The organism is Micromonospora sp. NPDC023737 (assembly GCF_040639715.1).
Classification (GTDB): domain Bacteria; phylum Actinomycetota; class Actinomycetes; order Mycobacteriales; family Micromonosporaceae; genus Micromonospora.
Genome location: NZ_JBFAAL010000003.1, coordinates 339677 through 395480 on the forward strand (window position 1 = coordinate 339677; position 55804 = coordinate 395480).

The 55804-nt window shown below is 71.9% G+C and carries 55 protein-coding genes and 3 tRNA genes (2 of these 58 cut by a window edge); 31 read left to right on the forward strand and 27 right to left on the reverse strand.

Going from position 1 to position 55804, the window contains the following annotated elements; translation table 11 throughout:
* From AB0F98_RS10390 to AB0F98_RS10400, 3 genes are all read right to left on the reverse strand, one after another.
* On the reverse strand, window positions 1–538 hold the 5' end (the start) of the coding sequence (locus AB0F98_RS10390) for an AMP-binding protein (protein ID WP_357731840.1). The gene continues 1025 nt to the left of window position 1, outside the view; only the first 538 of its 1563 coding nucleotides appear in the window; its start codon is at window positions 536–538; the stop codon falls past the left edge of the window.
* A 302-nt stretch (window positions 539–840) separates the two neighbouring features.
* Window positions 841–2055 carry an acyl-CoA dehydrogenase family protein gene (locus AB0F98_RS10395; RefSeq protein ID WP_357731843.1) on the reverse strand — a complete coding sequence of 405 codons (1215 nt, stop codon included), beginning with the start codon at window positions 2053–2055 and terminating at the stop codon, window positions 841–843.
* A gap of 1 nt (window position 2056) precedes the next feature.
* Window positions 2057–2509, reverse strand: a complete 453-nt coding sequence (locus AB0F98_RS10400) for an SCP2 sterol-binding domain-containing protein (RefSeq protein WP_357731846.1) — start codon at window positions 2507–2509, stop codon at window positions 2057–2059.
* 73 nt (window positions 2510–2582) lie between these two features.
* Between AB0F98_RS10400 and AB0F98_RS10405 the strand changes: the two genes are divergently transcribed.
* A complete protein-coding gene (locus AB0F98_RS10405; protein ID WP_357731849.1) occupies window positions 2583–3221 on the forward strand; it encodes a TetR/AcrR family transcriptional regulator in 639 nt (212 codons plus the stop codon).
* A gap of 8 nt (window positions 3222–3229) precedes the next feature.
* On the opposite strand, the gene AB0F98_RS10410 is transcribed toward AB0F98_RS10405, so the two are convergent.
* Window positions 3230–3886 (reverse strand): DedA family protein, encoded by a 657-nt coding sequence (locus AB0F98_RS10410; RefSeq protein WP_357732463.1) that lies wholly within the window; start codon window positions 3884–3886, stop codon window positions 3230–3232.
* 167 nt (window positions 3887–4053) lie between these two features.
* Here AB0F98_RS10410 and AB0F98_RS10415 point away from each other — a divergent pair, with 167 nt between their 5' ends.
* Entirely contained in the window at window positions 4054–5298 is a 1245-nt protein-coding gene (locus AB0F98_RS10415; protein ID WP_357731852.1) for a histidine kinase, read from the forward strand.
* Window positions 5295–5936 (forward strand): response regulator transcription factor, encoded by a 642-nt coding sequence (locus AB0F98_RS10420; protein WP_357731856.1) that lies wholly within the window; start codon window positions 5295–5297, stop codon window positions 5934–5936. The genes AB0F98_RS10415 and AB0F98_RS10420 overlap by 4 nt, the downstream gene beginning before the upstream one ends.
* Before the next feature lie 61 nt (window positions 5937–5997).
* On the opposite strand, the gene AB0F98_RS10425 is transcribed toward AB0F98_RS10420, so the two are convergent.
* The 4 genes from AB0F98_RS10425 to AB0F98_RS10440 all read right to left on the reverse strand — a co-directional run bounded on the left by AB0F98_RS10425 (window position 5998) and on the right by AB0F98_RS10440 (window position 9213).
* Entirely contained in the window at window positions 5998–6621 is a 624-nt protein-coding gene (locus AB0F98_RS10425; protein ID WP_357731859.1) for a DedA family protein, read from the reverse strand.
* A 94-nt stretch (window positions 6622–6715) separates the two neighbouring features.
* Window positions 6716–7978: an adenylosuccinate synthetase gene (locus tag AB0F98_RS10430; RefSeq protein WP_357731863.1), complete on the reverse strand. Its 1263-nt coding sequence runs from the start codon at window positions 7976–7978 to the stop codon at window positions 6716–6718.
* The gene (locus AB0F98_RS10435) at window positions 7975–8934 is read right to left on the reverse strand and encodes a hypothetical protein (protein WP_357731866.1); all 960 of its coding nucleotides are present in this window, start codon (window positions 8932–8934) and stop codon (window positions 7975–7977) included. Before AB0F98_RS10435 ends, AB0F98_RS10430 begins: the two co-directional genes overlap by 4 nt.
* Window positions 8935–8943: 9 nt before the next feature.
* Complete coding sequence (locus AB0F98_RS10440) at window positions 8944–9213, reverse strand: hypothetical protein (RefSeq protein WP_357731869.1); 270 nt, start codon at window positions 9211–9213, stop codon at window positions 8944–8946.
* A gap of 1 nt (window position 9214) precedes the next feature.
* Here AB0F98_RS10440 and AB0F98_RS10445 point away from each other — a divergent pair, with 1 nt between their 5' ends.
* The gene (locus tag AB0F98_RS10445) at window positions 9215–9985 is read left to right on the forward strand and encodes a hypothetical protein (RefSeq protein ID WP_357731872.1); all 771 of its coding nucleotides are present in this window, start codon (window positions 9215–9217) and stop codon (window positions 9983–9985) included.
* Here AB0F98_RS10445 and AB0F98_RS10450 read toward each other — a convergent pair.
* The 3 genes from AB0F98_RS10450 to AB0F98_RS10460 form a co-directional block, all read right to left on the reverse strand.
* Window positions 9913–10668 (reverse strand): NUDIX domain-containing protein, encoded by a 756-nt coding sequence (locus tag AB0F98_RS10450; RefSeq protein WP_357731875.1) that lies wholly within the window; start codon window positions 10666–10668, stop codon window positions 9913–9915. The genes AB0F98_RS10445 and AB0F98_RS10450 overlap by 73 nt on opposite strands.
* A gap of 93 nt (window positions 10669–10761) precedes the next feature.
* The gene (locus AB0F98_RS10455; protein ID WP_357732466.1) at window positions 10762–11625 is read right to left on the reverse strand and encodes a MaoC/PaaZ C-terminal domain-containing protein; all 864 of its coding nucleotides are present in this window, start codon (window positions 11623–11625) and stop codon (window positions 10762–10764) included.
* On the reverse strand, window positions 11625–12983 hold the full coding sequence (locus AB0F98_RS10460) for a 3-oxoacyl-ACP reductase (protein ID WP_357731878.1): 1359 nt from the start codon (window positions 12981–12983) through the stop codon (window positions 11625–11627). The genes AB0F98_RS10455 and AB0F98_RS10460 overlap by 1 nt, the downstream gene beginning before the upstream one ends.
* A 55-nt stretch (window positions 12984–13038) precedes the next feature.
* Between AB0F98_RS10460 and AB0F98_RS10465 the strand changes: the two genes are divergently transcribed.
* The 3 genes from AB0F98_RS10465 to purB all read left to right on the forward strand — a co-directional run bounded on the left by AB0F98_RS10465 (window position 13039) and on the right by purB (window position 16877).
* Window positions 13039–14331 carry an acetyl-CoA C-acetyltransferase gene (locus tag AB0F98_RS10465; protein ID WP_357731881.1) on the forward strand — a complete coding sequence of 431 codons (1293 nt, stop codon included), beginning with the start codon at window positions 13039–13041 and terminating at the stop codon, window positions 14329–14331.
* Between the two features lie 73 nt (window positions 14332–14404).
* On the forward strand, window positions 14405–15322 hold the full coding sequence (locus AB0F98_RS10470; protein WP_357731884.1) for a hypothetical protein: 918 nt from the start codon (window positions 14405–14407) through the stop codon (window positions 15320–15322).
* Between the two features lie 130 nt (window positions 15323–15452).
* Window positions 15453–16877, forward strand: a complete 1425-nt coding sequence (gene purB / locus AB0F98_RS10475) for an adenylosuccinate lyase (RefSeq protein ID WP_357731887.1) — start codon at window positions 15453–15455, stop codon at window positions 16875–16877.
* Window positions 16878–17119: 242 nt separating this feature from the next.
* Here the strand turns inward: purB and AB0F98_RS10480 are convergent, their stop codons facing one another.
* Together AB0F98_RS10480 and AB0F98_RS10485 are read right to left on the reverse strand one after the other, a co-directional pair.
* On the reverse strand, window positions 17120–17686 hold the full coding sequence (locus AB0F98_RS10480) for a YbjQ family protein (RefSeq protein WP_357731890.1): 567 nt from the start codon (window positions 17684–17686) through the stop codon (window positions 17120–17122).
* Window positions 17687–17710: 24 nt separating this feature from the next.
* A complete protein-coding gene (locus AB0F98_RS10485; protein ID WP_357731893.1) occupies window positions 17711–18394 on the reverse strand; it encodes a DUF1986 domain-containing protein in 684 nt (227 codons plus the stop codon).
* 368 nt (window positions 18395–18762) lie between these two features.
* Here AB0F98_RS10485 and purS point away from each other — a divergent pair, with 368 nt between their 5' ends.
* The 4 genes from purS (at window position 18763) to AB0F98_RS10505 (ending at window position 23278) form a co-directional block, all read left to right on the forward strand.
* Entirely contained in the window at window positions 18763–19026 is a 264-nt protein-coding gene (gene purS, locus AB0F98_RS10490) for a phosphoribosylformylglycinamidine synthase subunit PurS (RefSeq protein WP_076468782.1), read from the forward strand.
* Window positions 19023–19706, forward strand: a complete 684-nt coding sequence (gene purQ / locus AB0F98_RS10495; protein WP_357731896.1) for a phosphoribosylformylglycinamidine synthase subunit PurQ — start codon at window positions 19023–19025, stop codon at window positions 19704–19706. The genes purS and purQ overlap by 4 nt, the downstream gene beginning before the upstream one ends.
* A 127-nt stretch (window positions 19707–19833) precedes the next feature.
* Window positions 19834–22518, forward strand: coding sequence for a phosphoribosylformylglycinamidine synthase subunit PurL (gene purL, locus AB0F98_RS10500; RefSeq protein ID WP_357731899.1), 2685 nt, complete (start codon window positions 19834–19836; stop codon window positions 22516–22518).
* A 4-nt stretch (window positions 22519–22522) separates the two neighbouring features.
* Window positions 22523–23278, forward strand: a complete 756-nt coding sequence (locus tag AB0F98_RS10505; protein ID WP_357732470.1) for a 2-phosphosulfolactate phosphatase — start codon at window positions 22523–22525, stop codon at window positions 23276–23278.
* A 271-nt stretch (window positions 23279–23549) separates the two neighbouring features.
* On the opposite strand, the gene AB0F98_RS10510 is transcribed toward AB0F98_RS10505, so the two are convergent.
* The gene (locus AB0F98_RS10510) at window positions 23550–25637 is read right to left on the reverse strand and encodes a hypothetical protein (RefSeq protein WP_357731903.1); all 2088 of its coding nucleotides are present in this window, start codon (window positions 25635–25637) and stop codon (window positions 23550–23552) included.
* Window positions 25638–25739: 102 nt separating this feature from the next.
* On the opposite strand from AB0F98_RS10510, the gene AB0F98_RS10515 reads away from it, so the two are divergent.
* The 5 genes from AB0F98_RS10515 to amcA all read left to right on the forward strand — a co-directional run bounded on the left by AB0F98_RS10515 (window position 25740) and on the right by amcA (window position 30454).
* On the forward strand, window positions 25740–26093 hold the full coding sequence (locus AB0F98_RS10515; protein ID WP_357731907.1) for a sterol carrier family protein: 354 nt from the start codon (window positions 25740–25742) through the stop codon (window positions 26091–26093).
* 168 nt (window positions 26094–26261) lie between these two features.
* The gene (gene purF / locus AB0F98_RS10520) at window positions 26262–27803 is read left to right on the forward strand and encodes an amidophosphoribosyltransferase (RefSeq protein WP_357731910.1); all 1542 of its coding nucleotides are present in this window, start codon (window positions 26262–26264) and stop codon (window positions 27801–27803) included.
* A 56-nt stretch (window positions 27804–27859) separates the two neighbouring features.
* Window positions 27860–29014 carry a phosphoribosylformylglycinamidine cyclo-ligase gene (purM, locus tag AB0F98_RS10525; RefSeq protein ID WP_357731913.1) on the forward strand — a complete coding sequence of 385 codons (1155 nt, stop codon included), beginning with the start codon at window positions 27860–27862 and terminating at the stop codon, window positions 29012–29014.
* Window positions 29015–29145: 131 nt separating this feature from the next.
* The gene (gene amcB, locus AB0F98_RS10530; protein ID WP_357732473.1) at window positions 29146–30249 is read left to right on the forward strand and encodes a cyclophane-forming radical SAM peptide maturase AmcB; all 1104 of its coding nucleotides are present in this window, start codon (window positions 29146–29148) and stop codon (window positions 30247–30249) included.
* Complete coding sequence (gene amcA / locus AB0F98_RS10535; protein ID WP_357731916.1) at window positions 30218–30454, forward strand: multiple cyclophane-containing RiPP AmcA; 237 nt, start codon at window positions 30218–30220, stop codon at window positions 30452–30454. Before amcB ends, amcA begins: the two co-directional genes overlap by 32 nt.
* Window positions 30455–30593: 139 nt before the next feature.
* On the opposite strand, the gene AB0F98_RS10540 is transcribed toward amcA, so the two are convergent.
* A complete protein-coding gene (locus AB0F98_RS10540) occupies window positions 30594–30809 on the reverse strand; it encodes a DUF3073 domain-containing protein (RefSeq protein ID WP_355141553.1) in 216 nt (71 codons plus the stop codon).
* Window positions 30810–31116: 307 nt separating this feature from the next.
* Window positions 31117–32199: a Glu/Leu/Phe/Val dehydrogenase gene (locus tag AB0F98_RS10545; protein WP_357731920.1), complete on the reverse strand. Its 1083-nt coding sequence runs from the start codon at window positions 32197–32199 to the stop codon at window positions 31117–31119.
* 168 nt (window positions 32200–32367) lie between these two features.
* On the opposite strand from AB0F98_RS10545, the gene AB0F98_RS10550 reads away from it, so the two are divergent.
* Both AB0F98_RS10550 and AB0F98_RS10555 read left to right on the forward strand, forming a co-directional pair.
* A complete protein-coding gene (locus AB0F98_RS10550; RefSeq protein WP_357731923.1) occupies window positions 32368–33207 on the forward strand; it encodes a hypothetical protein in 840 nt (279 codons plus the stop codon).
* Window positions 33208–33457: 250 nt separating this feature from the next.
* A complete protein-coding gene (locus tag AB0F98_RS10555; protein ID WP_007073996.1) occupies window positions 33458–33667 on the forward strand; it encodes a BldC family transcriptional regulator in 210 nt (69 codons plus the stop codon).
* 54 nt (window positions 33668–33721) lie between these two features.
* Here the strand turns inward: AB0F98_RS10555 and AB0F98_RS10560 are convergent, their stop codons facing one another.
* The gene (locus AB0F98_RS10560; protein WP_357731926.1) at window positions 33722–34111 is read right to left on the reverse strand and encodes a PPOX class F420-dependent oxidoreductase; all 390 of its coding nucleotides are present in this window, start codon (window positions 34109–34111) and stop codon (window positions 33722–33724) included.
* A gap of 154 nt (window positions 34112–34265) precedes the next feature.
* Window positions 34266–34562, reverse strand: a complete 297-nt coding sequence (locus AB0F98_RS10565) for a hypothetical protein (protein WP_357731929.1) — start codon at window positions 34560–34562, stop codon at window positions 34266–34268.
* Between the two features lie 165 nt (window positions 34563–34727).
* On the opposite strand from AB0F98_RS10565, the gene AB0F98_RS10570 reads away from it, so the two are divergent.
* Together AB0F98_RS10570 and AB0F98_RS10575 are read left to right on the forward strand one after the other, a co-directional pair.
* Window positions 34728–35585, forward strand: coding sequence for a 3-hydroxyacyl-CoA dehydrogenase family protein (locus AB0F98_RS10570; RefSeq protein WP_357731932.1), 858 nt, complete (start codon window positions 34728–34730; stop codon window positions 35583–35585).
* Between the two features lie 52 nt (window positions 35586–35637).
* On the forward strand, window positions 35638–36381 hold the full coding sequence (locus tag AB0F98_RS10575) for an enoyl-CoA hydratase/isomerase family protein (RefSeq protein ID WP_357731935.1): 744 nt from the start codon (window positions 35638–35640) through the stop codon (window positions 36379–36381).
* A gap of 176 nt (window positions 36382–36557) precedes the next feature.
* On the opposite strand, the gene AB0F98_RS10580 is transcribed toward AB0F98_RS10575, so the two are convergent.
* The gene (locus AB0F98_RS10580) at window positions 36558–37898 is read right to left on the reverse strand and encodes an ABC transporter substrate-binding protein (protein WP_357731938.1); all 1341 of its coding nucleotides are present in this window, start codon (window positions 37896–37898) and stop codon (window positions 36558–36560) included.
* 166 nt (window positions 37899–38064) lie between these two features.
* Between AB0F98_RS10580 and AB0F98_RS10585 the strand changes: the two genes are divergently transcribed.
* Window positions 38065–38454, forward strand: coding sequence for a hypothetical protein (locus AB0F98_RS10585; RefSeq protein WP_357731941.1), 390 nt, complete (start codon window positions 38065–38067; stop codon window positions 38452–38454).
* Window positions 38455–38492: 38 nt separating this feature from the next.
* Window positions 38493–39200 (forward strand): DUF2786 domain-containing protein, encoded by a 708-nt coding sequence (locus AB0F98_RS10590; RefSeq protein ID WP_357731945.1) that lies wholly within the window; start codon window positions 38493–38495, stop codon window positions 39198–39200.
* 53 nt (window positions 39201–39253) lie between these two features.
* Here AB0F98_RS10590 and AB0F98_RS10595 read toward each other — a convergent pair whose 3' ends face one another.
* Window positions 39254–39778: an SRPBCC family protein gene (locus AB0F98_RS10595; protein WP_357731948.1), complete on the reverse strand. Its 525-nt coding sequence runs from the start codon at window positions 39776–39778 to the stop codon at window positions 39254–39256.
* A 166-nt stretch (window positions 39779–39944) separates the two neighbouring features.
* On the opposite strand from AB0F98_RS10595, the gene AB0F98_RS10600 reads away from it, so the two are divergent.
* Entirely contained in the window at window positions 39945–40892 is a 948-nt protein-coding gene (locus AB0F98_RS10600) for a hypothetical protein (RefSeq protein WP_357731951.1), read from the forward strand.
* A gap of 274 nt (window positions 40893–41166) precedes the next feature.
* On the opposite strand, the gene AB0F98_RS10605 is transcribed toward AB0F98_RS10600, so the two are convergent.
* The 7 genes from AB0F98_RS10605 to crtI form a co-directional block, all read right to left on the reverse strand.
* A tRNA-Phe gene (locus tag AB0F98_RS10605) sits at window positions 41167–41240 on the reverse strand.
* A 103-nt stretch (window positions 41241–41343) separates the two neighbouring features.
* Window positions 41344–41417: transfer RNA gene (locus tag AB0F98_RS10610), tRNA-Asp, on the reverse strand.
* 30 nt (window positions 41418–41447) lie between these two features.
* Window positions 41448–41520, reverse strand: a tRNA-Glu gene (locus AB0F98_RS10615).
* Window positions 41521–41673: 153 nt separating this feature from the next.
* Window positions 41674–42474 carry a polysaccharide deacetylase family protein gene (locus AB0F98_RS10620; RefSeq protein ID WP_357731954.1) on the reverse strand — a complete coding sequence of 267 codons (801 nt, stop codon included), beginning with the start codon at window positions 42472–42474 and terminating at the stop codon, window positions 41674–41676.
* A gap of 77 nt (window positions 42475–42551) precedes the next feature.
* Window positions 42552–43496 (reverse strand): MerR family transcriptional regulator, encoded by a 945-nt coding sequence (locus AB0F98_RS10625; RefSeq protein WP_357731957.1) that lies wholly within the window; start codon window positions 43494–43496, stop codon window positions 42552–42554.
* A complete protein-coding gene (gene idi / locus AB0F98_RS10630; RefSeq protein WP_357731959.1) occupies window positions 43486–44142 on the reverse strand; it encodes an isopentenyl-diphosphate Delta-isomerase in 657 nt (218 codons plus the stop codon). Before idi ends, AB0F98_RS10625 begins: the two co-directional genes overlap by 11 nt.
* A 76-nt stretch (window positions 44143–44218) precedes the next feature.
* Window positions 44219–45700, reverse strand: coding sequence for a phytoene desaturase family protein (crtI, locus tag AB0F98_RS10635; protein ID WP_357731962.1), 1482 nt, complete (start codon window positions 45698–45700; stop codon window positions 44219–44221).
* A 194-nt stretch (window positions 45701–45894) separates the two neighbouring features.
* Here crtI and AB0F98_RS10640 point away from each other — a divergent pair, with 194 nt between their 5' ends.
* The 8 genes from AB0F98_RS10640 to AB0F98_RS10675 form a co-directional block, all read left to right on the forward strand.
* Window positions 45895–46875 (forward strand): phytoene/squalene synthase family protein, encoded by a 981-nt coding sequence (locus AB0F98_RS10640; RefSeq protein WP_357731965.1) that lies wholly within the window; start codon window positions 45895–45897, stop codon window positions 46873–46875.
* A 64-nt stretch (window positions 46876–46939) separates the two neighbouring features.
* Complete coding sequence (locus AB0F98_RS10645) at window positions 46940–48412, forward strand: NAD(P)/FAD-dependent oxidoreductase (RefSeq protein ID WP_357732476.1); 1473 nt, start codon at window positions 46940–46942, stop codon at window positions 48410–48412.
* 61 nt (window positions 48413–48473) lie between these two features.
* Window positions 48474–49475 (forward strand): LacI family DNA-binding transcriptional regulator, encoded by a 1002-nt coding sequence (locus AB0F98_RS10650; protein WP_357731968.1) that lies wholly within the window; start codon window positions 48474–48476, stop codon window positions 49473–49475.
* 349 nt (window positions 49476–49824) lie between these two features.
* Window positions 49825–51204 (forward strand): extracellular solute-binding protein, encoded by a 1380-nt coding sequence (locus AB0F98_RS10655; RefSeq protein ID WP_357731971.1) that lies wholly within the window; start codon window positions 49825–49827, stop codon window positions 51202–51204.
* 75 nt (window positions 51205–51279) lie between these two features.
* Window positions 51280–52233, forward strand: coding sequence for a sugar ABC transporter permease (locus AB0F98_RS10660; RefSeq protein ID WP_357731974.1), 954 nt, complete (start codon window positions 51280–51282; stop codon window positions 52231–52233).
* A 12-nt stretch (window positions 52234–52245) separates the two neighbouring features.
* Window positions 52246–53133, forward strand: a complete 888-nt coding sequence (locus AB0F98_RS10665) for a carbohydrate ABC transporter permease (RefSeq protein ID WP_357731977.1) — start codon at window positions 52246–52248, stop codon at window positions 53131–53133.
* 151 nt (window positions 53134–53284) lie between these two features.
* Window positions 53285–54940 carry an alpha-amylase family glycosyl hydrolase gene (locus AB0F98_RS10670; RefSeq protein WP_357731980.1) on the forward strand — a complete coding sequence of 552 codons (1656 nt, stop codon included), beginning with the start codon at window positions 53285–53287 and terminating at the stop codon, window positions 54938–54940.
* A 204-nt stretch (window positions 54941–55144) separates the two neighbouring features.
* Window positions 55145–55804 carry the 5' portion of a discoidin domain-containing protein gene (locus tag AB0F98_RS10675; protein WP_357731983.1) on the forward strand. Its footprint extends 2166 nt past the window's final position, so the window shows 660 of its 2826 coding nt (coding positions 1–660); its start codon is at window positions 55145–55147; its stop codon lies beyond the right edge, outside the window.

Genomic DNA, 55804 nt, shown 5'->3' on the forward strand with positions numbered 1-55804 from the left:
TGGGCGGTTGCAGGTCGCCCGGGAGCGCGCCGGCCACCAGCTCCTCACGGGCGCGTTCGTCGAGGCGGGGCAGCTCGGCCGGCAGGCCGAGCACCCGTTCGGTGAACTCGTCGTCGTGCACCAGCACGCGTAGGCGCTGTTCCTCGGCGACGGTGGCCAGTTGCGCGGCGGAGAGCCCGGTGTTGACCAGCACCGCGTCGACCCCGAGCAGGGTGGCCGCGACGACCGTCTCGATCAGACCGTGGTGGTTGCGGCACAGCATACCGATCCGCTCCCCGGCCTGCACGCCGTGCGCCGTCCGCAGGGAGCGGGCCATCCGTTCGGCCCGGTCGAGCAACTCCTGGTAGGTCAGCTCGGTGCCGTGCTCGTCGATGACCGCCGTCCGGCCGGGGTCGCGGGCGGCGGCCTGCCGGAGCTCGCCGGCCAGGCTCCAACCCCAGCGGCGCAGCGCGTTGAGTTGCGAGGCGATCCGGATCGGCTGACCGGGGGTGAGCAGCCCTCGCCGGGTCATCGTGGTGACCATGAAGGGCAGGTCCATGCCGCAGACCTCCTAGGGGTGTGGCCGGGCGGGGCCGAGGGATGTCATACCCGTCCGGGTGTCTGCCCTGATCATGCCTGGGGTGCCGCGATTCGGCACAGCTGGCGGCGGCGCCACGTGACGAAGACGGCACGGTACGTGCGAGCGTTCGAGGTCGCCGTTCGGGGCCGCATGGTGGGATCCGCGCGTCGGCCCGGAAGTGCGTAGGAGTCCCGGGGACGGCGCCGGCCGGAGAGCCGCTTCCGGTCGTCGGGGTCCCGCCGACCTGCGACGGGGCCGGCGCCGTCGGCCTGCCCGGCCGGTCAGCGGATCTGCATGCCCGAGATGGCGCGCGAGATGACCAGCCGCTGGATCTCGGACGTGCCTTCGAAGATGGTGTAGATCTTCGCGTCGCGGTACCAGCGTTCGACCGGGTGGTCGCGTAGGAAGCCGGCACCGCCGAGCAGCTGCACCGCCTTCTCGGTCACCGACACGGCCACCTCACCGGCCTTGAGCTTGGACATCGAGCCCTCACCGGCCGTGAACGGCCGGTTGTTTCGGCCCATCCAGGACGCGCGCCAGACGAGCAGCCGGGCTGCGTCGATCTCCATCTTCATGTCGGCCAGCGCGAACGCGACCGCCTGGTTCTCGATGATCGGGCGTCCGAACTGGACCCGTTCCTTCGCGTAGTCCAGGGCGTACTCGTACGCGGCGCGGGCCACGCCGAGTGCCTGCGCACCGACGGTGGGGCGGGACAGTTCGAACGTACGCATCGCCGCTTGACCCGAGGCGCGCTGCCCGGAGCGGGCCCGGGCCAGCCGCTCGTCCAGGGCCTCCTTGCCGCCGAGGAGGCAGCGCCCCGGTACGCGTACGTCGTCGAGGAAGACGTCGGCGGTGTGCGACGCGCGCAGGCCGAGCTTGCGCAGCTTGCGGGTCGCGTTGAGCCCCGGCGTGCCGGGCGGTACGACGAACGCCGCCTGTCCACGGGACCCGAGTGGGGGCTCGACCGAGGCGGTGACCACGTGCACTCCGGCGATGCCGCCGTTGGTGGCGTACGCCTTCTGCCCGGTAAGCACCCACTCGTCGGTGGCCTCGTCGTAGACGGCCCGCGTGCGCATCGCTGCGACGTCGGAGCCGGCCTCCGGCTCGCTGGTGCAGAACGCGGCCACGGCCGGCTCGTCGACCGAGCCGAAGCACTGGGGCACCCACTCGACCATCTGGTCGGGGGTGCCTGCGCCGTAGATGGCGGCGACCGCGAGCGAGGTGCCGAAGAGGCTCAGGCCGATGCCGGCGTCCCCCCAGAACAGCTCCTCGTTTGCGATGGGGAGGGAGAGTCCGGTCGGGTCGGCCCAGCAGGTGGCGAGGAACTCGAAACCGTAGAGGCCGACCTTCGCCGCCTCCTGAATGATCGGCCAGGGGGTCTCCTCCCGGGCGTCCCACTCGGCCGCGGCCGGGCGCACGACCTCGGCGGCGAAGCCGTGCACCCAGTCACGGAGGTCCCGCTGTTCCTCGGACAGGTCGAGCGAGAACTCGGGCATGTCAGGCCTTCGGGATGTCGAACAGGTTGGCGATGTTGGCCGCGAGACCCAGATCGCCCTTGGCCTTGAGCTTGCCGGTCATGAACATCATCACCGGGTTCGCCCCACCGGACACGATCTTGAGGAACTCGACCGGGCCCATGGTGAGGGTCAGCTTCGGCTCGCGTTGCGGCGTCTCGGGGACGGTGCAGGTGCCGTTCTCGATGACCACCTCGTAGGTGTCGCTGGCGCCGTCCGGGCGGCCGGTGATGGTCCAGTGGATGACCGCGTTGGTGGAACCGGCCCGGTCGGCCCGGAACAGCGACGGCATCCGGTTGAAGACCTCACCCAGGACCTTGCCGCGCAGGTCGCCGGCCATCACCTGGGCGAGCTTGTCGTCCGGGGTGGACTTGACCAGCTGGGCGAACTCCTTCGGGCCGACGTTGGCGAAGTTGGCCGGGTCGAAGTCAGTCATGCGAAACACCTTCCGGGCGGGCGATTCTGGTTACTCCGGCGTAACCTTACGCACCAGTAGGTATGCTCGCAAGGTGTCCAGCACACCCACCTTCAAGCGCCTGCCCCGAGCCGTACGCGAGCAGCAGATGCTAGACGCGGCCGTCAAGGTCTTCTCGCGCCGCGGCTACCACGCGGCCAGCATGGACGAGATCGCCGAGGACGCCGGCATCTCCAAGCCGATGGTCTACGCGTACCTGGGCACCAAGGAGGAGCTCTTCGTCGCCTGCCTGCATCGCGAGGGCACCCGGATGACCGAGGCGATCGCTGGCGCGGCCGCGCCCGAGCTGCCGGCCGACGAGCGGCTCTGGAGAGGGCTCCGGGCGTTCTTCGGCTTCGTCGGCGCGCATCGCGACGGGTGGGCGGTGCTCTACCGGCAGGCCCGCGGCGAGCAGCCGTTCGCCGGAGAACTCGCCGCCATGCGGGCCCGGCTGGTCGAGGTGGTCGCCGGCATGCTCGCCCATGCGCTGCGCGCCGAGGGGCGCGAGATCGCGGAGGCCGACCTGGAGCTGGCCGCGTACGCCCTGGTGGGCGCGAGCGAGTCGCTGGCCGACTGGCTCGCCGACCACCCGGAGGCCGATCCGGAGAAGACCGCGACGCGGATGATGAATGTGGCCTGGCTCGGCGCCGACCAGCTGCTGAACGGCGTGACCTGGCGTCCGCCCGAGCGGTGAGGCCCCGGTCAACGCCCGCGATGAAGCAGGATGTCCCGGTCGGCACCTCGGCCCGTCGACGCGGAGCGGCGCCGACCGCGGCGGCGGAGCAGGCGTACCCCCTCCACCACGACGGTCACGCTCAACGCCAGGCCGAGCCCGAGCAGCAGGCCGCGCACCGGGTCCTGTTCGAAGGCGAGCCCGCCCAGGTAACCGACCAGGGCCGAGTAGAGCCCCCAGGAGGCCGCCGCGAGCGCGTCGAAGGCGAAGAAGCGCCGGCGCGGATAACCGACCGCGCCCATGGTGAGCGTGACGGCCGTTCGTCCACCGGGAACGTAACGGGCGACCGTGAGGATGAGGCCGCCCCGTGCGGCGATGCCGCGCCGGGCCCACTCGACCCCGGCACGTCGGCGTCCGCCCACGGGAAGCCGATCGAGCAGCCGGGCCCCGCCGGTGCGGCCGATGACGTACGAGATGTGGTCGCCCAGCAGCGCACCCGACGCGGCGACCAGGATCACCACCGGCAGTGACGGTTCGCCGGACGCGGCGAACACGCCAGCGGTGATCACGGCGGTTTCGCTCGGTACCACCGGGAAGAACCCGTCGAGAACGGCGATCGCGAAGAGTGCCAGGTAGACCCAGGGTGAGGACATCGTCTGGTGCAGCAGGTCGAGCAGATTCATGATCCCGATGCTGGTCGCGCCGGCCGTTCGCGCCATCGGCCGTCGGTGAGCACCGGACCACGACCTAAGTAGCCAGTGTCCCGGAGCGCGGATCAGGGAGCTCCCCCACCCGACCCGGGACTTCGGGTTCGTCGCTGCCCGCAACGCCGCGCCGACCATAGGCTCGGCCCATGCCCTCCAACGCCGTCGAGCTTCGGCGGGTTGTCGACCGCCACGCGCCACTGCTGGTCGCCGTGGTCGTGACCGTTGCCGTCTGGGAGTCCCGCACCGGCGCGCTCGGGGTCCGTACGTCGCTGCCCGATGTACTCGTACTTCCGATCGCCGTGGCGTCCGGTTGGGCGACGGCGGTCGTCCGGACCCGCCGCTGGCCGCTGTTCCTGGCCGCTGCGGTCGGTTGGCTCGCGATGGCCGCCTGGCCGGCCGGGGTGGTCGCGTCGTACCAGGCGGGTCTCCGACTCTCCGACCGGCGCCGGGTCACCTGGTACCTCGCCGGTGCCGTGGCGGTGATGGCGGTCGGGGTGCTGGTCGGGCTGGCCGTCGGCGGCCCGCGGCGGATCACCACCGCCACTCCGGCCAATGCGGTGGTCACCGCTGTGTGTCTGGTGGCCTTTCCGCTGGTGGCGGGGCTTCTGGTCAGGTCGCGGCGGGACGTGATCGCCGCGCTGCGGGACAGAACCGAACGGGGGGAGCGGGAGCGGGAGGCGCGGGCCGAGCGGGTCCGGGTGGAGGAGCGGGCACGGATCGCCCGGGAGATGCACGACGTGGTGGCCCACCGGGTGTCGCTGATGGTGGTGCACGCCGGTGCGTTGGAGGTCACCGCCACCGAGCCGGCGGCCGTCGAGGCCGCGGCGCTGATCCGGTCCACCGGCCGGCAGGCGCTCACCGATCTGCGCGAGGTGCTGGGGGTCCTGCGTCAGCCCACCTTCGCCCTGGCCGATCCGGGTCACGACCTGCTCGGCGGTCTGGCCGAGCTGTTACGCGAATCCAGGGCGACCGGGCTGCGGGTCCGGCGGCAGGACGAGGGCGAACCACGCTCCGTGCCGCCGACGGTGGGACGTACCGTCCACCGCGTGGTCCAGGAGGCGCTGACCAACGTACGTAAGCATGCCCCGGAGGCCGACGCGGCCGTACGCCTGCGGTATCTGCCGGGGTGGGTGGAAATCGCGGTTCGGAACGGCTCGTCTGCCGAAGGCCGGGTGCTGCCGACGCCCCGACCGGGCCCGTCGGGCGGGGACCCGAGCCGGTGCGGCGCCGGGCGGGGCCGACCGGTCGAGGGCCTCGGGTTGCCCGGTGCGGGCCTCGGGCTGCTGGGTCTGCGGGAGCGGGTCGAACTGCTCGGTGGCCGGTTGGAGGCTGGGCCGACCGATGACGGCTTCCTGGTCCGGGCGTTGATTCCCACTCCGAGGCCCTCGTGATCCGGGTCCTGGTCGTCGACGACGAGCAGCTCGTCCGCTCGGGTCTGCGTCTGATTCTCGAAGCGGCACCGGACATCACTGTGGTCGGCGAGGCAGCGGACGGTACCGCGGCGCTGGTCGAGGCGTATCGGCTCCGACCCGACGTGGTGCTGCTCGACGTACGGATGCCGGGCACGGACGGATTGACCGCCGCGCCGCAGGTGGTGGCCGCCGGCCCCAAGGTGATCATGCTTACCACCTTCGACCTCGACGAGTACGTGCACCGGGCGCTGCGCGCAGGGGCGGTCGGCTTCCTGCTGAAGGACACGCCGCCCCGCGAACTGGTCGCGGCCGTGCGCACGGTGGCGGCGGGGCAGGCGATGCTCGCCCCGACGGTGACCCGCCGCCTGATCAGCTCTTTCGCCGAACGTGGTCCGGCACGCCGCACCACCGCCCGGCAGCGGCTCGACCTGCTGACCGATCGGGAGTCGGAGATCGTGCGGGAGGTGGCGCGCGGCCACGCCAACGCGGAGATCGGCCGCCGGTTGGCCATGAGCGAGGCCACCGTGAAGGCGCACGTCAGCCGCGCGTTGGCGAAGCTCCAGCTGACCAACCGGGTCCAGGTCGCGATCCTGGTGCACGACGCCGATCTGCTCTGACGGGCAGCCGTCGCCGTCCCGCGCGGCGGCGCGTTCCCGCCGCAGCGACCGTCGGCGCCGCTCAGCTCCGGTCTGCGGCGCGGTGGCGGGCCCGGCGGCGGCGCAGCGCGCGGATGACCTCCAGGAGTGCGGTGACCGCGATCGAGATTCCGAGACCGGCCACCACTCCCTTGATCGGGTCGCGCTCGAAGGCCAGGCCCCCGAAGTAGCCGAGCAGCCCGCAGTAGATGCCCCAGGTGGAGGTGGCGATCGCGTCGAAGAGGAGGAAGGAACGGCGCGGGTACCGGACCGCGCCCATGGTGAGGGTGACCGCGGTCCGGCCGCCCGGGATGTAGCGGGCGGTGGTCAGGATGACCCCGCCCCGCCGGTCGACCGCGCGGCGGGCCCACTCCGATCCGATTCGCCGCCGGCTCCGGTCGGGTAGCCGCGCCAGGCGGCGTGCCCCACCGGCGCGCCCGATCGCGTACGAGATGTGGTCGCCGACGAGCGCGCCGATCGCGGCCGCCGCGATCACGGCGATGATGTTGGGTCGTCCGTCGGAGGCGGAGATGACGGCGGCGGTGATCACGGCGGCCTCGCTGGGTACGGCCGGGAAGAACGCGTCGACCGCGGTGATTCCGAGGATCAGCAGGTACACCCATGGCGAGGTGACCAGCTGCCGGAGCAGGTCGAGCGCGGAATCCATGCCCCCATGCTCGCCGGGTGCGACCCGCCCGGTGGCCGAGTCGCCGGATCACCCGCCGTCGGTCGGTTGTCCGGCGTCCGCCTTCGGCTCGGAGTCAGCTGGAGCAGGCCAGGGCCGGCGGGGCGAGCAGCGGACCGCACGGCGTCTTGTCGCCGGCCGTGGGGCCGTGCGAGGTCAGCACCACCGGCGCCCCCAGCTCCGCTTCCACCGCCTGCGCCCAGTCGGCCGGCGCGTCGTCGTAGAGCGGGCGGGCGCGCAGCAGTCGGGCGGTGAGCGCGGCCTGCCGGTCCAGGTCACCGGGCGGGCCCGGGGTGAGCCGGTCGGTGGTGTCGTAGCGGCGGCAGATCCGCAGTCCGGGGTCGGCGAGGTCGAGGTGGGTCAGCGCCAGGCCTTCGACCCCGCCGGCTGCCGCGAGGGCGTACCGGTGCGCGACCGCGTCGAAGTGGCCGAACCGGAAGCGGCCCTGCCACGGGTTCGTCGGGTTGTGCGGGTCCACCAGTCGTAGGGCCGGGTCCTCGGTCACCAGCGGACCGGGCCCGTGCCGGGTGGTGACCAGCCGGAGCACCCCGATCCGGGCCACGTCGCCGGGCAGGCCCGCCTCGGCGAGCAGGCTGTCGGCGTTGGCGAACGTGGTGGTGCTCCACGTCGTGTACGGGTGGAAGCCGTGCCACTCGTCCAGCAGCACGCCCTGCGCACCCTCGAAGACGCAGGTCCCGGCGCGCAGCGCCCCGGCCAGCCAGCTGCCGTCGACGATGGCGACCCGCCCGGCGAACCCGGTGAACGCGGGTAGGCAGTCCTCGACAGGTGGCGCGTCCAGCGGACCCAGCTCGGCGGTCAGCCGGTCCCGCAGGGCTGTCAGCCTCCGGTGCAGCAGCGCCGGGCGGTGGCAGTCGGCGACCCGGGGCGCGTCGTCGGGGTGGGCGAGACCGTACGCGACGGTCTCGCCCACCCCCAGCCCGCAGGAGCCGTGCCGGTCGGCTCCCCGGGCGATTTCCCGGGCCCGGTTGGCGGCCCGGTGGTACGGGGTGGCGAGCAGTGCGTCCCCGTCCACGGTCAGCCGATCCAGCGCGTCGGGCACCCCGACCGTGGCGAGATGGTCGGCCTCGACGGCCAGCGCCAGCGGGTCCACCACCACGTGTCGCGACAGGTGCGTACGCACACCCGGGTGGAACGTGCCCGCCCCGAACTGCGCGAACGTGTGATGCCGCCCGTCGCGCAGCACGACGTTGTGCGCCGCCTGCGCGCCCCCGTTGAAGCGGATCACGGTGTGCACGGGGCGGGTGGCGCAGAGCCAGTCCACCACCGTCCCCTTGCCGGCGTCGCCGTAGCCGAGGTCGACCACCGCCACGTGCCTCACAGCCGGGTCACCCCACCGGTGGTGTCGCGGAACGCCGGAAGCGTCGACACCTCGGCGCGCCGCCTCCGGCCGAGCGGCGCCAGCGCCTTGGACACGCTGCCGGCGGCGTTGGAGCCGGCGCGATCCAGGTGGCGTAGGCCCTCGTCCAGGTCGATGGCCTGCTCGCCGAGGCCGACGGTGAGCGCGATGGTCTCGCAGGCCGCGTCGAGGTCGTCGAGCACCACGGCGTTCTGCCCGAGCAGGTCTCGCCAGAAGTCCAGCACGGCGGCGTTGCCGGAGTAGTGGCTGCCCGCGGGGAGCAGGTAGTAGGTGTCCCAGCGGCGGGTCACCTCGTCCACCACCTGTCGCAGCGGCACATCCTCGGCGAGGTCGGCCCCGATCAGGCCGGTCACCTCCTGCGCCTTCACCCGCGGGTACGCCAGCTCGTCGCCGATGATGAACAGGTAGCCGCGCCGGCCGCGCTTCTCCCAGTTGTCGGTGACGGTGTGCCGGGCCATGAAGTACATGGCCAGCTCGTACGACTCGGTCATCTGCCCGCCGCCACCGCCTTCGAGGACGATCCGGCCGAGGTCGTCGTCCATCCGGTTGTCCGACTCGAACTGGCCCACCTGCAACGGCACCCGGTCGCAGGTGGCGTCGCCGATCGCGCCGAACATGATCTGCGGGTCGCTGGCGTAGCCCTGCCGTTGCAGCAGCCCGAGCAGCTGCGGCAGCTTCGTCTGCAGGACGCGCGGCACCGTGCGCATCGAGCCGGTCACGTCGAAGAGCACCGCGATGGGCGTCGATCGGGGGTGCTCGGCGGAGTCGCGGCTCTCGCGCGTCGCGTCGCGGGGATCGAGGGCGGGGTGCACGGTGCGCGCCCCGCTGTCGCTGTAGGAGAAGGCGCTCCTGCCGGTGGACCGGCGGTAGCGGTCGGCGGCGTCGTACACGTCGGTGGACCAGATTCCGCTGCCCATGACGGCTCCTTAGCGGGTGAGGGTGAAGGGTCGGAAGGTGCGCGGCCCGTAGAGCCGGTCCAGCACCTGGTCGAATTCGCGGAGCAGACGCCAGGCGTCGTCGGGCCGGGCGTCCAGGGGCCGCTGCCGGCAGCCCTGGGCGAAGTTGAGCAGCTCGCGTGGCGCGTGGCGGTTCAGCAGCGAGGTCATGCAGTGGCTGGCCATCCAGATGTCGGTGCCCGGCCCGCAGGGCCGCTTGTCGAGGGCCTCCGGCGGGTACCAGTCCTGGTGGCCGGGCACGATGGCCGGGATCGTGCCGCCGACCGGGGTGGAGAAGCACCCAGTCGACCAGCACCACGCCGTGGGCGTCCGGCTCGATCAGCACGTGCCGCGGCAGGACCGCGCCGTGCACGATCCCCGCCCGGTGGGCCAGGCCGAGCGCCACCAGCAGCCGCCGCCACATCCAGGCCACGTCCCGGGCGTCCAGCCCGTCGGGGTACGCGCGCCGCACCTCGTCGAGGTCGTGCAGGCCGGGTGCGGTGGCGAGCACGGTGATCCGCCGTTCGGCGCCGGTGGCGGCATCCCGGTGCGGGAAGTCGTCGACCAGCCGGGGCACGTACGGCAGGTAGCGCGGGTCGCCGCGCTCGGCGATGGTGCGCAGGGCGTGTGCCTCGCGGGCCATCAGGTCGTTGTCGCTGGGGCGTCGGGGCAGCTTGAGGAGCCGGTCGTCGCCGACGTCGTAGAGGTCGGCCAGGTCACCCGAGTGGGCCGGTGTGCCGAGGCGGTAGTCGCCGAGGACGGTGACCTGCCGGGCCCGCCACCGGGTGGTGACCTCGATGAACGCGTCGGTGGCCTCGGCGCGTACCGCCGGGTCGGCCGGCAGGCGGTCGGGGTGCAGGGCCGCGACCAGCTCGCGGTAGCGCCGGGCCGGCCGGTCGGTGCCGAACAGGTCGGCGTCGGTGCGGGCCGCCGCGACCAGGCCGATCGCCTCCGCGGTCCTCATCGCACCGTGTCCTCGCGGGCGGGGCGCAGCAGCGCCGGGTGCAGCAGCCGGGCGTCGCCGGCCCGGTAGAGCCGGGCGCGGGGGCCGCCCCGGGTGCCGCCGCGCTCGGTGCTGGCGCCGGTGCTCTCCACGAAGCCCGGCACGGAGAGGACCTTGCGGTGGAAGTTGCCGCCGTGCAGCGGATGACCCCAGACCGTCTCGTAGACGCCGCGTAGCTCGCTGATCGTGAACTCGGGGGTGAGGAAGCGGGTGGCGAGCGGGGTGTATTCCAGCTTGGACCGGGCCCGTTCCAGCGCGTCGTCGATGATCCGACCGTGGTCGAAGGCGAGCTGCCGGCTGGTCAGCGCGGTCACCGGCAGCCAGATCGCCTCGTCGGCGTCGGTGCCGGCCGCCGGGTCCGGCAGGTCGGGGGCGAACGCGAGGTGGGCGACCGAGACGACCCGCATTCGCGGGTCGCGGTCGGGTGAGCCGTAGCTGCCCAACTGCTCCAGGTGTACGCGGCGCAGCCCTTCTCCGCCGAGCCCGGTCTCCTCGGCCAACTCCCGCCGGGCGCCGGCGGTCAGGTCCTCGTCGGGGCGGACGAAACCGCCGGGCAGCGCCCAGTGCCCTTCGAAGGGTGGCTGGCCGCGCCGGATCAGCAGCAGGTGCAGCGCGCCGTCGCGAATCGTCAGCGCCACCACGTCGACGGTGACGGCGACCGACGGGTAGGCCCGGGGGTCGTACGTGGCCAGGAAGTCGTGCTCGTCAACCATGTCTCTCTCATTCTGAGAACATCTCGATGTGAGAACAACGTAGCGCAGGAGTCTGCCCCTGCCAAGCCTCAGGTCCGGGCCCGGCAGGAGCGCTCAGCGCATCAGGCCCGCCAGGTGCGGTCGGCCGGCCGAGTCGTGCAGGGCGAACCCGCCGGTCGGCAGGAGAGCGAAGTTCACCGTGCTCGGCAGCGGTACGGGCAGCTTGAAGGCGACCTCGACGGTGTAGGCGTCCGGCAGCCGGTTCTCCAGCGCGGCCAGGCAGCGCGCCTTGCTCCACATGCCGTGCGCGATCGGGCGGGGGAAGCCGAACAATCGCGCCCCGAGTCGCGAGGTGTGGATGGGGTTGTGGTCGCCGGAGACACGGGCGTACTCGGTGCCGATGCGCGGGGTGAGCCGCCAGGTCGCCGAGGCGGCCGGCGCTGGTGGGGACGCGTCCCGCTCACGCCGCTCGCCGCCGCCCCGCCGCTCCCGGCTCAGGTACGTCGAGACGCCCCGCCACACCTCCTCCCCGGCGACCGTCGCGACGAGCACCACATCCAGTTGCCGCCCCCGGTCGTGCGGGCGCAGGTTCTCCGCGTACGCGGAGAAGTCCAGCGTCTCGCCGGTGTGGATCGGCCGGTGCGTGGTGATCCGGTTGGCCACGTGCACCACGCCGGTGAGCGGCACCGGGAACTCCGGCGCGGTCATCAGCCGCAGCGCCAAGGGGAAGCCCAGCACGTGCGGATAGGTCGCCGGCAGCCGGTCGGTGAGCCGGAACCCGCACACCCGGTCGTAGTCGGCCAGATGGTCGAGGTCGACAGTCACCCCGGACACGGTGAGCCGGACCGCCGGCGGCTGAGTCTCCCGCCGGCCACCGGTGCCCGGAAGAGCGCCGACGAGTGCGCGCCGGTACAGCGCTCCGGCGGCCGGCATCCCGGGTAGCTCGACGGTGGTCCGCCCGCTGGTGGAGTCGCTCATCACGCCCCCAGCAGACTCTGGCCGCAGACCCGTACGACGTTGCCGCTGACGGCGCCGCTGGCCGGCCAGGTCAACCAGCCGATCGTCTCGGCGACGTCAACCGGAAGCCCGCCCTGGGCCATGCTGTTCATCCGGCGTCCCGCCTCGCGGATCACCACCGGGATCCGGGCGGTCAGCCGGGTCTCGATGAAGCCGGGCGCCACCGCGTTGACGCTGATCCCGTGTCCGCGTAGTGCCGGGGCGAGGGAGTCGACCAGCCCGATCACCCCGGCCTTGCTGGTGGCGTAGTTGGTCTGGCCGCGGTTGCCGGCGATGCCCGCGATCGAGGAGACCGAGACGATCCGGCCGCCGGCCGGAACCAGGTCGCGTGCCAGCAACTCGTCGTTGATCCGTTCCTGGCTGGAGAGGTTCACGTCGATCACCTGGTCCCAGCGGTCGGCGTCCATCCGGCCGAGCGTCCTGTCCCGGGTGATGCCGGCGTTGTGCACCACCGCGTCGACGCGGCCGTGCCGGCCGGCGAGGTGCTCGGCGAGCCGGGTGGGGGCGTCCGGCGCGGTCAGGTCGAGCTGCACCGCGCTGCCGCCGATCTCGTTGGCCACACCGGCCAGCGCGTCACCGGCGGCCGGGATGTCCAGCGCCACCACCTGCGCGCCGTCGCGGGCGAGGACCCGGGCGAGCGCCGCGCCGATGCCCCGGGCCGCCCCGGTGACGAGCACGACCTGGCCGTCCAACGGGCGCTCCCAGTCGGCCGGTGCGGTGGCGGTGCCGGCACCGATCCGGATCACCTGGCCCGAGACGTACGCGGACCGCCCGGAGAGGAGGAACCGGAGGGTGGCTTCGAGGCTGATCAGGCTCTCCCCGTCGGCCTCGCGGGTGACGTGGACCAGTTGGGCGGTGACGCCGCGGCCGAACTCCTTGCCGATGCTGCGAGTCAGGCCCTCCAGGGCACGCTGGGCGGTCGCCTCGCGGGTCGTGTCGCACTCGGCGGGCGGGGTGCCGAGCACGATCACCCGGCCGCTCGGCGTGACCGAGCGGGCCGCCGGGTGGAAGAAGTCGTAGAGCTGTCGCAGCCCGGTCGAGTCGGTGATGCCGGTCGCGTCGTACAGCAGGGCGCCGAACCGCTCGGTGGCGTCGGTGCCGGCGGCCGGGTCGCGCAGCTCGACCCCGGCGGCGGCCAGCAGCCCGCCGACCGGCTCGGCGAGCCGGCCCCCGGTGGCCGCGCCCAGCAGGGCGGGCCCGGGCAGGATCGGGTCGCCGGGCCGGTGCCGGCGCAGTCGCGGCGGGTCGGGCAGCCCTAGGCGCTTGACCAGCGCGCGACCGGCCCCCGATTGGACGAAGCTCGCGTACCTGTCGGTCATAGGCGTAGCCTACTGGCGAGTAGGGTACGGGCAAACACTGTCGAGGAGGCGGATCGTGCAAAGCATCCGGCGAGTGGCGGTCATCGGCGGCAACCGCATCCCCTTCGCCCGCTCCAACTCGCGCTACGCGACCGCGTCCAACTCGGACCTGCTCGGCGCGGCGCTGGACGGCTTGGTGGCCCGGTACGGCCTGGCCGGTCAGCGGGTCGGCGAGGTGGTCGCCGGGGTGGTGCTCAAGCACTCCCGGGACTACAACCTGACCCGCGAGGTGGTGCTCGGATCCCGGCTCGACCCGCACACCCCCGCCTACGACATCCAGCAGGCCTGCGGCACGGGCCTGGAAGCGGCGATCCTGGTCGCCAACAAGATCGCCCTCGGGCAGCTCGACGTCGGCATCGCCGGCGGCGTCGACACCACCTCGGACGCGCCCCTGGCGCTCAACGAGGACCTGCGCCGTACGCTGCTCAAGCTCAACAGCGCCCGCACCCTCGGCGAACGGCTGAAGTTGGCCGCGAAGCTACGCCCGCACCAGCCGTTCAAGCCGGAGATCCCGCGCAACGCGGAGCCACGCACCGGGCTGTCCATGGGGGAGCACGCGGCCCGCACCGCACTGCGCTGGAACGTCGACCGCCGCTCCCAGGACGAACTGGCGCTCCGGTCGCACCAGCGGCTGGCCGCCGCCTACGACCGGGGCTTCTTCGACGACCTGATGACGCCGTACCTGGCGCTCACCCGGGACCAGAACCTCCGCCCCGACAGCAGCCTGGAGAAGCTGGGCGCGTTGCGGCCGGTCTTCGGCACGCGCGGGCCGGACGCCGACAAGGCCACCATGACCGCCGGGAACTCCTCGCCACTCACCGACGGCGCGTCCACAGTCCTGCTGGCATCGGAGGAGTGGGCGCGGGAGCGGCGCCTGCCGGTGCTGGCCTGGTTCACCTGGTCGGAGACGGCCGCCGTGGACTTCGTGCACGGCGACGAGGGGCTGCTGATGGCCCCCGCGTACGCGGTGCCCCGGATGCTCGCAAGGGCCGGGCTGACCCTTCAGGACTTCGACTACTACGAGATCCACGAGGCGTTCGCCTCGCAGGTGCTGGCCACCCTCACCGCCTGGGAGTCAGCCGAGTTCTGCACGGACCGGCTCGGCCTGGACGCGCCGCTCGGCGCGATCGACCGGGAGAAGCTCAACGTCAACGGCTCATCCCTCGCCGCGGGGCACCCGTTCGCGGCGACCGGTGGCCGGATCGTGGCGACCCTCGCCAAGCTGCTGGCCGAGAAGGGCGTCGGACGCGGGTTGATCTCGATCTGCGCCGCGGGTGGGCAGGGTGTGACGGCCATCCTCGAGCGCTGACCCAGGAGGGGAACCGTCTCCCGTACGGCGCCGTCCAACCGCCGTAGATCGGGTTCGGCGGACAGGAGCGGCGATGAGGAGAAGCGGGCATGTGATGGCTGTGGTCGCGGCGGCGGCACTGCTGGCGGGCTGCGCGGACGGGCAGGTGGCGGCGGACGTTGGCGGGTCGGCCTCCACCCGGGCGGACCCCTCCGGTTCGGAGCCGCCGGGCACCGCCCCGGCCAGGCCGGCGCCCGCCCGGACGGATCCGGTGCGGCTGATCGGTTCCTGGACGGCGACGGAGGTCGACGGGGACGCGGGAGGCGTCCTCCGGCTCGCCCCCGTCGACCAGGGCGGCCTGCTGTGGTTCGGCCCCTGCGGGCCGTCGATGGGCAGCTGGCGGGCCGACACGTACGGCCTGTTCATCGCCGACCTGTCGGAGACCTCGGTGGCCGATCCGGCCGACTGCCCGCACACCGCTCCCTGGCTGGGTCGCGTCACCGGATTCCGGTTCGAGGGCGACAACCCGGTCCTGCTCGACGACCGGGGCCGGAGACTCGCCAGCCTGCGGCCCGGCGCGAAGCCCACGCCCGGGCCGAACCTGCTGCCGTCGCTGGCGGAACCGCCCCGGGTCACCGCGGAGGCGCGGGAGGCCCTCGCGCCCGCCGCCGCGCTGCCGGCCGGCCTGGCCCCGGCGAGCCGGGACGCCCTGCTCGGGCGGTGGGTGCCCGTGGTGGACCGGAGGCCCGGCGCGAGCGCGGCCTACCTGGAGCTGCGCGGCGACGGGGAGTGGCGCGGCTCCGACGGTTGCAACGGGCAGCGCGGACGATGGGTCGCCGGCCCCGATGGCGCCCTGCTCGCCACCGCCGGGCCCAGCACACTGATCGGCTGCGACAACGTGCCGTTGGCGGTCTGGCTGTCCCGGGCGTCCCGGGCGGGGCTCGACGGCGACGTGCTGGTGCTGCTCAGCGCCCAGGGCGAGGAGGCCGGCCGGCTGAAGCGCGCCGGCTGAGCGGCAACTCCTCCCGTCCGGCCGGGCATTCGCGCGCCCGGTACCGGCGGCCCGCGCCCGACGGCGCCTGCCGCCGTACCCTCCGACGGCCCCGTCCGGGCGCGACCGGCGGATACGGGAGAATGGCTGCGTGACGACGATCCCCAACGTGCTCGCCCACCGGTACGCCTCGCCCGAACTGGTCGCCCTCTGGTCGCCAGAGGAGAAGATCCGCCTGGAGCGGCGGCTCTGGCTCGCCGTGCTCCGGGCCCAGCGTGACCTCGGCGTGCCGGTGCCCGACGGGGTGGTCGAGGCGTACGAGCGGGTGCTCGACCAGGTCGACCTCGCGTCGATCGCCGAGCGGGAACGGGTCACCCGGCACGACGTGAAGGCCCGGATCGAGGAGTTCAGCGCGCTCGCCGGCCATGAGCACGTGCACAAGGGCATGACGTCCCGGGACCTCACCGAGAACGTCGAGCAGCTCCAGGTACGCCGTTCGCTGGAGCTGGTCCGGGACCGGGTGGTAGCCACCCTGGTCCGGCTGGCGTGGCACGCGCACGAGTACTCCGGTGTGGTGATGGCCGGCCGCTCGCACAACGTGGCGGCGCAGGCCACCACGCTCGGCAAGCGCTTCGCGTCGGCCGCGGAGGAGCTGCTCATCGCGTACGAGCGGCTGGAGGACCTGATCGCCCGCTACCCGCTGCGGGGGATCAAGGGCCCGGTGGGCACCGCCGCCGACCAGCTCGACCTCCTGGACGGCGATGCCGAGAAGGTCGCCGAGCTGGAGCGGCGGGTGGCCGAGCACCTCGGCTTCTCCCGGGTGCTGGACAGCGTCGGCCAGGTCTACCCGCGCTCGCTCGACTTCGACGTGCTCTCCGCTCTCGCCCAGGTCGCCGCCGGTCCCTCCTCGCTGGCCACCACGATCCGGCTGATGGTGGGCCAGGAGCTGGTCACCGAGGGCTTCAAGCCCGGTCAGGTCGGCTCCAGCGCGATGCCGCACAAGATGAACACCCGCTCGTCGGAGCGCGTGAACGGCTTCGCAGTGATCATCCGCGGTTACCTGTCGATGGTCGGTGAACTGGCCGGCGACCAGTGGAACGAGGGGGACGTCTCCTGCTCGGTGGTCCGCCGGGTGGCCCTGCCGGACGCGTTCTTCGCCGCCGACGGGCTGTTCCAGACGTTCCTCACCGTGCTCGACGAGTTCGGCGCGTACCCGGCCGTGATCAACCGCGAGCTGGAGCGCTTCCTTCCGTTCCTGGCCACCACGAAGATCCTGGTGGCGGCGGTCCGGCGAGGCGTCGGCCGGGAGGTCGCCCACGAGGTGATCAAGGAGCACGCGGTGGCCGTTGCGCTGGGTATGCGGGAGAAGGGCGCGCTCGAGAACGACCTCTTCGACCGGCTCGCCGCCGACGGCCGACTGGGCCTGACCCGAGCCGAGATCGACGAGCTGGTGGCCGACCGGGCCGCCTTCGTCGGCGCCGCTCCCGCCCAGGTCCAGGCGGTCACCCGCCGCATCACCAAGATCGTCGAAGCCCACCCCCAGGCCGCCGCCTACTCCCCACCCCCCATCCTCTGACCCCACCCCAACCCCCACCCCCGGCCAACCCCCGCCCCCTGGCCGGCCCCCCTGGCCGGCCCCCTGGCCGGCCCCCGGCCCCCGGCCGGGCGCCGGGGGTGATCATGAAGTTATTGCGCGGACACGCCGGTGCGGCAGGCAATAACTTCATGATCACCGGGGCGAGCCGTCGGGGCGAGCCGTCGGGGCGGGCCACCGGGGCGGGCCACCGGGGCGGGCTAGTCGGGGGTCGGGTGGGTGGGTTAGGAGTCGCGGGTGGGGGTTTCGGCGGCGGTGCGTAGGTTCGGGGCGCTCGCCGGCTCGGCGATGCCGCCCGGCGCCTCCGCGATGGCCGGGTCGTGGGCGGTCTCCGCGGCGACCAGCGGCTGGTCGGGCGGCATGACGTCGGGCACCTTGGGTACGACGATCACCGCCGTCCCGTAGGCGCAGATCTCCATCCACATCTCGCCGCAGTCCCGGCTGTCGAAGCGCATGCCGATCACAGCGTTGGCGCCGAGCCGGCGGGCCTCCTCGCCGAGCCGGGCCACCGAGTCGGTACGCCACCGGGTGAGGTTGTCCGGCGCCATCGGGTCGTACGCGCCACCGCGGAGGTTCTTGACGCCCTCGCGGTACGGGTTTCTGGTCCTGGCCATCGAGGAGACCACCTCACCGAGGATCTGGCGGATCTCGTAGCCGGGCAGTTGATCCGTCGTCACGACCAGCACGGTTCCGATGCTGTCAGGGCGGGCGACACCCGATCGCGAGCGTTGTTCACCTGATCGGATGCTGAAAAACGGCGCGGCGCGGACGGCTGGCGCTCTGCCGACCATCCGCGCCGCGCCGGGCGCTAACCGTCAGACACCGGCCACCGAGGTGATCCAGGACCGGTTGTACGCGACACTGCCGTAGTTCTGGATGTTCACGCCGTCCGCGGTCGAGGCGACGCCGACCTGCCGGCCGTTGTAGAACTGCGGGCCGCCCGAGTCGCCCCGCCACGCGTTGCCGTTGATGCGCGAGCTGCGGATCGCCTGCCCGCCGTACGCGTCGGTGGCGCTGTTGCTGGTCACCTGCACGTTGGCGGTCTTGAGCACGGTGGATGCCGAGCAGCCGCTGTAGCAGGTCATGCCCCAGCCGTAGATCGAGTTGGTCGACCCGATCGGCGGGTTGCTGGTGGCCAGGGTCACGGTGGAGGAGCTCACCGAGCTGGAGAGGCGCATCAGGGCCAGGTCGTAGCGGGTGTAGGTGGCCGAGACGCTGCGGGTCACGCCGCCGGAGGAGCGGTTGACGCTGCCGATCCGGACCGACATCGTGCCGCTGATGCAGTGCCGGGCGGTGAGCACCCACTGCGCGGCGATCACGCTGCCGGAGCAGGTGAACGAGCCGTTGCTGAACACGGCGGCGGCCCACGGGGCGGACGATACGGTGCCGCCGCCGATGATCGGCTGCGGGCCGGCGGGGGCCGCGGTGGCGCCGGAGGCGGCGCCGACGACGCCGATCATGGCGGTGCTGATCGCCACGAGCAGGGAGCGGATGCGCATGGGCGGGACTCCTTGAGGGTGGGGTGATACCCGGGGTCGCCGGGCGGGGGCAACCGGCGACGTGTGATCTGCGCCGCCGTATCATCGAACTATGTCGATGTAGAGTAGGGGGAGTGGCGCACCTTTTCAAGATTTCCTTTTGGACTCCGCGACATAACGATTCGGCCATAGCGTGAGTCGTATATGTCCTGGTGGGAGTGGTGCCGGGCACCGTGGAGTGGTCCACGCCACGTGTGTCGGGGAGTTGTCTCGACTGCGGTCCGGGCCGGGCCCGGCCGGTGCGGGCACACCGTCATCTGCCAGGTAGGCTGGCTGCGCTCGCCCCATGTGGGTCGGCACCCAACTGCGTACACAGTCAGGAGTGCCCAGTGCCTCGCGTCGTCGTCGACGTCATGCTCAAGCCCGAGATCCTCGATCCGCAGGGCCAGGCCGTCGCAAACGCGCTGCCGCGGCTCGGCGTCAGCGACGTCGCCTCGGTCCGGATCGGTAGGCGGATCGAGATCGAGTTCACCGGTGAACCGGACCTGGACCGGGCCCGGGAGATCGCCGACAAGCTGCTCGCCAACCCGGTCATCGAGGACTTCACCGTCCGCGTGGTCGAGGCCGACGAGACCGCGGGCGCCCGGTCGTGACCGCGCGGGTCGGAGTTGTCACCTTCCCCGGCTCGCTCGACGACGGGGACGCCGCCCGCGCCGTACGGATCGCCGGCGCAGAGCCGGTCCGCCTCTGGCACGGCGACCCGGCCCTGCACGGGGTCGACGCCGTCGTCCTTCCCGGCGGCTTCTCCTACGGCGACTACCTGCGCTGCGGGGCCATCGCCCGGTTCGCCCCGGTGATGGAGTCGATCGTCGACGCCGCTCGGGGTGGTATGCCGGTGCTCGGCATCTGCAACGGCTTCCAGATCCTCTGCGAAGCGCACCTGCTGCCCGGCGCGCTCACCCGCAACCAGCACCTGCACTTCCGCAACCGGGACCAGGTCCTGCGGATCGAGACGGTGGGCACCGCCTGGACGAACGCGTTCCAGCCGGGCCAGGAGGTGCTGATTCCGGTCAAGAACGGCGAGGGCTGCTACGTCGCCGACCCCGCGACGCTGGACCGGCTCGAGGCCGAGGGCCGGGTGGTCGCGCGCTACCTCGGCGGCAACCCGAACGGGTCGCAGCGCGACATCGCCGCGATCACCAACGAGGCCGGGAACGTGGTCGGCATCATGCCCCACCCGGAGCACGCCGTGGAGGAGCTCACCGGCCCCTCGCTGGACGGCCTCGGCTTCTTCACCTCGGTCCTCAAGCACCTGGTAGGGGCGCCTGCGTGAGCGCGCGGAGCGAGCCGGGTCCGCGAGCCCAGCAGTCGCGAACGACGCGTGCAGCAGCGACCAGCCACAGGATCATCGGTCGGCTCAACCGCCCGGCGGGCGGCCAAGAGCGCAGCGAGGAGAGGTCATGACCACCCATCCGGATCCGGTACGGGAGACACCGGAGGCCTTCCCGGCCGCTTCGCCGCAGTCGGCGGAGCCGGGCGCGGCCGCCGTCGTCGCGCCGGCCGCTCCGGCCCAGCCGGCCCCCGGCACGTGGACCGACGGCGTGGACACCGTGCCGCGCGCCGCGGGCACCCCGGGCGAACTCCAGCCGTACACCGAACTCGGCCTCAAGGACGACGAGTACGAGCGGATCCGGCAGATCCTCAGCCGCCGGCCCACCCAGGCCGAGTTGGCCATGTACTCGATCATGTGGAGCGAGCACTGCTCCTACAAGTCCAGCAAGGTGCACCTGCGCCAGTTCGGCGAGAAGGCCCCGCCGAGTGACCGGCTGCTCGCCGGCATCGGTGAGAACGCGGGCGTGGTGCAGGTTTCCGACGACTTGGCCGTCACCTTCAAGGTCGAGTCGCACAACCACCCGAGCTTCGTCGAGCCCTACCAGGGCGCGGCCACGGGCGTCGGCGGCATCGTCCGGGACATCCTGGCGATGGGCGCCCGCCCGGTAGCGGTGATGGACCCGCTGCGCTTCGGCGCGGCCGACCACCCCGACACCGCCCGGGTGCTGCCCGGCGTGGTCGCCGGTGTCGGCGGTTACGGCAACTGCCTCGGCCTGCCCAACATCGGTGGCGAGGTCGTCTTCGACCCCACCTACCAGGGCAACCCCCTGGTCAACGCGCTCTGCCTCGGAGTGCTGCCGGTCGACCGGCTGCAGAAGAAGGAGGCTGCGGGCGCCGGCAACGTGGTGGTCCTGATGGGCGCCAAGACCGGCCGGGACGGTATCGGCGGTGTGTCGGTGCTGGCCAGCGCCACCTTCGACGAGGGCAGCGAGGAGCGCCGCCCGTCCGTCCAGGTCGGCGACCCGTTCATGGAGAAGCTGCTCATCGAAGCCTGCCTGGAGCTGTACGACGCCGAACTGGTCGTCGGCATCCAGGACCTGGGCGGCGCCGGCCTGACCTGCGCGCTCACCGAGACCGCCGCGGCGGCCGGCACCGGCATGCGGGTCTGGCTGGAGCGGGTGCCGCTGCGCGAGCCCTCGATGGAGCCGCACGAGATCCTGGCCAGCGAGTCGCAGGAGCGGATGCTGCTGGTCGTCGAGCCGGAGAAGCTCGACGCGGTGCTCAAGATCGCCGACAAGTGGGGCGTCTGGGCCACCGCCATCGGCGAGGTCACCGCGCCGTCCCCGGACGGTCAGCCGGGCCGACTCGTCATCACCTGGCGTGACCAGCTGGTGGTGGACGTGCCGCCGGGCTCGCTCGTCGACGACGGTCCGGTCTACGCCCGCCCGATGCGGGAGCCGGCCGACCTGATCCTGCTCCAGGCCGACCGGGCCGAGACCCTGCCGCGTCCGGCCGACCCCGAGGCGCTGCGGGAGACCGTGCTCCGCATGATCGCCTCGCCGAACCTGGCCGACAAGACCTGGGTCACCGAGCAGTACGACCGGTACGTGCTCGGCAACACGGTGCTCGCCCAGCCGGAGGACTCCGGCGTGATCCGCATCGACGAGCGGACCGGGCTCGGTGTGGCACTCTCCGTGGACGGCAACGGCCGTTACGCCCGCCTCGACCCGTACCACGGCACCAAGCTCGCGCTGGCCGAGGCGTACCGGAACGTGGCCGTGACCGGCGCGACGCCGATCGCGGTCACCAACTGCCTGAACTTCGGGTCCCCCGAGGACCCGGCGGTGATGTGGCAGTTCGCCGAAGCCGTGCGCGGCCTCGCCGACGGCTGCGCCGAGCTGGGCATCCCGGTCACCGGCGGCAACGTCAGCTTCTACAACCAGACCGGCGCCGCGGCGATCCACCCGACTCCGGTGGTCGGCGTGCTCGGTGTGCTGGAGAACGTCACCGACCGGGTGCCGATGGGCTTCGTGCCGCGCCCCGACGGTGATCACGACCAGCTCTTCCTGCTCGGTGAGACGCACGTCGAGCTCTCCGGCTCGGAGTGGGCCTGGGTGACCCACGAACACCTCGGTGGCATCCCGCCGCAGGTCGACCTCGCGCGGGAGAAGGCGCTGGCCGACCTCGTGGCGGCGGCTGCCCGGGTCGGTCACCTGAGCTCGGCGCACGACCTCTCCGACGGTGGGCTCGCGCAGAGCCTGGTCGAGTCCTGCCTGCGTCGCGGAGTCGGTGCCCGGATCGCGGTCCCGGACCAGTTCGCCGGCGGCTCGATGCCGTTCGTCTACCTGTTCAGCGAGTCCGCCGGACGGGTGCTGGTCTCGGTTCCGCGCGGTCACGAGAAGGCGTTCACCGCGCTCTGCGCGGAGCACGGGGTGCCGGCCGAGCGGATCGGTGTCACCGACCCGACCGGCGGCGCGCTCGAGGTGCACGGCCAGTTCCGGATCGGCCTGGACGAGTTGCGGGCCGCCCACACCGGCACCCTGCCGCGGCTCTTCGGCGGTGCGGCGCTGGTCGAGGTGCCGGCTCCGGCGACCGGCGTGGCGGGTGCCGTCGAGGCGGTGCCGCTGCCGGTGACCGACCCGGCCGCCGAGGTGGCGCCGGTGGACCCGAAGAGCGTCGTGTCCGAGCCGATCGCCTCGGCCGGTCCGGTCGCCCCGGTTGCCGAGGTGCCCGTCGGCTCGGCCGATGACGCCGAGGCGCCCGAGCCCGACTCCGATGGCACCGAGCAATCGACGGCGTCTGACGAGCGCTGAGGCGTTGGCCGCGGCCGTCTTCGCCCAACCCGGATCAGGCGCCCGGTTCGACTGGGGCCTGACCGGGGCGGCGGAGCTCGGCCGCGTCTGCGGTGCTCTCGTGGTGGTGGACGTCCTCTCGTTCACCACCGCCGTCGAGGTGGCGGTCAGCCGGGGCATGCGGGTGCATCCGTTTCCCTGGGGCGAGCAGGCCGCCGAGTACGCGAGCCGGATCGGCGCCACCGTCGCGGTGGGCCGCCGGCAGACCAACCCGGAGCAGCCGTGGTCGCTCTCGCCGGCGGCGTTGAGCACGGCACCGGTCGTCGCCGACCTGGTGCTGCCGTCGCCGAACGGTTCGGCGATCAGCGCCGCGGCGAGCGCGACCGGCGTACCCGTGGTGGCGGCCTGCCTGCGTAACGCGCGCGCCGTCGGGCGTTGGCTGCGCAGCCAGGGGTACGGCTCGTCAGCCGCGCCGGTCGGTGTGATCGCCGCCGGTGAGCGCTGGCCGGACGGCTCGCTACGCCCCGGTGTGGAGGACCAGCTCGGCGCGGCGAGCGTGCTGGACGCCCTCTCCGGCGTACCGGGTGGGCTCTCCGTCGAGGCGGCCATGGCGCTCGCGGCGCTGGCCAGCACTCCGGACGTACCGGCCGCGGTTCGTGGCTGCGTCTCCGGGCGGGAACTCACCGAGGGCGGCTTCGCCGGGGACGTGGAGATCGCGGTGCAGGTCGACGTCTCCGACGTGGTGCCGGTGCTGCACCAGGGCGTCTTCTCCGCCGCCTGACCGATGCCCGCCGGTTGTCGCCGGCCCGGGCACTGGGCTGCCGCTCCGTATCCGCCGCGGCCGGTCGAACCACCCTTCGACGGCTCATCGGACAGCCGCCAACCAGCGTTCCACCCCACGCGGCGTTCGGCCCGCTGTGGCGTACCCCGCTGCGGCGTTCCGTCCGCAGCCATCCGGATACGCGAAACGGGCCGCCCGGTTCTCCGGGCGGCCCGTTCGACTTGCCTGCTTCGCGGGCCTCGGCGGTCGGTGCCGCTGCCAGCCCTTCGGCTCAGTCGTCCAGCCAGTCCAGTCGGCGACCGCCTCGGTCCCCGTCACGGCCCCGGCCGCCCTGCTGGTCGCCGTAGTGGCCACCCTGGTCGTAGCCGCGGTCGTCGTAGCCGCCGCGCTGGGTCGGGGGCTCCTGACCGTACCCGCCCTGCTGCGTCGGGGGCTCCTGGCCGTACCCGCCGCGCTGGGTCGGCGGCTCCTGGCCGTACCCGCCCTGCTGGCCGTACCCGCCCTGGCCGTAGCCGCGGTCGTCGTAGCCGCCGCGCTGGGTCGGGGGCTCCTGGCCGTAGCCGCTCGGCTGGTTGTATCCGCCGCCCTGGTCGTACCCGCCCGGCTGCTCGTACCCGCCGCGCTGGTCGTACCCACCGGCCGGTTCCGCACCCCGGCCGTACGGTGCGGGGTCCGGCTGGCCGTACGGCGCAGGGTCCGGCTGGCCGTAGCCCTGCGCCTGGCCCTGCTCGTAGAGGCCAGTGGCGTACGGGTCGGCGGGAGCGGGGTACTGCGTGCTGTCACCGGTGTAGCGGCCGGTCGGCTCGTCGAAGCGCTGCTCGCCGTAACCGGCACCACCGGAGGCGGGGGGGTAGCCCGCACCGCCGGCCGGAGCGCCGTAGTCACGGCTGCCGTAGCCCTCGCCGGACGAGGGGGCGTTGCCGTAGCCACCGTCGCCGTAACCCGCGTCGCCGGCACCGGCGCCGTAGCCGCCGGCCGAGGCCGGAGTGCTGCCGTAGCCGCCGTCAGCGCCGTAGCCTCCGCCCGAGGCGGGGGAGTTGGCGTAGCCGGGCGTTCCGTAACCGGCCGGCTCGTCGCCGTAGCCGTAGCCGGAACCTGCGGCATTCCCGCCGTACGGCTGCACGGGCGGGGCGCCGTACGGGTCAGGTGGTACGTCGTCGACGACGGGGCGGTGCATCATCGTCGGTGCGTCACTCAACGCGGCGCCGCCCGCGACCATCGTCGGGTCCGGCCCGCCGCCGACCCGGTTGACCACCCGGGTCTGGTCGTCGGCCCCACGGAACGCGCCCCGGGCCGCCGGTACCGTACCACCGCCGCCGGCACCGGCCGGAACGTCGTCGTCGACGTCGTCCGGGTTGTCCTTGCGCTTCATCCAGAGCAGCACGATCGTGCCGACACCGGCGGCGACGAGCAAGCCGCCGACCAGGATGATCAGGTACTGCCCCATGCCGCCGCCCGAGTCCTCGTTCGAGGCGTTGGCTACCGCGCCCTCGGTCGCCTCCGGCGTCTCGTCGGTGGCTTCGTCGGTGGGCTCGACGGTCGGTTCCTCCGTGGGCTCCGCGGACTCAGTGGCCGACGGGGTGGCGCTCGGCGTCACCTCGACCTTGACCGCCAGGTTGATCCGCTTGCCGGTGATCTCCTGGTTGGCGCTGGCGTTGAAGCTGTCGACCTTCTGGGCACCGTCGAAGCTCGCGCCGACGTCGATCCGCCCCGGGGTGATCGGCTTGGCGGTGGTGCCGGTGAAGCGCCAGTTGCCCTTGCTGTCCGAGGTCGTCTCGTACCGGTGGCCCGCGCTGTCCTGAAGTGCGACGTATGCGCCGTCCACCGGCTTGCCGTTCGCCTGGATCACGACCTTGCCGGAGACCGACCGCACGGTCTGCACCTCCGGCGGCGCCGCCTTGGCAGTCACCGTGACCGTCGTCGAGCCCTCCGCGTCGCCGCCGATGCCGCCAGCCTCGGCCTTGACCGTGATGCGGGCGGACCCGTTCTGCGCGTCGTCGGCCACCTTGAACTTGGCGGTGTAGGTGCGGCTCTCCGTGACATTGCCCTGGTCGCACCCCTCGATGCACTGCACCTTGGAGTTGCTGGAGCTGACCGTGACGTCGACCTTCTGGTCGTCGGCGTCGAGGTTGTAGCTCACCGTGACCTCCCCGCCCGCCTGCACGGTGCCGGGGGAGGCCGAGACATTGGTGACGCCAGGGGCGGCTAATGCTGGTGTGGCGGGGAGGGCGAGTAGGGCGCCGGCAACCAGCGCTACGACCACACCGGCCCGCTGCTTCCAGGCACGTCGGTGTGTTGACACGTCCACCGCCTTCCGGACTGACTTCCCGCACCGGCGGGTGCCGGGCCGGGGGATCATCACGGTTCGAATACGCCGTCGGCAACTATGCCTTGTCCAACTGTCCCGGCGCGACCCAGGGCCAGCGTCAGCGTTCGCCGACCGAGGTCGTATCGTCCCGTCGTGTCCTCTCCGCACATTAAGTCCGCCGCGGTAGCGGCGGCGTTGTCGGCGCTCGACGAGGGGCGTGCCGCCGAACGGCCGGTCCTCCGGGAGGCGGTCCGGACCCTGCTGGCCGCCCTTGCGGAGCGCGCCCCCGGCCGATCGGTGGAGGTGCGCGTCCCACCATACGGTGCAATCCAGTGCGTGCCCGGTCCCCGACACACCCGCGGCACGCCGCCGAACGTGGTGGAGATGGACCCGGAAACCTGGCTCGCGGTCGCCACCGGTCGGCTCGGCTGGGCGGAGGCGGTCACGGAGGGTCGCGTACGGGTGAGCGGTATCCGGGCCGATCTCGCACCCCATCTGCCGCTCTAGCTGCCCAGACGGTCGGATCCGGTGACGCTGCGCAGGGTGACCGTGACTTTCTGTATTGACGGCGATTCGCGTACACTGTCAGGCGAAACCAGTGGTCCCGGCCGAGGAGTGCGGATCCCACCCCGTGATCCCGCCAGGCCCGACAGACCCAGCAAGAGGGAGCGGCAGGTGCCCCGAGGCGACGGCCGGCTGAGCCACGACCTTGATCCCCAGCGACCCGGCCCCCAGGACGCATGCGGCGTCTTCGGTGTCTGGGCCCCGGGTGAAGAGGTTGCCAACCTGACCTATTTCGGCCTCTACGCGCTCCAGCACCGGGGCCAGGAGGCCGCCGGCATCGCGGTGAGCGACGGTTCCGGCGTTGTCGTCTACAAGGACCTCGGCCTGGTCGCTCAGGTGTTCGACGAGCCGACCCTGGCCAGCCTGCGCGGGCACGTGGCCATCGGGCACGCCCGCTACTCGACCACCGGCGGTTCGACCTGGGAGAACGCCCAGCCGACCCTCCGCTCGACCAGCGCGGGCACCACCATCGCCCTGGCCCACAACGGCAACCTGGTCAACACCGCGGAGCTTCAGCAGGAGGTCACCGACCGGGGCCTCACCAACGACGGTTCGACCAACGACACCTCCCTGGTGACCATGCTGCTGGCCAGCCGACCGGATCTCTCCGTCGAGGCGGCCGCGCTGGAGGTGCTGCCGCAGCTGCGCGGCGCGTTCAGCTTCGTCTTCATGGACGAGTCGACGCTCTACGCGGCCCGCGACCCGCACGGCGTACGCCCGCTGGTCCTCGGCCGGCTCGAGCGCGGCTGGGTGGTGGCCAGCGAGACCGCCGCGCTCGACATCGTCGGCGCGAGCGTCGTCCGCGAGGTCGAGCCGGGCGAGCTGATCGCCATCGACGAGGACGGGCTGCGCTCCACCCGGTTCGCCGTGCCCGAGCCGAAGGGCTGCCTCTTCGAGTACGTCTACATCGCCCGCCCGGACGCGACCATCGCCGGCCGTAACGTGCACTCCGCCCGGGTGCAGATCGGCCGCCAGTTGGCCAGGGAGCACCCGGTCGACGCCGACCTGGTCATCCCCGTCCCGGAGTCCGGCACCCCGGCCGCGATCGGTTACGCGGAGGAGTCCGGGATCACCTACGGCCAGGGTCTGATGAAGAACCCGTACGTGGGTCGGACGTTCATCCAGCCGTCGCAGACGCTCCGGCAGCTCGGCATCCGGCTGAAGCTGAATCCGCTTCGCGAGAACGTGCGAGGCAAGCGGATCGTGGTCGTCGACGACTCGATCGTCCGCGGCAACACACAGCGGGCCATCGTGCGGATGCTGCGCGAGGCGGGCGCGCTCGAGGTGCACGTCCGCATCTCGTCGCCGCCGGTGCGCTGGCCGTGCTTCTACGGCATCGACTTCGCCACCCGGGCCGAGCTGCTGGCCAACGGGCTGGACAACGATGGCATCCGGCGCTCGATCGGCGCCGACACGCTCGGGTACGTCTCGCTGTCCGGTCTGATCGCGGCGACCGAGCAGCCGAAGACCCGGCTCTGCCGTGCGTGCTTCGATGGGGAGTACCCGATCGAGCTGCCGGCAGGCAACCTGATCGGCAAGCACGTGCTCGAGGGAGTGGGCCGGCGGGTCGCCGCCAGCGCCCCGGAAGCCCCGGAGCACACCACCTCTCCGCTCGTCGCCACTCCGGGCGGCGCTTCCGTCCACCGCCCGTAGCACCACGGGGCGCCCGCTACCGCAACGGCGGCGCCAGAAACACAAAGGGGAGAACCGTGACGCACGTGTCCGAGCGCAGCGGCGCAGGTACCAGCCCGACCGGAGCCGGCGGCGACCGCCAGCCCTGGACGGCGGGTGCCGGCCGGCAGGCGCGCAAACGCTCGGCCTCGTACGCCGACGCGGGCGTGTCGATCGAGGCGGGCGACCGCGCCGTCGAACTGCTCAAGTCCAAGGTGCGGCAGACCCGTCGGCCCGAGGTGCTGGGCGACCTGGGCGGCTTCGCCGGCCTGTTCCGGCTGGACACGACGAAGTACAAGAACCCGATCCTCGCCTCGTCGACGGACGGCGTCGGCACGAAGCTGGTGATCGCCCAGCAGATGGACATCCACGACACGGTCGGCATCGACCTGGTCGCGATGGTCGTCGACGACCTGGTCGCCTGCGGCGCGGAGCCGCTGTTCCTGCTCGACTACATCGCCACCGGCGAGGTGGTGCCGGACAAGGTCGCCGAGATCGGCGCCGGCATCGCGGACGGCTGCCGGTACGCGGGCTGCGCGCTGCTCGGGGGCGAGACGGCCGAGCACCCGGGCGTACTGCGCCCCGACGAGTACGACATCTCCGCCACCGGTGTGGGTGTGGTGGAGGAGAGCGAGATCCTCAGCCCGGAGCGGGTCGAGGTGGGCGACGTCGTGATCGCCATGCGCTCCTCGGGCCTGCACTCCAACGGTTACTCGCTGGTCCGGCACGTGCTGCTCGGCGCGGGGCGGATGCGCCTCGACGTCGTCATCGACGACTTCGGCCGCCAGCGCACCCTTGGTGAGGAGCTGCTCACCCCCACCAAGATCTACGCGCAGGACTGCCTCAAGCTGATCGCCGAGGCCGAGGTGCGGGCGCTCGCCCACGTCACCGGCGGCGGCATCCCGGGCAACCTGGTCCGGATCCTGCCGGAGAACGTCGACGCGGTGGTGAACCGGTCCACGTGGCGCCCGCAGCCGGTCTTCGACCTGGTCCAGTCGAAGGGCCGGATCGAGGACGCGGAGATGGAGGCGACGTTCAACATGGGCGTCGGCATGTTCGCGATCGTCTCCGCCGAGGACGCCGACCGCGCCCTGGCCACGCTCACCGGCCGTGGCGTCGAGGCGTGGCAGGCCGGCGAGATCATCGAGGGCTCCGGGAACGTTCAGATGATCGGCCAGCACACGCGCGGCTGATCACGCTCCGCTGATCATACGAGCACCTGATCAGGGGTTCACCCGAGTAGCCATCGCCGCCTAGCCTTGAGGGCACCCTCACGCCTAGGCAAGGGAGGGCGATGGCTGCTCGGGGACAGTCCTTCATCGGGATGCGCGGCGTGGCCGCCGTCCCGTCGTATGTCGTGATGCAGCCGACCACTCTCTGCAATCTTGACTGCGCGTACTGCTACCTGCCGTTGCGGGCCGCCGACCGGCGGATGCCGGTGCCGGTGGCCGAGGCGGTGGCCGCTTCGGTCAACTCGTGGTCGACGACCGACCGGTTCTCGGTGGTGTGGCACGGTGGTGAGCCCCTCGCGGCCGGCCGGGAGCACCTGGCGGCGTTGATGGCCCCGTTCGGGCCCGAGATCGAGCACCACGTACAGACCAACGCGACGCTCATCGACGACGCCTGGTGCGACTTCTTCGTGGAGCACCAGATGCGGGTGAGTGTGAGCGTGGACGGCCCCCGGGACCGCAACGGCGACCGGGTAACCCGGGCCGGCCGCCCGGCGTACGACCGGATCGTGCGCGGGATCGCGGCGCTGCGCCGGCGCGGTCTGTCGTTCTCGGCGCTCGCGGTCGTCTCCCGGCCGGTGCCCGGGTTCGCCGCGGAGCTGTACGACTACTTCCTCGACCTCGGCTGTGACGTGCTCGGTGTCAACATCGAGGAGACCGAGGGGGTCAACACCCGCGACAACGCCCACGACGTGGCCGATGTGACTGCCTTCTGGGCCGAGCTGGTGACCGCGTGGCGCCGTGAGCCGCGCATCCACCTGCGCGAGATCGAGTGGTCCCTGCGGTACGCGGCGGCGGTCCTGGACGGCGTGGCGGACGACGTGTTGCCCCGTCAGCTGGACCCGATCCCCACCATCGGGTACGACGGCTCGGTCACCGTGCTCTCGCCGGAGCTGGCCGGCTTCACCCACCCGAGGTACGGCGACTTCAGCAGCGGCAACGTGCTGGAGACCCCGCTGGCCGAGATCCTGGCCGGCGCGGAGCGGACGCCCTGGGTGGGCGAGTTCCTCGACGGTGTCGAGGCGTGCCGTTCGAGCTGCCCCTACTTCGGCTTCTGTGGTGGTGGTCATGCCGCCAACCGCTACTTCGAGTTGGGGCGGTTCGACGGTACGGAGACCGAGCACTGCCGCAACAGCAAGATCCGCCTACTGGAGGGAGTGTTGGAGCATGCCCGAGACCACCAGTCACCGGCAGCCTGAGCGCGCGGCGGTCGTCGTCCCAACGGGAGTGGCCGAGCGGGTGCACGATGCCGCCCCGGGGCTCATCGCTCTGCTCCGCGAGGCCGAGGCCGCGCGGCTTCTCCGGTCGGAGGTGGCGGGCGCGAGTGATGGAGGCGCGGTATGCGCCTGGAACCACTTCGAGAACATCCCGACCTTCTACAACTGGAACAACCGGCCACGCTGACGGTGCGGTACCGGGATCAGGGGCCTGTCCGGCGCGCACTGCTCGGCAGGCCCCTGATCGTCGGGCGGCACACCGCCGCCTCCAGCGGGCACATACGTGAGCACGCGGAGCTCACCGCGTGCTCAGATGTGACCGGGGGTCAGCGGGTCGGACGGACCCAGGTATCGGGGTCGTCGTCCGCGTGGTCCTCGTCATCGTCGTCGACATACTCTTTGTAGTCGTCGTCGAAGTCGTGGTTCGACTTTCCGCTGCCGCCGAGTTCTCGCTGCAAGGCGGCGAGGTCGGTGTTCGGGGAGTGGTACTTCAACTCCCGGGCCACCTTTGTCTGCTTGGCCTTAGCACGGCCGCGCCCCATGGCTCGACCCCCTCGCACAGAATGCGGGGCAGCCCGAAGGCGGGCCCCGATGACGTCAGGCATCTCTCGTGGCTCTTACGGTACATGGGGATGCCACCGTTCGGCACCTCGGGTTACCGTCTACCGGCCCTGCGCGTCGCGGTGGTCCGGCCGTCACCCAGTGTACCCGGTAAGGAGCGGAAACGTGAGCACCCGTGACACCGGGCAAAACGGTACGAACTGACTTCAGGTTCAGCTTAACCGCCCGCTGTGCGCCGCGGGTGATCCCGGGGACGGATCGCTCCCGTTCCGTCCCCGGGGACGGGGATCAGGGCAGGTGGATCGTGCGCAGGCGGCCGACCTCGGCCATCCGCCGCTCGGCCAGCCGGTCCGCGGCCACCGCCGGCGGCACTCCCTCGGCGTCGGCGAGCTTGAGGATCTCCCGGGTCGTGTCGTAGATCCGGGTGGCCCGCAGCTTGGCCCGCTCGAAGTTGAAGCCCTCGATCTCGTCGGCGACCTGAATCACACCGCCGGCGTTGACCACGTAGTCGGGCGCGTAGAGGATGCCCCGGTCGGCCAGCAGCTTCTCGATCCCGGAGTGGGCGAGTTGGTTGTTCGCCGCGCCCGCGACCACCTTCGCCCGCAGCGCCGGCACGGTCTCGTCGTTCAGCGCGCCGCCGAGAGCGCACGGGGCGTACACGTCGATGTCCGAGGCGACCAGCAGAGCCGCGTCGTCCACCAGGGTGACCTGCGGGTGGTTCGTCCGGGCCCATTCGAGCGCGCGCGGGTTGACGTCGCTGGCCACCACCTCCGCGCCGTCGTCGAGCAGGTGCCCGACCAGGTACTTGCCGACCTTGCCCAGGCCGGTCACCCCGACCCGCCTGCCGCGCAGCGTCGGCTCACCCCAGACGTGCTCGGCGGCCGCCCGCATGCCCTGGAAGACGCCCCAGGCCGTGAGGATGGACGAGTCACCGGCACCGCCGTGCTCGACGCTGCGACCCGTCACGTAGCGGGTCTCCCGGGCGATGACGTCCATGTCCGGTACGTAGGTGCCGACGTCGCAGGCGGTGTAGTAGCGGCCGGCCAGCGACTCGACGAAGCGGCCGTACGCCCGCAGCAGCGCCTCGGACTTGATCTGCTCCGGGTCACCCCAGATGACCGCCTTGCCGCCGCCCAGGTCCAGTCCGGCCAGCGCGTTCTTGTAGGCCATTCCCCTGGACAGATCCAGCACGTCGGCGAGGGCGGCCTCCTCGCTGTCGTACGGGTAGAAGCGGGTGCCGCCGAGCGCGGGCCCCAGCGCGGTGGAGTAGATCCCGATGATCGCCTTGAGGCCGGTCTGCTTGTCCTGGCAGAAGACGACCTGTTCGTGGCCGGTCGATCCGGGGTCGTCGGTGCTGGTGAATACGCCCATGACTGGCTCCTGGTGTCGGTGCGTCCTTGTGGGACACGGACCTGTTGGACGCCGGCGGGGATATTGCCGGTGCGTCTGAGCCTAATATCGGCCGTCGGCGGCCCGTCGTCCACGGCGTGCTCACGGCGCTGGCGGCGCTGGAGGCGGTGTTCGTGGGAGGATCGCGCCGTGCCGTCGCTCTTCGCTTCTTATCTGCGCGTGTACGAGCCGCTCACCGCCTTCGACCGGGACCGCCAGTCGTACTGGCGGCGATACGTGTCCGAGGGGCGGGCGGTTGCCCCCGTCGAGGGGCCGGGCCGGCAGCGGACGGCGGTGATCGAGGCGCTCGGAGCCGGCTGGACGCGCCTGCCGGACCTGCCCGAGGAGGCGTACGTCCTGGAGACGGACGACACCCTGCTGGTCTGCCCCTGGAACCTGCGCATCCGGGTGGCCGAGGCGGCTCTCAGCGCCCGGGACGGCGTTCCGCCGGTACTCGCCGACGCCTTCGTGCCCCCGGTCCTCGCCGGGCAGGCCAAGGCGGTCGTGGACGACTGGCGTAGCGGCGCCCGGGTGCTGGAGCACGGCGTACCCCGGCTGCACGAGCAGATCGCCACCTGGGGGGTGCCGCTGCGGTGGTTCGTCCTGTTCGACCCCGAGGAGCGGGAACTGGTCACCGACCCGGGTCGGCGGGTGTTGCGCTACCGGACGGAGATCTCCAATGCTCGGCGGCGGTCGTCGCGGGCGCTGTCGGTGCTGCGCAAGTCCGTCGGCGAGGCGCCGATCACCGAGGCCGTCGAGGAGGCCGCCCGCTGGCTGGAGGAGTTCCATCCGCGGTCGACGGTGGAGCTCGACTACGGCGGCCTGGTCGACCTGCTGCCGGACGAGACGCTCTCCGCCGACGACTCGCCCGAGCTGGTCGCGGCGGGTCTGGCGGGACTTTCCCGGGGCGAGGCCGAGGAGGCCTCGGCCGCGTACGACAAGCTGGTGGCGCGCTGGCGGGCGGTGCAGTTGTTGGAGCGATGCAACTAGGACATTTCGCCCAGGTAGCCTTCCCAAGGCGAGTAGCGCTCGTAGTTGATGCTTCACGAACCGTGATCATGAGTCCGAATAAGGTACTTTCTGCCGCATAAAAGTAGTATAAATCGGGCATGGTTCATCCGTCCGTCTAGGGACGTTCGGCCGTTCGGCCCATGTCGGACATCGGGGACTAGCCGGACCATGGGAGACGCGTCGGCCGGCGGGACCCCGGCCGATGTCTATACATGTGGAGGAGTGACCGATGGCATCGCGAACGCACGAACCAGAGCCGCTACTCACACCGGCCGAGGTGGCGTCGATGTTCCGTGTCGACCCGAAGACGGTGACCCGGTGGGCCAAGGCGGGGAAGCTTTCCGCCATCCGCACCCTCGGCGGGCACCGCCGGTACCGCGAGTCGGAGGTCAGAGCCCTGCTGCAGGGGCAGATTCCCCAGCAGCGCCAGGGAGACTGAGCCGGCACCACGTTCGATGAAGCAGGGCGGTGGACTTCGGTCCACCGCCCTGCTTCATGTTCGCCCCTCGTTCAGGGTGATCCGGATGCCGACCGTTCCGCCCTCGCCTCGGCGCAATCGGCTGCCGAGCAGCGTGAGCCGGCCCAGCAGCCGGTACTTGTGCTTGAGCAGTCCGCGGATCCGAAGGCTGCCCGCCGGGTCGTACAGGGTCGCGTGAGCCGGCACGGACGCGCCGTGCGGTCGGCCTCGCACGTCGCAGGGGGCCACCGTCACCGTGCCGTTGTTGCGGATCCGCTTCACCTTGCCGGAGTCGGCGGCGGTCCAGACCGCCAGCCCGTCGCCGTCCCGGACCGACCAGACCGGAGTCGGCACCGCCCGACCGTCCCTGCGGAACGTCGTGAGCAGGATGTACTTCTCCGCCGACAGGCGGTCCAGGGTCTCCACGCCGCCAGGATAAGGCCCTGCGACTGACTGACCGACCGGATAGCGCGAACGCGTGGAGCTGTGTCGCGTACCGCTCGAATGGCCGCTGAGCTGCGGCGGAGCGCCCGGGGGTCGCCCGATGTGGACGAGCGGCCCGCCGGGCCCGCAGCGTGGCTCAGGCCTGGACGGTCGGCGGCAGCGGCTCGGGTGGCAGGCCGCCGTCGCCGTCGACCACCTCGTCCGGGGTGCCGTCCTCATCGAGGTCCACCATGGTGACGTCCACCGCGCCGTCGTGGTCGGTGTCGAACTGGAACAGGTCGGCTTTTCCGTCGCCGTCGGTGTCCGCCACCCACACGTCGGTCCGTCCGTCGTTGTTGGTGTCCGCGCGCAGCAGGTCGACCCGCTCGTCCCCCCGGGTCTCCACCGTTGCGGTGGTCTCCCCGCTCGCGACGTTCTCGGTTGCCTCACTCATCGGCTGGTCCTTCCGTGACGTTGACGGCTGTCTCGTACCCGATCCGTCGCGCCCCCACGCGGGGCGTCACCGTCGGGGCTCTTAGGGTCGCACCATGAGGCAGTGGAGCGGACCGTCGGCCGCGGGTGAACCCTGCACCGCCGTCGGGCGCAGCGGGGAGGCGTGGTGAGCGATCGGTTCGTCGTGATCGGAGCCGGCACGATGGGGCTCGGAATCGCGTACGTGGCGGCAGGTGCCGGGCACACCGTCGAGCTGGTGGAGGTCGACCCCGGTCGGGGTGAGGGGGCCGTCGCCCGGCTCGGCGAGCTGTGGGAGCGGGCGGTCGAGCGGGGCAAGCTCACCGCCGAACAGGCGGAGGCCAACCGGGGGCGGGTGACGCTCCGCACCGCCCTCGCCGAGGTGGCCGAGGGGCCGGACGTCGTGGTGGAGGCGGTGCCGGAGCGGCTCGACCTCAAACGGGCGGTGCTGCGCGATGCCGAGGCGCTGCGGCCGACGTTGCTGGGCAGCAACACGTCGAGCATCTCCATCGGCGAGCTCGCCGCCGATCTGGCCCGGCCGGAGAGCTTCCTCGGGCTGCACTTCTTCAACCCCGTCTGGGCCATGGCGCTGCTCGAGGTCGTGGTCGGCCCGGCCACCGCCGAGGAGACCACCGCGGCGGCCGTCGCGCTCGCCGGACGGCTGGGCAAGGACCCCGTCGTCGTACGCGACATGCCGGGCTTCGCCACCTCGCGGCTCGGCGTCACGCTCGGCCTCGAGGCGATCCGGATGGTCGCCGACGAGGTGGCCGGCCCCGCCGACATCGACAAGGCCATGGTGCTCGGCTACCGGCATCCGATCGGGCCGCTGGAGCTGACCGACCTCGTCGGGCTCGACGTCCGGCTGGACATCGCCCGCACCCTCCAGGCCGCGTACGGGGACCGGTTCGCGCCGCCGCCGCTGCTCGAGGAGATGGTCGCCGCCGGCCGGCTGGGCAAGAAGTCCGGCCAGGGCTTCTACACCTGGGAAGGCGGCGTGAAGCGGTGAGCGTGAGGAGTGAGCTTGAGAGCCCCGCAGCCGCGAACGGAAGGTGGAACCGATGAGTGGGTTGCGTGTCGAGGAGCACCCGGACCGGCTCGTGGTGACCCTGGACCGGCCGGAGAAGCGCAATGCGATCGACGCCGACCTGATCGCCGAGCTGCACGCGGTCTGCGCCGACCTGGAGGCCCGCCCCCGGCTGCTGCTGCTCACCGGTGGTACGGAGGGCATCTTCGCCGGGGGTGCCGACATCGGGCAGTTGCGTGAGCGGGGCCGGCTGGACGCTCTCGCCGCGATCAACTCGGCCGCCTTCGCCCGGATCCGGGCGCTGCCCATGCCGACCGTCGCCGCCGTGGACGGGCCGGCGCTGGGCGGCGGCGCCGAGCTGGCGTACGCCTGCGACTTGCGGGTCTGCACGGAGCGCGCGGTCTTCGGCCAGCCGGAGGTGCGGCTGGGCATCCTGGCCGGCGCCGGCGCGACCCACCGGCTTCCCGCGCTGATCGGCGAGGCCCGCGCCAAGGAGCTGCTCTTCACCGGTCGTCGGGTCGACGCCACGGAGGCGCTGCGGATCGGGCTGGTGAACCGGGTGGTGGCCGAGCCGGGCGAGCTGCTGCCGACCGCGCACGGCCTGATCGACGAGATGGCCAAGGGGTCGGCGCTGGCCCTGCGGTTGACGAAGCTCGCGGTGGACGCCCCGGCGGCCGCCCACCCGCAGCTCGACCTGGTCAGTCAGGCGGTGCTCTTCGAGGACGAGGAGAAGCACCGCCGCATGACGGAGTTCCTCGAGCGGCGCCGCGCCCGCTGACGCCGGTGCTGCCCGGCGGTGGGGTTCGCCGCACCACCGGCCGGCGTCGTTTCGGCGGTCGAGCCGGCAGCACCGTCGGGCCGGCCGCCTGGCCCGGCTCCTCGGCAGGTACGGACAAGAGAGCGGCCGCACCGGTTTCCCGGTGCGGCCGCTCTCTTGTCGGTCGTGCGGTCTGCTCAGTTCCCCATCTCCACGCCGGCATCGGCCAGCGCCCGGATCACCTGGGCCGACTCGCCGAAGCCGATCACCAGAACGGCGTCGGCACCGAAGTCCTTGACCTCCGTGGCCCCGGTGGCGAAGTCCACCGGCGGGGCCGACTCGCCCTCCTGCGGCTCGTAGGTCAGCAGCTTGATGCGGTCGCCGGCGATGCCGGCCTTCTCCAGCTCCGTTTTCACCACGGACTGGAGGCCCTCGCCGTACGAGTCCTTACGGGCGACGATCGCGATCCGCTGGGAGCCGTCCCGAAGGATCACGTCGGCCAGGGCGCGGCCCTGGAGGCTGTCCGGCGGAGCGGTGCGGAAGAAGAGGCCATCGTCCTCGGCCGTGGTCAGGCCGTCGTCCGTGCTGGACGGGGAGAAGAGAATCTTGCCGGCCTGGACCGTCTCGGGCAGCACCGCCAGGGAGATACCCGAGCTGGCCGCACCGATGATGATGTCCGCGCCACCTTCGATCAGCTCCGCCACGGTCGCCTTCGCCTTCGTGGGGCTGGCGCCGTCGTCGCCCTCGAGCCAGGTCACCTTCTTGCCGAGCACGCCACCCGCGGCGTTGATCTCCTTGATCGCCAGCGTCGCGCCGGCGGCCATCGGCGGGTACGCCAGGGCCAGGTCACCGGTCTTGGGGAACAGGCCGGCGATGACCAGCGGCGTTCCGGGTACCGCGCCCTTGCCCTGCTTGCTCGCCTTCGGCGGGGCCTTGGTGCTCGCGGCCGACTCGTCGCCGGCCCCCACGAACTCGGTCTTGCCGTCGTTGAGCCGCTGACCGTCGAAGTGCAGCGTGGCGTAGCTCGTCGTGGCCGGTTCCCCGGCGTCGGTGAAACCCGAACGGGTCACCGAGACACCGCGGTACTCGATGTCCCGCCCCGCCTGGGCCAAGGCCATGCAGGCGGCCACGTTCTCGCACCGCTCGCCGCCATTGGTGACACCGACGATCTGCTGGGCGGTCTTGGTGGAGTCCGTGCTGCCTGCCAGCTGCGCGGCGAGCGCGCTGATCACGATCGCGTCGTACGTCTCCGCCGAGTAGAGGTAGTCGCCCAACTTCGGATCGACGGACTGTAGCCGACTCTTGAACTCTTCGGGCAGGGGCGTCGCCGGCGTGGTGCCCTTCATGCCGTTGACGAGGTCGGCGCGGTCCTTCAACTCCGCCGGGAAGGAGTTGAGCATGTTTCCGTCGGTCCCGTAGAGGCGCACCTGTTGGGTCGTCGTCTCCTCGGGCTTGTCACTCCCGCATGCGCTGGTGGCGAGCAGGATCGTGGCACAGGCGGCCAGTGCGGCCGTCCGGGAGCCGCGCGATACGAGCATGGTCGTCCTTCCATCGGCGAAGGTCCGCTGCGCACATTAGCGTGCCGACGTCGGACGCGGGACCGTGGAGCCTGGTCATTCCGCAGGTCGCCCCCACTGGTCACGCAGAGTAGCGATCGATGAGGATGTCTGGGTGTCCTTGACCCGCCCGCCTACTGTGCCCTGCGTGACGGACCTGCCACAGCAGACGCTCGACGACGCGACCGCCGTGCTCCGCTCGGCGCTGGCCGGGGACGGTGATGCCGTGGTGGGCGCGTTCGACGACGTGGTCGACCGGTCCGGCCTGGCCGGGGCGTACGGGGTCGCATGGTGCCTCGCGGCCACCATGGTGGGCGACCCCGGGCCGGCCGGTTCCTGCGCACTGGACTTCCCCGGCATCGACGAGGCCGGCTACGACACCCGCTGGGTGGCCCGCTTCGTCAGCGCGTACGCCAACCGCGACGCCGACACCGGTCAGGCGCTCTTCGGCGCGGCGGCCGCCGACGGCCTGCTCCCCGACTGCCTGCTGACTCTCGCCGGCTCGACGGTCGCCACCCTGCGCAGCCGCGACTGGTGACAAGCGGCTCAGCAGCGGCGTGTGATAGCTCTGAGGGCATGTCCGAGGCCATGCTGAGCAAGGTGCGCAAGTTGCTGGCCCAGGCCGAGGACCCGGCCTGCACCCCTGCCGAGTCGGCAGCGTTCATGTCGAAGGCGACCGAGTTGATCGCCCGGTACGGCGTGGACCGTGCGCTGCTGGCGGTCCGGGACCCGGCGAGCGACCCGGTGGGCGACCGCGTCGTCGAGGTGGTCGCGCCGTATGCCCGCGACAAGGCCGGCCTGCTCGCCGCGGTCGCCGATCCGCTCCGTTGCCGCTGCGTACGCCGCCGGCACGGCAGCGGCTTCGAGATGCACCTGTTCGGCTTCGCCAGCGACCTGGAACGGGCCGAACTGCTCTACACCGCGCTGCTGGTGCAGGCCGCGCACGGGCTGGCCGGGACGCCCGTACCGCCCGGCGAACAACCCGGCACGTTCCGCCGCTCATGGCTGGCCGGGTTCGCCCAGGTGATCGGGGCACGGTTGCGGGCCGCCGAGACGGCGGCGGCCACCGGCTCGGGTGAGCCCGGAGTGGCGCTCGTCCTGGCCGACCGCTCCGACCGCGTGCAGCGGCGGCTCGCCGAAGTGTATCCACGGCTCCGTACCGCGCCGCGCCGGAGGCTGGCCGGCACCGGGTTCGCCTCGGGCGCCGACGCGGGACGGCGGGCCGACCTCAGCAGCCCCGAGGTAGGTACGGGACCAGGCCTCGGTCGCCGCCTCGGCCGCTGAGGCGGCCGTACCGCCGGATCTGCACCGGGTGCGCGGGCCGTGGGGTTGTGTGATCAGCCGAGAGGTGGGCGGTGACCGTCGACCGTCGCGACGTAGCGGGAGAGCAGCTCGTGCCAGCCGGCGGTGAGCGCCTGCCGGTAGCCCTCGGCCGCCTCGCCGTGCCGGTCGAAGTGGCGGTGCTCCAGCTCCACCCGGGTCTGCCCCGGTGCCTCGGTGAGAAACACCACCTCGACCTCGCTCGCCCGGGCCGGGTCCGGAACCGGTGAGCGGTCCGGCCCGATCTGCCAGGTGAAGACCAGCCGACGGGGTGGATCCCAGGTGAGCACCCGGCCCCAGTCGGCCCGGAAGCCGTACGGGCCGATTTCGTAGAGCATCCCGCCTGCTCGAGGTTCCATTCCCAGCTCGGACAGCGCCTCGGGGCCGGACCAGGTGTATTCCCTGACCCACCAGTCGGTGAGCGCGCCGGCGAAGACCGCGAAGGCCCGTTCGGCTGGGGCGGAGATGAGCAGGTTGCACCTCACTGCGAACTGGTCGACGTCCTGCCGGATGTCGGCCTGGTCCGCCATCTCCTGTCCCATAGGCCCGGACCATACCGGCTGATGCCCGCCTGTGCAGCCGGGCGGTGTTGCCCGGTTCCGGACAGGCGCGCCGGTGGCCGTAACAGGGATGGCAAGGGGGGAAGCGGGTATGCGCGCCCGGTCGGGGCCGGGCGGACCGGGCCAGCCGAGCCGGGAGCGGGACGGGATGAGCAGCGGGAGCGAGCGCGGGCAGATGGGACAGGGCCCGAAGCGGCCTGGCCAGGATGTACAGAGCCGCGCCGCGGCGGGGCAGCCGGAGGGCGGACCGGAGCGGCACGTACGGGAGGGCCGCTGGCCCGCTGAGGGCGAGCGGGGGCCGGGGCGGCACGGGGAACCGGACGTACTGCTGGACGTGCCGGAGCTGCGGGTCGGCGAGCTGCGCCTGGCCGTGGACGGCCTGGACGCCGACCTCTCCCTCCGGGCGCGGCTGGCGAACCTGCTCGTGCTGGACGCCGGTGTCCGGGTACGTCTGGACGCGGTCGAGCTCGACGTCACCGACGTACGAGCCGAAGTCCTGCTCAAGGTGCGGCTGGAGCGGCTCGTGCAGATCCTCGACCGGGCGCTCGACACCCTCGACCAGAACCCGCAGCTCATCGAGTCGATCAAGAACACCGCGCACGCAGCCCTCGACGACGCCGGGCGGGCCGCGCAACAGGTGACCGGCCGCGCGGAACACCTCGACCGGGTGGTGGACCGGCTGGGACGGGACATCGGCTCGATCAGCGCCCGCGCCGAGTGGACCGGGGAGGGCGCGGTCGCCAAGGAGGTGTCCGAGCCGCAGCGGGCCGAGCGTCCCGGTGGGGAACCACGTGGGCAGCAGCCGGGTGAGCCCGGTCAGCGGCCGCAGGGCCCACCGGCCGGCGGAGAGGCGCGTGGGCAGCAACCTGGCGGTGGCGAGCCGGGCGGGGAACGAGGAGCAGGTAAGGCGCCACGTGAGCCGGAGGGCGGCCGGGGTGGACCGGGCGAGGGTCAGGCGGGTGGTGCCGGGTGGCCGGTGCCGGGTCCGGGCGATCTCGCCGAGCAGGCCGGTGAGGCGCTGCGGCAGGTGGGCCGGAGTGTCTGGGACGCGATACGAGCCGGCATGGCCCAGCACGAACCCGAATCGAAGAGCTGAGGCCGCCCAGACCCGTGCTGGCGAGGCCGCCCTGACCCGTGCGCCGAGGCCGTGTGTCACGACTTCCTTGAAGTCGGGGTGTTCGCCCAGGCAGGAAGCCCCAACTTCAAGGAAGTCGAGTCGATCGAGGGCGGACCTGCGCGGCGTCCGGTCCGGCCGGAGTTGGCACCGGCTTCCGTGGCGGCTGTTGGACGGCGACGGCGTCACCTGACAAAGCAAGATCCCCACCGCGTTTCCGCTGGTGGGGATCTCTGTAGCCCGGCGAAAGGCTATGTGGCCAGGGGCGGGGTCGAACCGCCGACCTTCCGATTTTCAGTCGGACGCTCGTACCAACTGAGCTACCTGGCCGGGTTGCTCGGACCATGCTACCCGGAGGGCGGTTCAACCGCCGGAAGGGCACCCTGATCCGATACACAGAACGCCGCGCAAGTTTCGCGCGGCGTTAGCGCTGCGGTCCTGACGGGACTTGAACCCGCGACCTCCGCCTTGACAGGGCGGCGAGCACTCCAACTGCTCCACAGGACCTAGCTCTGTTGCACCGGCTTGCGCCGGCAGTGCCCCCAACGGGATTCGAACCCGTGCTACCGCCTTGAAAGGGCGGCGTCCTAGGCCGCTAGACGATGAGGGCGGCCCCGCCATCATTGCACATTCGCAAGGTCAAGCGGACTTGCTCCCATCCGGCCCCGCCGGAGGCTTGGAAAGCATACGTGATGCGTGGGCGCTCGACCAAACCGGTATGGGTCTATCTGTGATGACCAGAGAAACCGCAGGTCAGACGGCCTTAGCTGAGCCGGGTCACGCCGTAGTGCCGCTTCAGCTCGCCGATCAGGCCGTGGCAGGCGGCGTTCGTAGCGGCCCGATCTCCGCCCCCGTCGTGCAACAGGACGATGGAGCCGGGGCGGACGGCGGCCAGCACCCGCTTGCTGATCGTCTTCGCCGGCGGTCTCCGCCAGTCCTGTGGGTCGACGCTCCAGTGCAGCGGGCTCATGCCGAGCTGCTTGGCCACCGCGACGACCTCGGACGTCCACACCCCGCCGGGCTGTCGGTAAAAGCTGATCTTGGCGTTCGGAACGGCTGCCCGGATCGCCTTGTTCGTACGCTCCAGGTCGGCCCGGATCTCGGCCACCGTCCGCCGGCCGAGATCGATGTCGTGTCGCCAGCTGTGGTTGCAGAGCTGGTGCCCCTCCCGGACGATCCGGCGGACCAGCTCCGGGTGGCGCCTCACCTCACTTCCCACCAGACAGAAGGTGGCGGTCACCTTGGCTGACCGCAGCTGGTCGAGGATCTTCGGCGTCCACGCCGAGCTGGGGCCGTCGTCGAAGGTCAGCGCGACCGGACGTACCCCAGTGGTGCGGCGCAGGCCGGCCGGCATCTTCGTGGGCCGGGGCCGCAGCGGACGTCTGGTGGGGCTGGTCCGGGTCGGCTTCGGCGACACGGTCGGCTTCGGGCTGGGGGACGGTGGCGTGGTCGCGGTGCTCGGAATGGGGCCGTCGGCGGCGGTGCGGCGGTCCTGGCCCTCGGCGCAGCCGCTGAGGGCCACGACCAGGCCCAGGCCGCACGCGAGCAGGGCGCGGGCTTTCATCTGTTCGCTCCCGCAAGGGGTCGGGGTACGCGGACCACCCGACGCTAGTGGACATCCCCCGCGGGCGACACCGGCGGTCAGCGCTCGGGTGGCTGCTCCAACGCGTCCTGCACCGCACCGGCCAGGGCGACCGCGTCGGCGAGCTGGCTGGGGCACAGCACCCCGGGAGGCAGGGTCGCGTCCGCCCAGCCGGGGCCGGCGGCGAGCACCAGCAGCGGCCGGCGGGGCGCGGCGAGCAGCGCACCGAGCTGGCCCGGGTCGGCGGTGGCCGGGGTGTGCGACCAGAGCACCACCGCGGCCGGACCCGTCCGGTCGACCGCCTCCAACAGGGCCGGGAGCGGTACCCGGGCCCCGAGCATCCGGTAGCCGACCCCGGCTTCGGCGAGCGCGGCGGCGAGAGCCTCCAGCGGCAGTGAGTGCTGTTCCTCGTCGGCGCAGGAGAGCAGGACCCGCTGCGGCCCGGCCGGCGGGGCGGTGCGGGCGACGGCGGCGAACGCCTCGGAGATGCAGCGGGAGAGCACGTGCTCCACGTCGACCAGGGCGGACGTGGCGGCGTGCCGGTCGCCGATGCCGGTGAGTACCGGCCGGAGCAGCCGGTCCCAGGTGGCGACCACGCCGTGTTCGGTGAGGGCGCGGGCGATCGTGTCCCCGATCGCGACGGAGTCCAGCCGCATGGCCGCGCGGGCGAGCCCCCGGGCGGCCGGCCCGGCGCGACCCACCGGGATGGTCTGGCCGCCACCGTCGCGAGCGGCGTCCGGGCGGGCGCGGGACGTCTCCTCGGCGCGTACCGACTCGGGCGCCCGCCGTGCCCAGCGGGCCGCCTCGGCGGGACTGATCCCGTCGGCGGTGAGCCGCCGCATGACCTCGAGCCGGGCCAGATCGGTGGCGGTGTAACGGCGGTGCTGGCCGGGCGTGTGCTGGCTGGGCCCGAGCCCGTACCGCTGGTGCCAGGTGCGCAGCGTGGTCACCGCGACGCCGAGCCTGCGGGCCACCGCCCCCGCGCTCAGCGCCTCAACGGCCACCCGACCGCTCCGGCGCCTCATCGCTCGGTGCGCCCGATCCGACCGTGGCGCCGTCCGGCCCGGCCGCAACGGGCGCGTTGCCGGCGGACGGGGTCACGGGCGAGCCCGGGACGGTGGGTCGCAACAGCCGGCTCACGACGCCGCCGAGCCAGGGGGCGTACGACCCCGGGTCGGCGGTGAGATCGACCTCCAGCGCGGCCGGCTCCACCCAGCGCAACTCGGCGACCTCCGCGGGGTCGGGCGCGAGCGGCGCGCCGGGACGGAACTCGCCCCGGAGGACGTGGTCGTACTCGAACTCGACCCGGCCGGTGGTCGGATCCTCGGCCTGGTAGAGGTGGACCCCGACCTCCGTCAGCTCGACCGGGCCGGCACCCAGCTCCTCGTGGAGTCGCCGGTTCGCGGCCTCCGCGAGCGACTCGCCGGGCAACGGGTGGCCGCAGCACGAGTTGGCCCAGCGCAGCGGGAAGCGGGTCTTGACGGCGGCGCGGCGCTGGAGCAGCACTAGGCCGTCCGGTGCCACGAGCATGACGGAGAAGGCCCGGTGCAGCCGGCCCGGCGGCTGGTGGGCGGCCGCGACGGTCATCTCGCCGTGGGCCTGCCCGGCTTCGTCGACCAGTTCGACGAGGTGTGCCTCACGTGCGCTCATGCCGGCACCTCCCTGCGGTCGGCGCCGTCCTGAGGCTCGGACGCCCTGTGCCCGATGATTCGCTCACTGCGTTCGCTCATTGGATGCCTCCAGTGACACGGCCGGCGGCGAGCTTGCCGGAGATCAGCACCATCGGCACCCCGACGCCGGGCTGGGTGCCCGAGCCGACGAAGACCACGTTGGGGAGCGTCCGGTGGAGGTTGCTGGGGCGGAACGGTCCGGTCTGGAAGAAGCTGTGCGCCGCGGCGAACGGGGTACCGGCGGCCATTCCCTGGTCGGCCCACTCGGCGGGGGTCACCGTACGCAGCACCTCGATGCCCGAGCCGAACCCGACGTAGCCGCGCTCCTCCAGCGTGCCGATGAGCTGGTCGGCGTAGCGGCCGGCCAGGCCTGCCCGCCAGTCGAGCGGGGCCCGGTCCAGGTTGGGTGCCGGGGCGAGGACGTAGTAGGTGTGCCGGCCCGGGGGCGCCACCGACGGGTCGGTGCGGCTCGGGTTGGTGACCAGCAGGGACGGGTCGGACATCAGCTCACCCCGGCGGATGACCTCATCGAAGGTGCCCCTCCAGGATCGTCCGAAGTGAATGTTGTGGTGGGCGATCCTTCCATATCCCTGGGTCGATCCGACGTGCAACACGACGCAGGACGGCGAGTAGCTGAGCCGGCGCTGGGGGGCGGGCGGCAGGAGGTCGCGGTAGGCGACCGGTAGGTCCGGATTGAGCACGACCACGTCGGCCGGGATCAGCTCGCCGTCGGCGGTCAGCACCCCGGTGGCCCGGCCGTGCGCCGTCTCCACCCGGGTCACCGTGGTGTCGTAGCGGATCTGCACGCCGTGCTTCTCGGCCGCGCCGGCCATCGCCCGGGAGACGCTGTGCATGCCACCGCGGGGAAACCACACCCCGGCCACCGAGTCCAGGTACGCGATGACCGCGTAGATGGCCAGGGCGTCATGCGGGGCGAGGCCGGCGTACATGGCCTGGAAGGAGAAGATGCGCTGGGTGCGCGGGTCGCGGAAGAACTGACCGATCTTGGTGTGCAGGCGGCGGAAGGCACCGCCGGCCAGCAGCCGCAGCAGGTTGCCGGTGAGCAGGTCGGTCGGGCTGTCCAGGTTGCGCTCGATGAAGTCGGCCCGTTCGAGTTGCCAGAGGCGTCGGGCGTAGTCCACGAAACGCAGGTAGCCGTCGGCCTCGCGGGGACCGCAGACCCGGGAGATCTCGGCGGCCATCCGGGTGGTGTCGGTGATGACGTCGAGCGTCGAGCCGTCCGGGTAGTACGCCCGGTAGGCCGGATCGAGCGGGGTCAGGTCCAGCCAGTCGCCGAGTTCCTCGCCGACCGCGCCGAGCGCCTCGGCGATCAGCTCCGGCATGGTGAACACCGTGGGGCCGGTGTCGAACTCGTAGCCGTCGACGCCGAGCCGGCCCGCCCGGCCGCCGGGCACCGGTTCGCGTTCGAGCACGGTCACCTGCCGGCCGCTCCCGGCCAGGTGCAGCGCACACGCCAGTCCTCCGAGGCCGGCGCCGACCACCACCACCCGATCCGTACGTCCGTCCACCGTCCGCATGCCGCCACCTCTTCGCGCGAGACCGCCCATCATGCCCGCCGATCGCTGGTGGTGGCGGCGGGATCTGCGGGTACACGGTGCATCCCCGCTCCGCGGGTGGTGTCCGTCCTGTCCGCATCCTTGGCCATGCGGCCGAGCGTACCCTAGAGTAACGAGTTGCGTCGATTAGTGCGTCGATTACTGGAGGAGGGCCGGTGGACACGGAACTCGCCGCCGCCTACGACCGATGTCGTGAGCTGCACAGACGCCACGGCCGCACCTACTATCTCGCCACCCGACTGCTCCCCGCGTGGAAACGCCGACACGTTCACGCGCTCTACGGCTTCACCCGGTACGCCGACGAGATCGTCGACCGGACCGACGGACTTTCCATGGCCGAGCGGGCCAGCCAGCTCGACGACTGGGCGGGCCGATTCCTCGCCGGCCTGCACGGCGAACAGGTCGACGACCCGCTGCTCCCCGCCGTACTGCACACCATCGCCGTGTTCGACCTCGACCGGAACGACTTCGCCGCGTTCCTCAAGAGCATGGCGATGGATCTGACCGTCAGCTCGTACCCCAGCTATCAGCACCTGCTCGACTACATGGAGGGTTCGGCCGCGGCCATCGGCACGATGATGCTGCCGATCCTCGGTAGCTCCGACCCGGTCGCGGCCCGCGAGCCGGCCCGGCAGCTCGGTTTCGCCTTCCAGCTCACCAATTTCATCCGGGACGTGGGTGAGGACCTGACCCGGGGGCGGACCTACCTGCCCGACGAGGACCTGGACCGGTTCGGGGTGACCCGGCACGAGCTGGCCGAGGCGTCCGCGCGGGGCCGCGCCACCCCGGCCATCCGGGCGCTCGTCGCCTTCGAGGTGACCCGGGCGCAGGCGCACTACGCCGCGGCGGCACCCGGGATCACTCTGCTCGCGCCGGCCTCGCAGGCCTGCATGCGCACCGCGTACGCCCTCTACGGGGGGATCCTCGACGAGGTCGCCGCGCAGGACTACGACGTCTTCGCCCGGCGGGCCGTGGTGCCTGGGCGGCGACGGCTCGGCGTGGCCGCCCGTTCCCTGCTCGCGCCGACCGGCACGCCGGTGGTCGTCCCCGGGCCGCCCGCTCGCCCTGCCCTCGACCGCGTTGATCATGAAGTTATCGCCCGCGACACGCCGAACCGACCGGCAATAACTTCATGATCAACCGGGGTGGCGGTCACCCCGACGGTTGGGGTCGGTCCGGCTGGGGGATGCTGGGTCCGTGGTGGAGTCGGAGCAGGTGGACGTGATCGTGGTGGGCCTCGGCGTCGGCGGCGAGGAGGTGGCCGGGCGACTCGCCGAGGCCGGCCTGAGCGTCGTCGGCATCGAGCGGGACCTGGTCGGCGGCGAGTGCCCGTACTGGGGATGCATCCCGAGCAAGATGATGATCCGGGCGGCGAACGCCCTCGCCGAGGCCCGCCGGATCGACGGGCTGGCCGGCAGCGCCGAGGTGCGACCGGACTGGGCGCCCGTGGCGAAGCGGATCCGCGAGGAGGCGACCGACACCTGGAACGACCGGGCTGCGGTCGAGCGGTTCGTCGGCCGGGGCGGTCGGTTCGTGCGGGGCAGCGGCCGGTTGGACGGACCGGGCCGGGTACGGGTCGGCGACCAGGTCTTCGAGTCCCGCTACGGCGTCGTGCTCGGCACCGGCACCCGCCCGTCGGTGCCGCCCGTCGAGGGGCTGGCCGGAACGCCGTACTGGACGAACCACCAGGCGATCGAGGTGGAGGAGCTGCCCGAATCGCTGCTGGTGCTCGGTGGCGGGGCGATCGGGCTGGAGCTGTCGCAGGTCTTCGCCCGGTTCGGCGTACGGGTCACCATCGTCGAAGCGTTGGATCGGGTGCTCGCCGTCGAGGAGCCTGAGTCGTCGGAGGTGGCCGCGTCGGCTCTGCGCGCGGACGGCGTCGAGATCCACACCGGCGTACGGGCCGAGCGGGTCGACCACGACGGTGAGCGGTTCACCCTCCACGCCCAGGGCGGGGCGGAGTTCACCGCGGAACGGCTGCTGGTGGTCACCGGGCGTCGGGCACACCTGGACGAGCTGGGGCTGGACAGCGTGGGAGTGGACGCCGACCAGCGCTACCTGCCGGTCGACGACCGGATGCGGGTCACCGACGGGATCTGGGCGGTCGGCGACCTGACGGGCGAGGGCGCGTTCACGCACATCGCGATGTACCAGGCGGCGATCGTGATCGAGGACGTGCTCGACCGTGCCCGGCACAGCCGGCCCGGCGCCGACCCCAGTGGCACGGCGAGCGTGGTCGGCGGTGCGATGGGCGCGGCCAGCGCGCTCGGCGCCAGTGGGTCGAGTGGAATGGCAGGCACCGTTCCCCGAGCCGACTACCGGGCGTTGCCCCGGGTCACGTTCACCGACCCGGAGATCGGCGCGGTCGGCCTCACCGAGGAGCAGGCCCGCTCCCGGGGCATCAACGTCCAGGTCGGTTTCAGCAAGCTGAGCAGCTCGACCCGAGGCTGGATCCACCAGGTCGGCGACGAGGGCTTCATCAAGCTGATCGCGGACGCCGACCAGGGCGTACTGATCGGAGCGACCTCGGCCGGACCGGCCGGTGGCGAGGTGCTCTCCGGGCTGGTCGTCGCCGTGCACGCGGCGGTGCCGATCAGCCAGCTGCGGCACATGATCTATGCGTATCCGACGTTCCACCGGGCGATCGAGGCCGCCCTGCACGAGCTGCGCTGATCTGACGCGTGACGACAACAGGCTGTTCAGTTCTTGCAATGGTTCGGCATAGGATTACGCCGTGACGAAACGGTTGACCGAGGTGGCCCGGAAGGCTGGCGTCAGCGAAGCCACCGTGAGTCGGGTGCTGAACGGGCGTGGTGGCGTCTCCGAGACGACGCGTACGGCGGTGCTCACCGCGCTCGACGTGCTCGGCTACGAGCGACCGACCAAGCTGCGCGGTGAGCGCGCCCGGCTGGTGGGGCTGGTCCTTCCCGAGTTGCAGAACCCGATCTTTCCGGCGCTCGCCGAGGTGGTCACCGGTTCGCTGGCGCAGCGCGGATTCACCCCCGCGCTCTGCGCCCGCACCATCGGCGGTGTCTCCGAGGCGGATTACGTCGAGATGCTGCTGGACCACCAGGTCTCCGGCGTGATCTTCGCGGGCGGCTCGTACGCGCTGGCCGACGCGCCGCACGACCACTACCGCCGGTTGACCGACCGGGGGCTCCCCGTGGTGCTCGTGAACGCCGGTGTGGACGAACTGGGCTTCCCTCGGGTGTCCACCGACGACGCGGTCGCCGTGGAGCAGGCGTACGGGCATCTGCGCTCGCTCGGGCACGAGCGGATCGGCATGGTGCTCGGGCCGGAGGGGCACGTGCCGTCCCGGCGCAAGCTCGCCGCGGTGGCGCGGATCGCCGGTTGGGCCGACCCGGCCGAGTGGGTCGAACGGTCCAGTTTCTCCATGGAGGGCGCCCGGGTGGCCGCGAGCAAGCTGGTCGACCGCGGGGTGACCGGGGTGATCTGTGCCAGCGACGTGCTGGCCCTCGGTGCGATCCGGGCGGTGCGTCGGCTGGGCCGTTCGGTGCCCGGCGACGTGTCGGTGGTGGGCTACGACGATTCGGCGTTCATGACCTGCACCGACCCGCCGCTCACCACGGTCCGGCAGCCGATCGAGACGATGGGGCAGGCCGCGGTGGACCTGCTGGTCACCCAGATCGACGGCGCCGGCGTGCTGCACGACGAGCTGCTGTTCGAGCCCGAACTGGTGGTGCGCGGCTCCACCGCTCCTGCCCCCGGCCGCTGACAGGAACCCCCGCCCCGGCTGCTGAACGACGTCAAGGCCGCCGACCGCTGATCGCGGTCGGCGGCCTTTTCTTGCCTACCCAAAGGGGGCAAAGCCCCGGACTTCGACCAGCTTTCAAGCCGCTGTCATGATCTCTCGTAATCAAGTCGCGTCCTTTCATCATGGGATCCATACCTTGCCGCTGTGAGTCCACCTCGTTACAGTGACTCCACTCACACCTGACCTCGGCGCACCTACCCGGGGGCGGGTCGCATTGCGGATGCAGATCAATGGCAGGGCATCGCCGCGGTGGCGATCACCGCAGCTCAGCGAAGGTCATGGAGACACCCGTTCCCGAAGGGATGGACAGATGTCCGTACCGCAGTACCGGAAGGCTGCGGCGTTAGCGCTCGTGGCCGGCCTGGGAATCAGCCTCACGGCTTGCTCCACGAAGAGCGACGACACGTCGAACGATGCAGGCGGCAAGGTCACCATCACCGTCGACTGCCAGCCGGTCGGCGCTCAGAAGGAGCTGTTGCAGAACTGGAATGACGACGTCGCCGAGTTCCAGCGGCAGAACCCCGACATCATCATCAAGAGCGTGAGCGTCGGCGAGCAGTGCAACAACCCGCCGGACTTCACCGCCCGGCTGTCCGGCGGCACCGTCACCGACGTGTTCTACGGATACATGACCGATCTCCAGCAGGTGCTCGACTCCGGTCAGGCGATGGACATCACCGAGTTCGCCAACAAGGACACGATCTCCACCTGGGACAGTGTCGACCCGGCGCTCAAGGAGGTGTTCACCGACGGCGGCAAGCTCTACGCCGTCCCGGTGAAGAACTACTCGATGGGTCTGGTCTACAACAAGGTCCTGTTCCAGCGGGCGGGGCTCGACGTGAACAACCCGCCGAAGACGTGGCCCGAGGTCCGCGAGGCGGCCAAGAAGATCGCCGCGCTCGGTGACGGCATCGCGGGTTACGCGGAGTACAGCGCCGGCAACACGGGCGGCTGGCACTTCACCTCCCTGCTCTACTCGCAGGGCGGCCAGGTGCTCACCGAGGACGGCAAGAAGGCCGACTTCAACAACCCGATGGGCAAGCAGGTCCTGCAGAACCTGAAGGACATGCGGTACGGCGACAACAGCATGGGCAGCCGTCAGCTGCTCCAGTGGGGTGACCTGCTGACCAACGCCGCCGCGGGCAAGGTCGGCATGTTCATCGGCGCGCCCGACACCACCCAGGCGATCGTCAGCCAGTTCCAGGGCAAGTTCCAGGACTGGGCGATGGGCCCGCTGCCCGGCCAGGACGGCCCGGCGAAGGGGACGCTCGGTGGTGGCGAGGGCTACTTCTTCAAGAAGGGCCTCACCCCGGAGCAGGTCAAGGCCGGACTGAAGTGGATCGCGTACCAGAAGCTGACGCCGGGCAAGGGTCAGTTCGACTACGTACGGGCCAAGCCGCAGAACTATCCGGTGGGGCTGCCGCAGCCGCTGCTCTTCGCCAACGGCAGCGAGGCGCAGACGCAGGAGCTCGAGCTGCGCAAGGCGAACGCGAACCTCGACACGACGAACTTCGCGATCTTCGAGGCGAACCAGGTCCCGATCAAGGGTGAGCCGCGCAACGCGCAGGCGATCTACGCGGTGCTCGACGCGGCGATGTCCGGGGTGCTCACGAACCCGAACGCCAACATCGACGCGCTGCTGAAGACGGCCGAGGAGAAGGTCAACCAGCTTCTCGCCGCGGAGAGCTGATCCGGGTGGGGGCCGGCGCGCCGGCCCCCACACCCCGCTGCCGTACGTCCGATCACCGACTCACCAGGAGATGCCTTGGCGATCACCACCGCCCCGGGTACCACCAGACCGGGCCGCCTCACGTCGCCGTACGCGGAACGGCCACGGCGTACGAGCCTGGGCCGCAAGGTACGCGACAACCTCACCGGGCACGCGTTCCTGATCGGTGCGGTCCTCTGCTTCGCCCTCTTCTCCTGGTATCCGATGATCCGCGGCATCGTGATGAGCTTCCAGCACACCCGGCGCGGTGTCACCACCTGGGTGGGCTGGGACAACTACACCCGCATCATCGACGACCCCAGCTTCTGGACCGCCTGGAAGAACACCTTCTACTTCACGCTCCTGGCGCTGGTGCTCGGGTACGCGGTGCCGTTCTTCGTGGCGATCCTGCTCAACGAGTTGCGCCACGCCAAGGGGTACCTGCGGATCCTGGTCTACCTGCCGGTGATGCTGCCGCCGGCGTCGGCGCTCTTCCTCTTCAAGTTCTACGCGTACGACCCCAGCGAGGCGGGAATCTTCAACGCGATCCTCAAGGCCCTGCACCTGCCCACCTCCCAGTGGATGCAGTCCCCGGGGATGACGATGCCGGCGATGGTGATCGCCTCGACCTGGATGAACATGGGCAGCGCCGTACTCATCTATCTGGCGGCGCTGCAGAACATCCCCGGCGAGCTCTACGAGGCGGCCGAGCTCGACGGCGCCGGTATCTGGCGCCGGATCTGGAACGTGACCATCCCGCAGACCCGGCTGATCCTCGCCCTCCTGGCGATGATGCAGATCGTCGCCACGATGCAACTCTTCATCGAACCGCTGATCCTCGCCAACGGCGCGGGGGCGGAGGACTCGGCGACCTCGGTCGCGTACCTCATCTACCAGCACGGGTTCTTCCAGAACGATCTCAACGGCGCCGCGGCGCTCGGCGTGATCATGCTCGTGGTGCTCGCCGGCTTCTCCGCGGTCTACCTGCGGCTGACGGCGAAACAGGACTAGGGCGGACGAGGAATGGCACAGGACTCCGGGACCCGGACCCTCATCTCGCACGCCCAGCTCCGACGGGGGCGCGGTAGAGCGATCTACTGGACGCTGATCGCCGTCGTGGTCGTGGGCTTCACGCTCGTGTTCCTCGGGCCGCTCTACTGGATGGTCACCGGCGCGCTCAAGTCGGGCCAGGAGATCGCGCAGACCCCGCCGTCACTGTTCCCGCAGGAGCCCCAGTGGCAGAACTACGCCGACGCGTGGAACAACCTGGCTCTTGCGAAGCTGCTGTTCAACACGTTCTACTACGCGGCCGGCGCGGTGCTGTTCCAGCTCGTCCTCGACACCGCGGCGGCGTACGCCCTGTCGAAGCTCCGCCCGATCTTCGGCAACGCGATCCTCGCCATGATGCTGGCGACGCTGATGATCCCGGCGATGGTCCTCATCGTTCCGCAGTACGTGACGGCGATCGACCTGCCGATCCTGCACATCAACCTGCTCGACTCGCCGTTCGCGATCTGGCTGCCCCTGGTCGCGAACGCGTTCAACATCTTCCTCCTCAAACGGTTCTTCGACTCGATCCCGGAGGACCTGATGGCGGCCGCCCTCATCGACGGGGCGACGGCGCTGCGTACGCTCTGGTCGGTCGTCCTGCCGATGTCGCGCCCCATCCTCGGGGTGGTGTCGATCTTCGCCGTGACCGCGGTGTGGAAGGACTTCCTCTGGCCGAAGCTGGTCATGCCGTCGCCCGAGACGCGCACGGTCAGCGTCGGCATCTACGCCTTCGCGGGCGGTACGCCGATGAACGTGGTGATCGCCGCGTCGGTCATCGCCGCGATCCCGACCGTGATCATCTTTCTGATCTTCCAGCGCAACATCATGTCCGGTCTGACCACGGGGAGCCTCAAGGGTTAGCTCTCGATCCCCGGGGCGCTGCGCGTCCTCAGGTGCGTCCGACGAGGCCGGACCCACCGGCGCGACCCCTCCCGCGGCGAACAACGACCGTTCGCCCGGTACAGATCCAGGTCCGGCGAACCCGCCGACGTAACGCAGAAAGCAGGTGCTCGTGTCCACAGCAGACGGTAGTCCGTGGTGGCGTGGAGCGGTGATCTACCAGGTTTACCCGCGTAGCTTCGCCGACGGCAACGGCGACGGGATCGGCGACATCGCCGGGATCCGGTCCCGGCTCAACTACCTGTCCACGCTCGGCGTCGACGCGATCTGGTTCAGCCCCTGGTACCCCTCCCCGATGGCCGACGCCGGCTACGACGTGGCCGACTACCGCGACATCGACCCGGTGTTCGGCACGCTGGCGGAGGCGGAGGCGCTGATCGCGGAGGCACACGCGCTCGGCATCAGGACCATCGTCGACGTCGTGCCGAACCACTGCTCCGACGCACACCCCTGGTTCCAGGCGGCACTCGCCGGCGGCCCGGACGCGCCCGAGCGGGATCTGTTCTGGTTCCGTCCCGGCCGGGGCCCGAACGGCGATCAGCGGCCCACCGACTGGGTCGGCGAGTTCGGCGGCGAGACGTGGACCCGCACCACCAATCCGGACGGCGCCCCCGGCGACTGGTACCTGCACCTGTTCACCGCCGAGCAGCCCGACTTCAACTGGGACCACCCGAGGGTGCGCGCGGAGTTCGAGGACATCCTGCGGTTCTGGTTCGACCGGGGAGTGGACGGCATCCGGATCGACTCGGCCGGGTTGCTGGTCAAGGACGGTTCGCTGCCGGCGACCCTGCCCGGTCGGCCGCACCCGTTCCGCGACCTCGACGGCGTGCACGAGATCTACCGTGCCTGGCGGCGGGTCGCCGACGAGTACCCCGGCGACCGGGCACTGATCGGCGAGGTGTGGATGCCGGACCGGCAGCGGTTCGCCAACTACCTGCGTCCGGACGAGCTGCACGCGGCGTTCAACTTCGACTTCCTCGGTTGCGCCTGGGACGCCGCCGCGTTGCGCGAGAGCATCGACGGGACGCTGGGCGCACACGCGCCGGTCGGTGCGCCGGCCACCTGGGTCCTCTCCAATCACGACGTGACCCGGCACGTCACCCGCTACGGCCGGGCCGACACTACGTTCAGCTTCGCCGCGAAGCGCGAAGGGATCCCCACCGACCTGGAGCTGGGCACCCGCCGGGCCCGTGCCGCCGCGCTGCTGTCGCTGTCGCTGCCCGGCGCGGCCTACGTCTACCAGGGCGAGGAGCTGGGCCTCTGGGAGGTCGAGGACATTCCGCGTGAGCTGCGGCAGGACCCGATGTACTTCCGCTCGGGCGGCGTCGACCCGGGCCGCGACGGGTGCCGCGTCCCGCTGCCCTGGTCCGGCGAGACGCCGCCGTTCGACTTCAGCCCGGACGAGGCGACGGGGACACCGTGGCTTCCCCAGCCGGCCGACTGGAAGGACCGGACGGCGCAGGCGCAGGCCGGCGACGAGCGATCGATGCTGGAGTTGTACCGGCGGGCGATCGCCATCCGCCGAACCGACCCCGCGCTCGGCGACGGTGAGATGACCTGGCTGCCCGCCCCGGAGGGGGTGCTCGCCTACCACCGCTCACCCGGCTTCACCTGCCTGGTCAACATCTCCGCCGCGGCGGTGCCGCTGCCGCCGCACACCGAGCGGCTGCTCGCCAGCGGCCCGCTCGACGACGACCTGCTACCGCCGGACACCGCCGTCTGGCTGCGCACCGCCGAACCGATTCCCGCCGGCCCCGACCCGGCCTGATCTCGCCGTGCCGGCGGCTCCGTCCCGCCGCCGGCACCGCGCCCGCACCACCCGGCGGTTCCGTCCCACCGCCGGCTTTCCGCCAGCCCGCCGGCCCCGCCGGCCGAGACCGACATGGAGGTAGTCGCCACACACCGCAACGCATCGGGGGGACCGCAACGCACGGGGGGATCTGGACCACCGACGAGAGGGAGAGCCCAGCTCATGCCCGACCACGCCACCGCCCACCCACCCCGAAAAGCCCGCGCCCGCGCGGGGGCGGCCGCTCTCGCCGCCGCCCTCACCGCGACGTCGCTCACCGTCATCGCGCTGACCAGCACCGCGACCCCGGCCCAGGCGGCCGGGCTCTCCCCGTTCGACATCGCGGGGCGAGGCGCCGACGTCCCGTTCGTCGAGCACGAGGCGGAGGAGTCCGCCCACACCGGCACGAAGATCGGCCCGGACCGGTACTACGGCACGCTGCCGTCCGAGGCGTCCGGTCGCGAGGCGGTCACCCTGGACGCCGTCGGCGAGTACGTCGAGTTCACCCTCACCGAGCCGGCCAACGCCGTCACCTTCCGGTACAGCATCCCGGACAACGCCGCAGGCACCGGAAGGGACGCCAGCATCGAGCTGCGGGCCAACGGCGCACTGGTCAAGGCCGTGCCGGTGACCTCCCGGTACGGCTGGTACTACGGCGGCTACCCGTTCAACAACAACCCGGGCGACACCAACCCGCACCACTTCTACGACGAGGCCCGGACGATGTTCGGGACCACCTACCAGCCCGGTACGAGGATCAGGCTCCAGGTCTCCTCGACCGCCCAGTCGCCGAGCTTCACCATCGACCTGGCCGACTTCGAGCTGGTCGGGTCGCCGATCGAC

What these genes read in the sequence shown, in the direction of transcription:
- AB0F98_RS10395 (WP_357731843.1), bottom strand. Translation starts at nt 2,055, where the DNA reads ATGCCCGAGTTCTCGCTCGACCTGTCCGAGGAACAGCGGGACCTCCGT.
- AB0F98_RS10400 (WP_357731846.1), bottom strand. Translation starts at nt 2,509, where the DNA reads ATGACTGACTTCGACCCGGCCAACTTCGCCAACGTCGGCCCGAAGGAG.
- AB0F98_RS10415 (WP_357731852.1), top strand. Translation starts at nt 4,054, where the DNA reads ATGCCCTCCAACGCCGTCGAGCTTCGGCGGGTTGTCGACCGCCACGCG.
- AB0F98_RS10425 (WP_357731859.1), bottom strand. Translation starts at nt 6,621, where the DNA reads ATGGATTCCGCGCTCGACCTGCTCCGGCAGCTGGTCACCTCGCCATGG.
- AB0F98_RS10435 (WP_357731866.1), bottom strand. Translation starts at nt 8,934, where the DNA reads ATGGGCAGCGGAATCTGGTCCACCGACGTGTACGACGCCGCCGACCGC.
- AB0F98_RS10445 (WP_357731872.1), top strand. Translation starts at nt 9,215, where the DNA reads ATGGCCGGGATCGTGCCGCCGACCGGGGTGGAGAAGCACCCAGTCGAC.
- AB0F98_RS10450 (WP_357731875.1), bottom strand. Translation starts at nt 10,668, where the DNA reads ATGGTTGACGAGCACGACTTCCTGGCCACGTACGACCCCCGGGCCTAC.
- AB0F98_RS10455 (WP_357732466.1), bottom strand. Translation starts at nt 11,625, where the DNA reads ATGAGCGACTCCACCAGCGGGCGGACCACCGTCGAGCTACCCGGGATG.
- AB0F98_RS10460 (WP_357731878.1), bottom strand. Translation starts at nt 12,983, where the DNA reads ATGACCGACAGGTACGCGAGCTTCGTCCAATCGGGGGCCGGTCGCGCG.
- AB0F98_RS10470 (WP_357731884.1), top strand. Translation starts at nt 14,405, where the DNA reads ATGAGGAGAAGCGGGCATGTGATGGCTGTGGTCGCGGCGGCGGCACTG.
- AB0F98_RS10480 (WP_357731890.1), bottom strand. Translation starts at nt 17,686, where the DNA reads ATGGTCGGCAGAGCGCCAGCCGTCCGCGCCGCGCCGTTTTTCAGCATC.
- AB0F98_RS10485 (WP_357731893.1), bottom strand. Translation starts at nt 18,394, where the DNA reads ATGCGCATCCGCTCCCTGCTCGTGGCGATCAGCACCGCCATGATCGGC.
- purL (WP_357731899.1), top strand. Translation starts at nt 19,834, where the DNA reads ATGACCACCCATCCGGATCCGGTACGGGAGACACCGGAGGCCTTCCCG.
- AB0F98_RS10510 (WP_357731903.1), bottom strand. Translation starts at nt 25,637, where the DNA reads ATGATCCCCCGGCCCGGCACCCGCCGGTGCGGGAAGTCAGTCCGGAAG.
- amcB (WP_357732473.1), top strand. Translation starts at nt 29,146, where the DNA reads ATGCGCGGCGTGGCCGCCGTCCCGTCGTATGTCGTGATGCAGCCGACC.
- amcA (WP_357731916.1), top strand. Translation starts at nt 30,218, where the DNA reads ATGCCCGAGACCACCAGTCACCGGCAGCCTGAGCGCGCGGCGGTCGTC.
- AB0F98_RS10540 (WP_355141553.1), bottom strand. Translation starts at nt 30,809, where the DNA reads ATGGGGCGCGGCCGTGCTAAGGCCAAGCAGACAAAGGTGGCCCGGGAG.
- AB0F98_RS10545 (WP_357731920.1), bottom strand. Translation starts at nt 32,199, where the DNA reads ATGGGCGTATTCACCAGCACCGACGACCCCGGATCGACCGGCCACGAA.
- AB0F98_RS10555 (WP_007073996.1), top strand. Translation starts at nt 33,458, where the DNA reads ATGGCATCGCGAACGCACGAACCAGAGCCGCTACTCACACCGGCCGAG.
- AB0F98_RS10565 (WP_357731929.1), bottom strand. Translation starts at nt 34,562, where the DNA reads ATGAGTGAGGCAACCGAGAACGTCGCGAGCGGGGAGACCACCGCAACG.
- AB0F98_RS10575 (WP_357731935.1), top strand. Translation starts at nt 35,638, where the DNA reads ATGAGTGGGTTGCGTGTCGAGGAGCACCCGGACCGGCTCGTGGTGACC.
- AB0F98_RS10580 (WP_357731938.1), bottom strand. Translation starts at nt 37,898, where the DNA reads ATGCTCGTATCGCGCGGCTCCCGGACGGCCGCACTGGCCGCCTGTGCC.
- AB0F98_RS10590 (WP_357731945.1), top strand. Translation starts at nt 38,493, where the DNA reads ATGTCCGAGGCCATGCTGAGCAAGGTGCGCAAGTTGCTGGCCCAGGCC.
- AB0F98_RS10595 (WP_357731948.1), bottom strand. Translation starts at nt 39,778, where the DNA reads ATGGGACAGGAGATGGCGGACCAGGCCGACATCCGGCAGGACGTCGAC.
- AB0F98_RS10600 (WP_357731951.1), top strand. Translation starts at nt 39,945, where the DNA reads ATGAGCAGCGGGAGCGAGCGCGGGCAGATGGGACAGGGCCCGAAGCGG.
- AB0F98_RS10620 (WP_357731954.1), bottom strand. Translation starts at nt 42,474, where the DNA reads ATGAAAGCCCGCGCCCTGCTCGCGTGCGGCCTGGGCCTGGTCGTGGCC.
- idi (WP_357731959.1), bottom strand. Translation starts at nt 44,142, where the DNA reads ATGAGCGCACGTGAGGCACACCTCGTCGAACTGGTCGACGAAGCCGGG.
- crtI (WP_357731962.1), bottom strand. Translation starts at nt 45,700, where the DNA reads ATGCGGACGGTGGACGGACGTACGGATCGGGTGGTGGTGGTCGGCGCC.
- AB0F98_RS10655 (WP_357731971.1), top strand. Translation starts at nt 49,825, where the DNA reads ATGTCCGTACCGCAGTACCGGAAGGCTGCGGCGTTAGCGCTCGTGGCC.
- AB0F98_RS10665 (WP_357731977.1), top strand. Translation starts at nt 52,246, where the DNA reads ATGGCACAGGACTCCGGGACCCGGACCCTCATCTCGCACGCCCAGCTC.